General features: G+C 70.7%; 53 protein-coding genes and 1 pseudogene (1 of these 54 running past the window's edge). 23 read left to right on the plus strand and 31 right to left on the minus strand.

Annotated elements, in window-relative coordinates; translation table 11 throughout:
* Positions 1-1100 (minus strand): HAMP domain-containing protein (locus tag ACFPIJ_RS46140; RefSeq protein WP_380125828.1); only part of this gene is annotated, 1100 nt, incomplete at its 3' end.
* A gap of 91 nt (positions 1101-1191) precedes the next feature.
* On the opposite strand from ACFPIJ_RS46140, the gene ACFPIJ_RS46145 reads away from it, so the two are divergent.
* Positions 1192-3144: a SpoIIE family protein phosphatase gene (locus ACFPIJ_RS46145; RefSeq protein ID WP_465252344.1), complete on the plus strand. Its 1953-nt coding sequence runs from the start codon at positions 1192-1194 to the stop codon at positions 3142-3144.
* Positions 3145-3333: 189 nt separating this feature from the next.
* Here ACFPIJ_RS46145 and ACFPIJ_RS46150 read toward each other — a convergent pair whose 3' ends face one another.
* From ACFPIJ_RS46150 to ACFPIJ_RS46185, 8 genes are all read right to left on the minus strand, one after another.
* Positions 3334-3804 (minus strand): PH domain-containing protein, encoded by a 471-nt coding sequence (locus ACFPIJ_RS46150; protein ID WP_380125832.1) that lies wholly within the window; start codon positions 3802-3804, stop codon positions 3334-3336.
* Between the two features lie 14 nt (positions 3805-3818).
* Positions 3819-4445 carry a hypothetical protein gene (locus tag ACFPIJ_RS46155; RefSeq protein ID WP_380125834.1) on the minus strand — a complete coding sequence of 209 codons (627 nt, stop codon included), beginning with the start codon at positions 4443-4445 and terminating at the stop codon, positions 3819-3821.
* 99 nt (positions 4446-4544) lie between these two features.
* Positions 4545-5759 (minus strand): ABC transporter permease, encoded by a 1215-nt coding sequence (locus ACFPIJ_RS46160; protein ID WP_380125836.1) that lies wholly within the window; start codon positions 5757-5759, stop codon positions 4545-4547.
* Positions 5756-6457 (minus strand): ABC transporter ATP-binding protein, encoded by a 702-nt coding sequence (locus ACFPIJ_RS46165; protein WP_380125838.1) that lies wholly within the window; start codon positions 6455-6457, stop codon positions 5756-5758. The genes ACFPIJ_RS46160 and ACFPIJ_RS46165 overlap by 4 nt, the downstream gene beginning before the upstream one ends.
* A complete protein-coding gene (locus ACFPIJ_RS46170) occupies positions 6457-7611 on the minus strand; it encodes an efflux RND transporter periplasmic adaptor subunit (RefSeq protein WP_380125840.1) in 1155 nt (384 codons plus the stop codon). The genes ACFPIJ_RS46165 and ACFPIJ_RS46170 overlap by 1 nt, the downstream gene beginning before the upstream one ends.
* An 81-nt stretch (positions 7612-7692) precedes the next feature.
* Complete coding sequence (locus tag ACFPIJ_RS46175) at positions 7693-9339, minus strand: sensor histidine kinase (RefSeq protein ID WP_380125842.1); 1647 nt, start codon at positions 9337-9339, stop codon at positions 7693-7695.
* Complete coding sequence (locus tag ACFPIJ_RS46180) at positions 9329-10057, minus strand: response regulator transcription factor (RefSeq protein ID WP_380125844.1); 729 nt, start codon at positions 10055-10057, stop codon at positions 9329-9331. Before ACFPIJ_RS46180 ends, ACFPIJ_RS46175 begins: the two co-directional genes overlap by 11 nt.
* 11 nt (positions 10058-10068) lie before the next feature.
* The gene (locus ACFPIJ_RS46185) at positions 10069-11163 is read right to left on the minus strand and encodes an efflux RND transporter periplasmic adaptor subunit (RefSeq protein WP_380125846.1); all 1095 of its coding nucleotides are present in this window, start codon (positions 11161-11163) and stop codon (positions 10069-10071) included.
* Positions 11164-11296: 133 nt separating this feature from the next.
* Here ACFPIJ_RS46185 and ACFPIJ_RS46190 point away from each other — a divergent pair, with 133 nt between their 5' ends.
* From ACFPIJ_RS46190 to ACFPIJ_RS46210, 5 genes are all read left to right on the plus strand, one after another.
* Positions 11297-11863, plus strand: a complete 567-nt coding sequence (locus ACFPIJ_RS46190) for a hypothetical protein (protein WP_380125848.1) — start codon at positions 11297-11299, stop codon at positions 11861-11863.
* A 178-nt stretch (positions 11864-12041) separates the two neighbouring features.
* Entirely contained in the window at positions 12042-12539 is a 498-nt protein-coding gene (locus ACFPIJ_RS46195; RefSeq protein WP_380125850.1) for a hypothetical protein, read from the plus strand.
* Positions 12540-12703: 164 nt separating this feature from the next.
* The gene (locus tag ACFPIJ_RS46200) at positions 12704-13387 is read left to right on the plus strand and encodes a response regulator transcription factor (protein WP_380125852.1); all 684 of its coding nucleotides are present in this window, start codon (positions 12704-12706) and stop codon (positions 13385-13387) included.
* Positions 13380-14723 carry a sensor histidine kinase gene (locus ACFPIJ_RS46205; protein WP_380125854.1) on the plus strand — a complete coding sequence of 448 codons (1344 nt, stop codon included), beginning with the start codon at positions 13380-13382 and terminating at the stop codon, positions 14721-14723. Before ACFPIJ_RS46200 ends, ACFPIJ_RS46205 begins: the two co-directional genes overlap by 8 nt.
* Before the next feature lie 72 nt (positions 14724-14795).
* The gene (locus ACFPIJ_RS46210) at positions 14796-15269 is read left to right on the plus strand and encodes a hypothetical protein (protein ID WP_380125856.1); all 474 of its coding nucleotides are present in this window, start codon (positions 14796-14798) and stop codon (positions 15267-15269) included.
* Between the two features lie 81 nt (positions 15270-15350).
* On the opposite strand, the gene ddaH is transcribed toward ACFPIJ_RS46210, so the two are convergent.
* Positions 15351-16184: a dimethylargininase gene (gene ddaH, locus ACFPIJ_RS46215; protein WP_380125858.1), complete on the minus strand. Its 834-nt coding sequence runs from the start codon at positions 16182-16184 to the stop codon at positions 15351-15353.
* Positions 16185-16252: 68 nt separating this feature from the next.
* Between ddaH and ACFPIJ_RS46220 the strand changes: the two genes are divergently transcribed.
* Both ACFPIJ_RS46220 and ACFPIJ_RS46225 read left to right on the plus strand, forming a co-directional pair.
* Positions 16253-16741 (plus strand): Lrp/AsnC family transcriptional regulator, encoded by a 489-nt coding sequence (locus ACFPIJ_RS46220; protein WP_380125860.1) that lies wholly within the window; start codon positions 16253-16255, stop codon positions 16739-16741.
* A 5-nt stretch (positions 16742-16746) separates the two neighbouring features.
* On the plus strand, positions 16747-18648 hold the full coding sequence (locus ACFPIJ_RS46225) for a beta-propeller domain-containing protein (RefSeq protein ID WP_380125862.1): 1902 nt from the start codon (positions 16747-16749) through the stop codon (positions 18646-18648).
* Positions 18649-18679: 31 nt separating this feature from the next.
* On the opposite strand, the gene ACFPIJ_RS46230 is transcribed toward ACFPIJ_RS46225, so the two are convergent.
* Both ACFPIJ_RS46230 and ACFPIJ_RS46235 read right to left on the minus strand, forming a co-directional pair.
* Positions 18680-18874, minus strand: coding sequence for a DUF397 domain-containing protein (locus ACFPIJ_RS46230; protein WP_380125864.1), 195 nt, complete (start codon positions 18872-18874; stop codon positions 18680-18682).
* Between the two features lie 35 nt (positions 18875-18909).
* Positions 18910-19767, minus strand: coding sequence for a helix-turn-helix domain-containing protein (locus tag ACFPIJ_RS46235; RefSeq protein ID WP_380125866.1), 858 nt, complete (start codon positions 19765-19767; stop codon positions 18910-18912).
* Positions 19768-20046: 279 nt separating this feature from the next.
* On the opposite strand from ACFPIJ_RS46235, the gene ACFPIJ_RS46240 reads away from it, so the two are divergent.
* On the plus strand, positions 20047-20472 hold the full coding sequence (locus ACFPIJ_RS46240; protein WP_380125868.1) for a DUF6232 family protein: 426 nt from the start codon (positions 20047-20049) through the stop codon (positions 20470-20472).
* On the opposite strand, the gene ACFPIJ_RS46245 is transcribed toward ACFPIJ_RS46240, so the two are convergent.
* From ACFPIJ_RS46245 to mobA, 3 genes are read right to left on the minus strand one after another with little or no spacing between them, the layout of a single operon-like run.
* On the minus strand, positions 20469-21530 hold the full coding sequence (locus ACFPIJ_RS46245; RefSeq protein ID WP_380125870.1) for a T3SS (YopN, CesT) and YbjN peptide-binding chaperone 1: 1062 nt from the start codon (positions 21528-21530) through the stop codon (positions 20469-20471). The two genes, ACFPIJ_RS46240 and ACFPIJ_RS46245, sit on opposite strands and share 4 nt — an antisense overlap.
* 54 nt (positions 21531-21584) lie before the next feature.
* The gene (locus ACFPIJ_RS46250; RefSeq protein ID WP_380125872.1) at positions 21585-21830 is read right to left on the minus strand and encodes a DUF6457 domain-containing protein; all 246 of its coding nucleotides are present in this window, start codon (positions 21828-21830) and stop codon (positions 21585-21587) included.
* Positions 21830-22555 (minus strand): molybdenum cofactor guanylyltransferase, encoded by a 726-nt coding sequence (mobA, locus tag ACFPIJ_RS46255; RefSeq protein ID WP_380125874.1) that lies wholly within the window; start codon positions 22553-22555, stop codon positions 21830-21832. Before mobA ends, ACFPIJ_RS46250 begins: the two co-directional genes overlap by 1 nt.
* 975 nt (positions 22556-23530) lie before the next feature.
* Here mobA and fdhD point away from each other — a divergent pair.
* Positions 23531-24538, plus strand: coding sequence for a formate dehydrogenase accessory sulfurtransferase FdhD (gene fdhD, locus ACFPIJ_RS46260; protein ID WP_380125876.1), 1008 nt, complete (start codon positions 23531-23533; stop codon positions 24536-24538).
* Here fdhD and ACFPIJ_RS46265 read toward each other — a convergent pair.
* From ACFPIJ_RS46265 to ACFPIJ_RS46280, 4 genes are all read right to left on the minus strand, one after another.
* Entirely contained in the window at positions 24423-25460 is a 1038-nt protein-coding gene (locus ACFPIJ_RS46265) for a DUF4192 domain-containing protein (protein ID WP_380125878.1), read from the minus strand. The two genes, fdhD and ACFPIJ_RS46265, sit on opposite strands and share 116 nt — an antisense overlap.
* A gap of 123 nt (positions 25461-25583) precedes the next feature.
* On the minus strand, positions 25584-26024 hold the full coding sequence (locus tag ACFPIJ_RS46270) for a GNAT family N-acetyltransferase (protein WP_380125880.1): 441 nt from the start codon (positions 26022-26024) through the stop codon (positions 25584-25586).
* A 336-nt stretch (positions 26025-26360) separates the two neighbouring features.
* Positions 26361-26561: a DUF397 domain-containing protein gene (locus tag ACFPIJ_RS46275; protein WP_033359839.1), complete on the minus strand. Its 201-nt coding sequence runs from the start codon at positions 26559-26561 to the stop codon at positions 26361-26363.
* A gap of 12 nt (positions 26562-26573) precedes the next feature.
* The gene (locus ACFPIJ_RS46280) at positions 26574-27434 is read right to left on the minus strand and encodes a helix-turn-helix domain-containing protein (protein WP_380125881.1); all 861 of its coding nucleotides are present in this window, start codon (positions 27432-27434) and stop codon (positions 26574-26576) included.
* A 175-nt stretch (positions 27435-27609) separates the two neighbouring features.
* Here ACFPIJ_RS46280 and ACFPIJ_RS46285 point away from each other — a divergent pair, with 175 nt between their 5' ends.
* Both ACFPIJ_RS46285 and ACFPIJ_RS46290 read left to right on the plus strand, forming a co-directional pair.
* A complete protein-coding gene (locus ACFPIJ_RS46285) occupies positions 27610-27867 on the plus strand; it encodes a hypothetical protein (protein WP_380125882.1) in 258 nt (85 codons plus the stop codon).
* Positions 27867-28046 carry a hypothetical protein gene (locus tag ACFPIJ_RS46290; RefSeq protein WP_354785454.1) on the plus strand — a complete coding sequence of 60 codons (180 nt, stop codon included), beginning with the start codon at positions 27867-27869 and terminating at the stop codon, positions 28044-28046. Before ACFPIJ_RS46285 ends, ACFPIJ_RS46290 begins: the two co-directional genes overlap by 1 nt.
* 3 nt (positions 28047-28049) lie before the next feature.
* Here the strand turns inward: ACFPIJ_RS46290 and ACFPIJ_RS46295 are convergent, their stop codons facing one another.
* Positions 28050-28643: a hypothetical protein gene (locus ACFPIJ_RS46295; protein ID WP_380125883.1), complete on the minus strand. Its 594-nt coding sequence runs from the start codon at positions 28641-28643 to the stop codon at positions 28050-28052.
* 350 nt (positions 28644-28993) lie between these two features.
* Between ACFPIJ_RS46295 and pdhA the strand changes: the two genes are divergently transcribed.
* From pdhA to ACFPIJ_RS46325, 6 genes are all read left to right on the plus strand, one after another.
* On the plus strand, positions 28994-30127 hold the full coding sequence (pdhA, locus tag ACFPIJ_RS46300; RefSeq protein ID WP_380125884.1) for a pyruvate dehydrogenase (acetyl-transferring) E1 component subunit alpha: 1134 nt from the start codon (positions 28994-28996) through the stop codon (positions 30125-30127).
* Positions 30124-31104, plus strand: a complete 981-nt coding sequence (locus ACFPIJ_RS46305) for an alpha-ketoacid dehydrogenase subunit beta (protein WP_380125976.1) — start codon at positions 30124-30126, stop codon at positions 31102-31104. Before pdhA ends, ACFPIJ_RS46305 begins: the two co-directional genes overlap by 4 nt.
* Positions 31105-31115: 11 nt before the next feature.
* Complete coding sequence (locus ACFPIJ_RS46310; protein ID WP_380125885.1) at positions 31116-32492, plus strand: dihydrolipoamide acetyltransferase family protein; 1377 nt, start codon at positions 31116-31118, stop codon at positions 32490-32492.
* 243 nt (positions 32493-32735) lie between these two features.
* Positions 32736-32870 (plus strand): hypothetical protein, encoded by a 135-nt coding sequence (locus ACFPIJ_RS46315; RefSeq protein ID WP_380125886.1) that lies wholly within the window; start codon positions 32736-32738, stop codon positions 32868-32870.
* 185 nt (positions 32871-33055) lie between these two features.
* The gene (locus ACFPIJ_RS46320; protein ID WP_380125887.1) at positions 33056-34822 is read left to right on the plus strand and encodes an LppU/SCO3897 family protein; all 1767 of its coding nucleotides are present in this window, start codon (positions 33056-33058) and stop codon (positions 34820-34822) included.
* 52 nt (positions 34823-34874) lie between these two features.
* The gene (locus tag ACFPIJ_RS46325; RefSeq protein ID WP_380125888.1) at positions 34875-36716 is read left to right on the plus strand and encodes an NHL domain-containing thioredoxin family protein; all 1842 of its coding nucleotides are present in this window, start codon (positions 34875-34877) and stop codon (positions 36714-36716) included.
* A 150-nt stretch (positions 36717-36866) separates the two neighbouring features.
* On the opposite strand, the gene ACFPIJ_RS46330 is transcribed toward ACFPIJ_RS46325, so the two are convergent.
* Genes ACFPIJ_RS46330 through ACFPIJ_RS46340 form a run of 3 tightly spaced genes read right to left on the minus strand, consistent with a single transcriptional unit; the run spans position 36867 to position 39119 of the window.
* Positions 36867-37595, minus strand: a complete 729-nt coding sequence (locus ACFPIJ_RS46330) for a LamB/YcsF family protein (protein ID WP_380125889.1) — start codon at positions 37593-37595, stop codon at positions 36867-36869.
* Positions 37579-38526: a 5-oxoprolinase subunit C family protein gene (locus ACFPIJ_RS46335; RefSeq protein ID WP_380125890.1), complete on the minus strand. Its 948-nt coding sequence runs from the start codon at positions 38524-38526 to the stop codon at positions 37579-37581. The genes ACFPIJ_RS46330 and ACFPIJ_RS46335 overlap by 17 nt, the downstream gene beginning before the upstream one ends.
* On the minus strand, positions 38523-39119 hold the full coding sequence (locus tag ACFPIJ_RS46340; protein WP_380125891.1) for a 5-oxoprolinase subunit B family protein: 597 nt from the start codon (positions 39117-39119) through the stop codon (positions 38523-38525). Before ACFPIJ_RS46340 ends, ACFPIJ_RS46335 begins: the two co-directional genes overlap by 4 nt.
* Before the next feature lie 136 nt (positions 39120-39255).
* Between ACFPIJ_RS46340 and trhA the strand changes: the two genes are divergently transcribed.
* Complete coding sequence (gene trhA, locus ACFPIJ_RS46345) at positions 39256-39882, plus strand: PAQR family membrane homeostasis protein TrhA (protein WP_380125977.1); 627 nt, start codon at positions 39256-39258, stop codon at positions 39880-39882.
* Between the two features lie 26 nt (positions 39883-39908).
* Here trhA and ACFPIJ_RS46350 read toward each other — a convergent pair whose 3' ends face one another.
* The gene (locus tag ACFPIJ_RS46350) at positions 39909-40175 is read right to left on the minus strand and encodes a DUF6458 family protein (RefSeq protein WP_380125892.1); all 267 of its coding nucleotides are present in this window, start codon (positions 40173-40175) and stop codon (positions 39909-39911) included.
* 87 nt (positions 40176-40262) lie between these two features.
* Here ACFPIJ_RS46350 and ACFPIJ_RS46355 point away from each other — a divergent pair, with 87 nt between their 5' ends.
* Positions 40263-40748: a SixA phosphatase family protein gene (locus ACFPIJ_RS46355; RefSeq protein ID WP_380125893.1), complete on the plus strand. Its 486-nt coding sequence runs from the start codon at positions 40263-40265 to the stop codon at positions 40746-40748.
* A 57-nt stretch (positions 40749-40805) separates the two neighbouring features.
* On the opposite strand, the gene ACFPIJ_RS46360 is transcribed toward ACFPIJ_RS46355, so the two are convergent.
* From ACFPIJ_RS46360 to ACFPIJ_RS46375, 4 genes are all read right to left on the minus strand, one after another.
* Positions 40806-42653: an acyl-CoA dehydrogenase gene (locus ACFPIJ_RS46360; RefSeq protein ID WP_380125894.1), complete on the minus strand. Its 1848-nt coding sequence runs from the start codon at positions 42651-42653 to the stop codon at positions 40806-40808.
* Between the two features lie 437 nt (positions 42654-43090).
* Positions 43091-44200 carry a PP2C family protein-serine/threonine phosphatase gene (locus ACFPIJ_RS46365; protein ID WP_380125895.1) on the minus strand — a complete coding sequence of 370 codons (1110 nt, stop codon included), beginning with the start codon at positions 44198-44200 and terminating at the stop codon, positions 43091-43093.
* A gap of 66 nt (positions 44201-44266) precedes the next feature.
* Positions 44267-44839: a septal ring lytic transglycosylase RlpA family protein gene (locus ACFPIJ_RS46370; protein WP_380125896.1), complete on the minus strand. Its 573-nt coding sequence runs from the start codon at positions 44837-44839 to the stop codon at positions 44267-44269.
* Positions 44840-45044: 205 nt separating this feature from the next.
* Positions 45045-46817 carry a proline--tRNA ligase gene (locus ACFPIJ_RS46375; RefSeq protein WP_380125897.1) on the minus strand — a complete coding sequence of 591 codons (1773 nt, stop codon included), beginning with the start codon at positions 46815-46817 and terminating at the stop codon, positions 45045-45047.
* A gap of 194 nt (positions 46818-47011) precedes the next feature.
* On the opposite strand from ACFPIJ_RS46375, the gene ACFPIJ_RS46380 reads away from it, so the two are divergent.
* Positions 47012-48805 (plus strand): glycosyltransferase family 4 protein, encoded by a 1794-nt coding sequence (locus ACFPIJ_RS46380; RefSeq protein WP_380125898.1) that lies wholly within the window; start codon positions 47012-47014, stop codon positions 48803-48805.
* 136 nt (positions 48806-48941) lie between these two features.
* Here ACFPIJ_RS46380 and ACFPIJ_RS46385 read toward each other — a convergent pair whose 3' ends face one another.
* Positions 48942-51464: a DUF8189 domain-containing protein gene (locus ACFPIJ_RS46385; protein ID WP_380125899.1), complete on the minus strand. Its 2523-nt coding sequence runs from the start codon at positions 51462-51464 to the stop codon at positions 48942-48944.
* 22 nt (positions 51465-51486) lie between these two features.
* Positions 51487-51777, minus strand: coding sequence for a hypothetical protein (locus tag ACFPIJ_RS46390; protein ID WP_380125900.1), 291 nt, complete (start codon positions 51775-51777; stop codon positions 51487-51489).
* 298 nt (positions 51778-52075) lie between these two features.
* On the opposite strand from ACFPIJ_RS46390, the gene ACFPIJ_RS46395 reads away from it, so the two are divergent.
* Positions 52076-53050: a LuxR C-terminal-related transcriptional regulator gene (locus ACFPIJ_RS46395; RefSeq protein WP_380125901.1), complete on the plus strand. Its 975-nt coding sequence runs from the start codon at positions 52076-52078 to the stop codon at positions 53048-53050.
* A gap of 103 nt (positions 53051-53153) precedes the next feature.
* Positions 53154-55844: an Hsp70 family protein gene (locus tag ACFPIJ_RS46400; protein ID WP_380125902.1), complete on the plus strand. Its 2691-nt coding sequence runs from the start codon at positions 53154-53156 to the stop codon at positions 55842-55844.
* Between the two features lie 87 nt (positions 55845-55931).
* Here ACFPIJ_RS46400 and ACFPIJ_RS46405 read toward each other — a convergent pair.
* Positions 55932-56162 (minus strand): annotated as a pseudogene (locus tag ACFPIJ_RS46405) (nucleotidyl transferase AbiEii/AbiGii toxin family protein) (it continues 445 nt past the right edge of the window).

Consider the following 56162-nt stretch of genomic DNA (forward strand, 5'->3'; position numbering starts at 1 on the left):
ACGCCGGTCACCTGGGCCTGACCGCCGAGCTTGCCCTCCGTGCCAACCTCACGGGCGACACGGGTCACCTCGTCGGCGAAGCTTGAGAGCTGGTCGACCATCGTGTTGACGGTGTCCTTGAGCTCGAGGATCTCGCCCTGCGCGACAACGGTGATCTTCTGCGACAGGTCGCCCCGCGCGACGGCCGTCGCGACCTGGGCGATGTTGCGGACCTGGCCGGTGAGACTGGACGCCATCGAGTTGACGTTGTCGGTGAGGTCCTTCCAGGTGCCGGCCACGCCCGGCACGTCGGCCTGGCCGCCGAGCTTGCCCTCGGTGCCGACCTCCCGGGCCACCCGGGTCACCTGCTCGGCGAAGATCCGCAGCGTGTCGACGAGCGAGTTGATGGTCTCGGCGAGCTCGGCGACCTCGCCCTTGGCCGTCACCGTGATCTTCTGCGACAGGTCGCCGCGGGCGAGCGCCGTCGCCGCGGTCGAGATCGACCGGACCTGGCCGGTCAGGTTGGCGGCCATCGAGTTGACCGAGTCGGTCAGGTCCCGCCAGGTGCCGGCGACGCCGGTCACCTGGGCCTGGCCGCCCAGCTTGCCCTCCGTGCCGACCTCACGGGCCACCCGCGTGACCTCGTCGGCGAACGACGAGAGCTGATCCACCATCGTGTTGACCGTGCGGCCGATGGTGAGGAACTCGCCCCGCAGCGGGCGGCCGTCGATCTCCAGCGCCAACTGCTGCGTCAGGTCCCCCTCAGCGACCGCCACGATCACGCGGGCGATCTCCGTCGTGGGCCGGCCCAGGTCGTCGATCAGGGAGTTGACCGCGTGGATGCGGTCCAGCCACGCCCCCTCGAAGGCCTCCTCGTCGAGACGCTCGGTCATGCGGCCCTCACGGCCGACGACCCGGCTGATCCGCAGCAGGTCACGAGTGTGCCGCAACTTCAGCTCGGCGAGCCGGTTGAAGCGCTCCACCACCTCGCCCGGGAGCCCGTCGCGGCGGCTCAGCCGATGCTTCAGATCACCTGCCGCCAACCGGTCCAGCCCGGCGGAAAGCTCCTCGAGCAGCAGCGTCTCGGGACTCTTCTGGGTGACTTCTTCGACTGTGGTCATGGCGTCTCCACCGGTCTCGGGGGCAGGCGGCGTCCACCCATCGTCGTCTCCAGGTTGGATTGTTACCACCGTTCGGTAGAGACTGCGAGGTGTGAACGCCCCGACCGTCCGGAGGATCCGACTCCCGGCCGACCATAGCTCTCCTGGTCTGGCGCGCGAAGCGATCCGGACGATCGTGCACGAACGGGACCTGGGCGCAATTCTCGACGAGGCGTTGCTCTTGGTGACGGAGCTGACGACGAACAGCGTCGTGCACGCCGGCACCGAGGTCGACGTGGAGATCACCGCGGCGGACAACTCGCTCACCGTCACGGTCCTGGACTTCCGGCCGGGCACCGTCGTGCCCAACATTCCCACGCCCGGCGCGGATCTGGACGAGCGCGGCCGCGGGCTGCTGCTCGTCGACCAGCTGGCGTCGTCGTGGGGCACCCTGCACTTCGGCGGGGGCAAGGGCGTCTGGTTCCGCCTCGACAAGCCCGGTGCCACGAGCTCCGTGGCGCCGCCCGGTTTCGAGGTCCCCGCCGCACCCGCCCCGGAGGCACTCAGCGCGCTGGGCTGGTCGGGCACCGGCACCTCGCTGACCGAGGTCGCGGAGGAGCTGCTGCAACGGCTGGTCGGCGTGATCGGCGCGTCCGGCGCCGCGCTGACCCTGGACGAGGGCCAGGGCCCGCACACGATCGCCGCGGTCGGCCGGCTCACCGGCTCCGTCGACAGCGGGCGGCGGGTGCCGCTGCGGATCACCAAGCCGTGGCGGGGCGAGCTGCTCGTCGCCGGGGGCGGCGGCAACCCGTATGCGCGACCCCTCACGTCGCTCGCCGCCGACCGGCTGATGCTGCTGGTCGAGAACCACCGGCTGCGCCGGGCCGACTCCGAGCGGCGCACCTGGCTCACGTTCCTCGCCGACGCCAGCGAGCTGCTCGCCCAGTCCCTCGACGTCGAGCTGACGCTGGCGCTCATCCCCCGGCTGGTGGTGCCCCGCCTCGGCACCTGGTGCGCGATCCACGCCGCCGACGCCGGTGGGGAGCTGCGGCTGGCCGCGGCCGCGCACGCCGACGAGGCGATGCTCGCCGATCTGCTCGACGCGCTCGGGCAGGCGGCGCCGCAGCTGAAGGAGGCGATGAGCACCGACGCCGTCGTCCCGCTCGGCCCGCCGCTGGAGGGCTACGTGGTCGGCCTCATCGCCCGTGGCCAGCACCTGGGGACGCTGACCGTCGGCGGCGGCCGGGACACCTGGCAGCGCAACGAGGAGGTCGCCGTCGTCGAGGACGTGGCCCGGCGCGCCGCGCTCGCGATCGACAACGCCAACATCCACGCGGAGCGGCGCGGCATCGCCCACGCCCTGCAGCGCTCGCTGCTGCCACCGCAGCTGCCGAAGGCCGACGGCGTCGAGTTCGGCGCCGAATACGTGCCGACCGGCGAAGGGGTCGACGTCGGCGGCGACTTCTACGACGTGGTGCCGCTCTCGGGCCGGCGCTGGCTGGTCGTCGTGGGTGACGTGTCCGGCAAGGGCGTTCAGGCGGCGACGGTCACCGGTCTGGTGCGGGACGTCACCCGCGTCCTGGTCCGCGACGGCCGGCCCCTGCCCGAGACCCTGAAACGGATCAACGAGACGCTCCTGGAGCGGGGCGGCGGCCGCTACTGCACGCTGTGTCTCGCGGAGATCATGCGCCGCCCCGACGGCACCCTGGACGTGGCGCTGCACCTGGCCGGCCACGACCAGCCGGTGCTGCTGCGCGCCGACGGCCGCACCGAGCTGGCGGGCCAGTGCGGCACCGCGCTCGGCCTGCTCGACACGATCAACACCCCGCGCACGCAGATCACGCTGCACCCGGGCGACACGCTGATCTTCTACACCGACGGCGTCACCGAGCGCCGCCGCGGCCCGGAGCTGTTCGGCGTCGACCGGCTGCGCGAGGAGGCCAGCCTGCTGGCGGGCTTCCCAGCCGACGTCGTGGTGGCCCGCCTGCGCGCGACGACGCTGAACTTCTCCCCCGAGTCCCCCCGCGACGACATCGCGATCTTCGCCGTCCGCAACGACGCCTGACAGCCAAGCCCGTCCGCAACGACGCCTGACAGCCAGGCACAGCACCAACCTGGCAGCAGAGCACAGCACCAGCCTGACAGCCGGGCACAGCACCAGGTTGGTGTCCGCGCACCGCATTCACGACACTAGCACAACCGAAAAAATAATCTTTCGGTGTCGCAACCCACAGTAACCCCTGATCCGGAAAGGCTAAAACCCGCGCAGGCGGAGCAGCTCCTCGTAGACGTCCGCCGGGTGGGCGTTGAGGTCGTAGCGGCTCAGCAGGAACAGGTGCTCGCCGGCGTCGATCTCGAGCAGTTCGCTGCGCATCCCGCCGCGGGAGCGGGCGTCGACCCGCATCCGCTCCACCTGGGCCCAGTCGATCCGCCGGTGTCCCGCGTAGCCGCTGACGACGGTGAGCCCCTCGAGGTCGGCGGCGAGCCGGACCGGCGCGATGACGTCGCGCAGCGCATAGACGACGAGAATCGCTGCGGCGACCAGCGCGGCGGCGAGCATCCGGCTGTCCGCGGCGGCGAACACCCCGGCCAGCAGGAGGCCGATCGCCGCAACGCCCTTCAGCACCGCGAACCCGGTCGACACCCGCCAGCGCAGGCTGGTCGGCGCGGGCGTCAGGTCCGTGGCGGACGGCTCCGATGATGGGGTCCCGCTGCGGATGTCCATGCCACCAGCATGCGCTATTTCGTCTTCGTGATCGAGGTGGCGGTGACCGTGCCGTCGGCGTTCTGGCCCACGATCGTCACGCTGGAGCCGGCCGTCAGGTCCTTGAGGGCGCCGGGCGCGGAGACGGTGGTCGTGCCGCTGGTCTTCACGATCAGGGTCTGGCCGTCCGCGGTCTCCACGTAGACGGTGGTGCCGTCGACGAGTTTGACGGTGCCGGTGATCCCGCCGCGGGCGCCCGTCTGGCCGGTGCCGGTGCCGGTGCCGCCGCCGGTGCCCGTGTTGCCGCCCGGGAACTGCCCGCCGCGGCCGGCGAACTGGCTCGCGAGCGCGGCCGGGTTCGCGCCGCCGGGCGCTCCCGTCGCGGCCGGTGCGGTGCCGTAGCTCTTCTGCACCTGGGCGCCGCCGACGAAACCCGCGACCAGCAGGGCCAGCCCGGCCAGGACATACGTGGCGCGGTTGGCCAGGCGGCGCGGTGCCGCCTTCGAGATGCGCTCGTTCAGGTCGTCGTCGAGCGGCTGGGCCAGCAGGTCGTCCGGCTCGTCGATGAGGACGACCTCCGGGTCCACCGGCTCGAGCAGCACGGTGTCTGAATTGTCCACCTCATCGAGAGACGCGGACGGCCGGCGAAAGGCGTGGCTCACAGGAATCTCCTCGTCGACTGCCGTGCGGGATGGACCGGGTTGCGGTACCCGCGGGGGGTCGGGCACCGCAACCCGGACCGGCCCGCACGAACAACGTGCCTACTCATAACGCAGCGCTTCGATCGGGCGCAGGCCGGCCGCCCGGCTGGCCGGGTAGCTGCCGAAGAACAGCCCGATCGCGACCGAGAACCCCAGCGCCAGGAAGACCGAGCTGGGCACGATGACGGGCTGGATGCTGACGATGGTGAAGCGGCTGCCGATGACCGCGGCGGCCACCCCCAGCAACCCACCGATCAGGCTCAACACGGTCGCCTCGACCAGGAACTGGGTGAGGATCGTGCGCTTGGGCGCGCCGAGGGCCTTGCGGATGCCGATCTCGCGGGTCCGCTCGGTGACCGTGACCATCATGATGTTGGTGATACCGATCCCGCCGACCAGCAGACTGATCCCGGCGACCGCGCCGAGCAGCAGGGTGAAGGTCTCGGCGGTGTTGGCCCGGGTCTCCAGCAGCTGCGAGGCGTTCTGGATGCGGTACGCACTGGTGCTCGAACCGGTGATGTTGAGCTTGGCGTTGAGGATCGCGGTGACCTCGTTCTGCGCCTCGGTGACGTCCTCGGGCGACGTGGCCTGGACGAGCAGCTGGTTGAGCGACCCGTATCCGGTCAGCGACTCCTGCACCGCGGTGACCGGGGCCATCGCGACGTCGTTGGGGTCGGTGAAGCCGGTGCCGCCCTTGTCGGCGAGCACGCCGACCACGGTGAAGAGCTTGCCGGAGACGGTGATCTGCTTCGACAACGGATCGACGGTGCCGAACAGCTCCTCGGCCACGGTCTTGCCGATCACGACGACCTTGCGCGAGTCCTTGACGTCCTCGTCGGTGAAGAGGGCACCCTTGTCGACCTTGAAGTTCGAGGCCGCGACGTAGCCCGGGTACGTGCCGACGAACTGCGCGATCGTGTGGTCGGTCCCCTCGTAGGTGGCCGACTGCGATCCCGTGACGACCGGCGAGACGCTGCGCACGTGCGGCGCCTCGTCCTTGTCCTCCAGGGCCGGCACCAGGTCCATGTTCAGGGCGGTGCTCGTCGTGGCCGCCGCGCCGCGGGCGCCGCCGCCACCGCCGGCGGTCACCGTCAGGGTGTTGGTGCCCAGCGACTCGATCTGCTTCTGGACCGCCTGCGCCGAGCCGTTGCCGACCGCGACGAGGAGGATGACCGCGGCGACGCCGATGAGGATGCCCAGCACGGTGAGGCTGGAGCGCAGCTTGTTGGCGGTGATCGCGCGCAGCGCGAAGCGGATGGTCTCGAAGAGGTTCACTTCAGCCGCTCATCCTGGACGATGTGTCCGTCGACGAGCCGGATCAGTCGCTTCGCCCGCTCGGCGACGTCCGGCTCGTGGGTGATCAGCACGATCGTCCGGCCCGACGCGCTGAGCCGGTCGAAGACGGCGAGGACGTCGTTGGTGGACTGCGTGTCGAGGTTGCCGGTCGGCTCGTCGGCGAGGACCAGGGCCGGCGCGGTGACCAGCGCCCGGGCGACCGCGACCCGCTGCTGCTGCCCGCCGGAGAGCTGGTTGGGTTCGTGGCCGGCACGGTCGGCGAGCCCCACCATGGACAGCGCCAGGTTGGCCCGGCGGCGCCGCTCGGCGCCCTTGACCCCGGCGTACGCGAGCGGCAACTCGACGTTGGCGAGGGCGCTGGTCCGGGCGATGAGATTGAACGCCTGGAACACGAAGCCGATCCGCCGGTTGCGCACCAGCGCCAGCTGCCGGTCGTTGAGGCGGCTCACGTCGACGCCGTCGAGCAGGTACTTGCCGGTGGTCGGGATGTCGAGGCAGCCGAGGATGTTCATCAGGGTCGACTTGCCGGAGCCCGACGAGCCCATGATGGCCACGTAGTCGCCGCGCTCGACGGTCAGCGACACCCCGCGCAGGGCCTGGACCTCGGTCTCGCCCTGCCCGTAGATCTTCTTGACCTTCTGGACGTCCAGAACCGGGTGCATGGTCGGCGCTCCCATCAGTTGCCCGGGCGGGCGCCGCCGCCACCGGTGAAGCCGCCTCCGCCGCCGGGGAACTGACCGCCGCCGGGGAACTGGCCGGTGTTGGTGCCGGTCGTCGAGTTCGTGGTGGTCGTCGTGATCACGACCTGCTCACCGGCCTTCAGCCCGGACTTGATCTCGACGAACGAGCCGCCGGTGATGCCGACCTCGACGGTGCGGGTCTCCACCTGGCCGTTGACCTGCACCTGGACGGTGCGCTGGCCGCCGGCCGTGCGCAGGGCCGTGGTCGGGATGCGGATCGCGTTCTGCGCCTCGGCGATCGTCACGACCGCCGTGGTGCTCTGCCCGAGCCGGACCCCTTCCGGCAGCGTCTCCAGGCCGATGACCACCGCGTAGGAGTTGACGTTGTTGCTGGTCGTCGCGGTCGGCGAGATCGTGCTGACCTTGCCGGTGGCGCGGGTGCCGCTCAGCGCGCTCCAGCTGATCTCGGCGGCCTGCCCGGCCTTGAGCTTCGTCGCGTCCGCCTCGGCGAAGCTGGCGTTGATCTGCAGCTTCGTCAGGTCGGCGAGCTGGATGAAGCCCGACGAGGAGGAGGAGCTGGTGGAGCCCGTGGCGCCGCCGCCGCTCGAAGCGCCCGACGAGCCGGACGAGGCCGAGCCGACCGCGCCGTTCACGGCGGTGACCGTGCCGGCGATCGGGGCGGTCAGGACCGTGCCGTTGACCGTCGTCTGCGCCGAGGTGACGCTGGCCTGCGCGCTGGCGACCTGCGCCTCGGCGGAGGTGATCGTGGCGTCGTCGGCGCTGTTGTTCTCCGCCCGGGTGAGCGCCGCCTTCGCCGCGGTCAGGTTGGCCTTCGCGGTGTTCAGCGACGCCTGCGCGGCGGTCGCGTCGACCTTGGCCAGCACCTGACCCTTGGCGACCACGTCGCCGACCTTCACGCCGACCTCGGTGACGGTGCCCGAGGTGGTGAAGTTGGCGTTGGCCGTCGCGGCGCTGGCCACGGAGCCCGACGCGGACACCGTCTGCGACACCGTGCCCTGGGTGACCGCGACGGCCCGGGTGCGGGTGGTGGCCTGCGAGGCCTCGGCCGCGGCCGGACCGGAGACGATCTGGTAGGCCCAGAGCCCACCGCCGACCGCGGCGACCACGAGCGCGGCGTTGATCAGACTCACAGAGTTCAACTGTGGTCGGCGTAGAGACGGCAGCGACAAACGCATGAGAAGCATCGTGCTGGCCGCCGCTCGGAGCGACCCTCAGCTTCCCTCGGAGTTACCTCGGAATCCGGGTTCATCGGAATCGTCCTCAAAGTCGGGCTCGCTCAGCGCCGGTAGCAGCACCCGGAACCGCGCCCCCGCACCGGGTGCGGTCCACAGCTCGACCCGCCCGCCGTGCGCCTGCACGATCGCGGCCACGATGGCCAGGCCGAGCCCGGCACCACCGTGCCGGCGCGAGCGGGATCCCTCGGCGCGGTACAGCCGCTCGAACACGCGCGCGGCGTCACCGGGTTTCATGCCCGGCCCGGTGTCGCTGACCTCGATCGCGGCGAGCGGCACGCCGTCGGGCAGCGGCTCACCGATCACCGCAGTCGGCGGCGGCCCGGCGTCTGAGGCCCGGCCGACCCGCACGACCACCCGGGTGTCCTCCGGCGTGTGCTGCAGCGCGTTGCTGACCAGGTTCGCGACGACCTGCCGGATGCGGGCCTCGTCGCCCTCGACGGTCACCGGCTCGAACGTCACCGACCGCTCATCCAGCGCCGACAGCTGCACGAACCGGGTCGGCACCCGCACGTGGGCGTCGCGCACCGAGTCGGCGGCGACCGCGAGCAGGTCCACGGGCGACAGCTGCAGCGGCCGTTCCTCGTCCATCCGGGCCAGGGTCAGCAGGTCGTTGACGAGCAGCCGCATCCGGCTGACCTCGGCCTCGATGCACTCCATCGCCTCGTCCAGGGCCGGTCCGGGTGGCGCGCCGCCGCGCCGGTACAGCTCCGCGAAGCCCTGCACCGAGGTCAGCGGGGTGCGCAGCTCGTGCGCGGCGTCGGCGAGGAACTGCCGCAACCGCTGCTCCGACTCGGCGCTGTCGTCGACGGCCTCCTCGATCCGGGTGAGCATCGTGTTGAGGGCGATGCCGAGACGCCCGGACTCGGTGTGCGGGTCGGCGTCGACGATCCGGCGGGACAGGTTGCCGGCGGCGATCTCGACCGCGGTCTCCTCCATGCGGGTCAGCGGGCTCAGCCCGAGCCGGACCAGCGTCGCGGTCGCCAGCCCGACGAACCCGAGCAGGAGCAGGCTGACCAGCAGCGAGTACTGCAGCATCTGGTCCCGGGTCTCGTGCACGTCGACCAGGGAGACGGCGTTGGCGATGTATCCGCTCACGCCCTGGAACGTCACGGGGATCACGAGGACCCGCCACTGCACGCCGTCCGGCGCGGTGACCGTGAACGGCTTCGCCTGCGCGGCCCGCTGCTTGACGTTGCCGAAGAGCGCGGGGTCCACGACCGGGTCGGCGGTGAGCAGCTTGCCCGTGCTGTCGAAGTGGTACACCTGGCACGGCGGGCCCGGGAAGAACTCGCTGCGGTCCCGGGAGGAGCCGCACCGCTGGCCGCCGCTGCCCGGAAAGTTCGGGTTGGCGCCGGCGGACGTGCCCGGGCTGGGGGTGGTGAGGGGATTGGGGCCGCGGGTCGCGCCCGGGCTGGCGCTCGGGTTCGGGTTGTTCTGGCCGAACGCGCCCGGTGGCCGGCGGGAGGGGCCCTGCAGCTGGTCGTCGATGCGCTGCATCAGATACCAGTTGAGCAGCCCGACCGCGATCGCGTTGGCGGCGATGAGCGCGACCCCGGCCAGGGTCACCACGGAGACGACGATCCTGGCCTGGACCGTCCACTGGCGCCAGGGCCTAGGTCTCACTTCTGGGCAGCCTCAGCGCGTAGCCGACCCCTCTGACGGTGTGGATCAGCGGCGGGTCCCACTTGTCGACCTTGCGGCGCAGGTAGTAGACGTAGGACTCGACGATCCGGCCGTCGCCGCCGAAGTCGTAGTTCCACACCCGGTCCAGGATCTGTGCCTTGCTCACCACCCGGCCGGCGTTGGTCAGCAGATACCGCAGCAGGTTGAACTCGGTCGGCGACAGGTCGACCCGGTGGCCGCCCCGGCGCACCTCGTGGGCGTCCTCGTCCATCTCCAGGTCCGCGTAGCGCAGCACCCCGCCGTCGACCAGCTGCTGCTGCTCGCCGAGGCTGCGCCGCAGGATCGCCCGGATCCGCAGCACGACCTCCTCGAGGCTGAACGGCTTGGCCACGTAGTCGTCGGCGCCCACGGTCAGCCCGGAGATGCGGTCCTCGACCGAGTCGCGGGCGGTCAGGAACAGCACCGGCACCGGCCGGCCGCTGGTCCGCAGCCGCTGCGCCACCTCGAAGCCGTCCAGGTCGGGCATCATCACGTCGAGCACGACCAGGTCCGGCGCGAAGTCGGCGGCGGCGCTCAGCGCCTCCCGCCCACCGCCGGCGACCTTGACGTCGAAGCCGGTCAGCCGCAGCGTGGCGGACAGCAGGGCACGGATGCTCGCCTCGTCGTCCACGACGAGGACCTTGGGCTGCGGCTGGCCTGCGTTCACCTGTGCGGTCATCGGCTCCATCGTCACCGACCCGCCGTCAGGATCTCGTCACCTTCGGCAAGTCCACTCTTGATCTCAGTGTTGACGTCACCGCGCAGACCCGTCTCGACGGTGCGCTCCTCGTCCTTGCCGTTGACTCTCACCACGACTTTGCCGTCGTGAACGGCGGTGGAGGGCACCGACAGCACATTGTCCGCGGATGCGGTGACCACTGCGACAGTAGCGCTCTGCCCGTACAGCAGCGTGTCGGGCACCTTGTCGAACGAGATCAGCGCCGCGTACCGCACCAGCCGGTTGGACACCGTGCCGGCCGGGTCGATCTGCATGACCTTGCCGTCGTATTTGGCGCTCGCGTTGTCCGGCAGCGAGATCTTCGCGACCTGGTCGAGCTTGAGGTGCGCCACCTCGGCCTCCGTGAACTGCGCCTTCACCACCACGTCGCCGGTGCCGGCGAGCGTGATGACACTCGAACCGGCGTTGGATCCGACGGTGCCGTTGACGGCGAGCACCTTGCCGGCGACCGGCGCGGTGATCACGGTGCTGGCCAGCTTGGCGTTGGCCTGGACGAGGCTGAGCTTGGCGTTGTTGAGCCGCTGCTGGGCGGAGAGCAGGTTGTCGCTGGCGTTCTGGACGCTGCTGGCCCCGTTTCCGCCACCCTGCGTGCCCGTCTGGCCGCCGGTCTGGCCGCCCGTCTGGCCACCGGTCTGCGTGCCTGGCGCGCGGCTGGCGGTCGCGGACGGGGACGCGGTCGCGCTGGCCTGGGCGGTTTCGGCGCGGTCCAGGGCGTCCTCGGCGCTGTCGACACTCTCCTCGGCGGCGTCCACCGACTCCTGCGCGGCGGTCGCGTCGATCCTGGCCAGCACCGCACCCGCGGCGACCACGTCGCCGGGCTTCACGTTGAGCTCGGTCAGCGTGCCGCTGCTGGTGAAGCCGAGCGTCCGGCTCTGCTGCGCCTGCACCGTCCCCGACGCCGAGATGGTCGTCGAGACGGACCCCCTGGTCACCTTCGACGTGCTCGCTTTCGCGGGCGCGACCGGGTCGCCACCCGTCAACATGACACCCACGACGACCGCGACCGCGAGAACGGCAGCCCCTCCGGCCAGCCACCAGACCTTCATGCCTGCAAGTTGACCGGTCCCGGCTCCCGGTCAGCTCGACCGGACCTCAAAGTTGGCTGGGAAGCCGTTATTACCGAATTTTGAGGTTCAGCCCACGGGGCGTCGAGGTTCGGGCCGTTGCATGGCGGTCGTGATGACTCAGCGGATCGGTGGCGCCGCGCTCGCGTTCGCCGCAGTGGCAATCTTCGCCACGGCCTGCGGATCTTCGGATCCCGGGGCGCCGGCGACGGCCGCCTCCGGCGGCACCGACTACGCGTCGTGCCTGCGCAACAACGGCGTCAACCTGCCGCAGATGAACGCGTCGAACCGGCCCTCGGGCCGCCCGGACGGCAACCCCTCGAACCGCCCGACCGCGTTCCCGTCGGGGCAACCGCGCCCGTCGGGCAGCGGCTTCCCGGGCCGCGGTGGCTTCCCCGGGGGTGGCGGTGGCTTCTTCGGCACCGCGGCGCCCGACGGCGTCGACCAGCAGACCTGGGAGAAGGCACAGAAGGCGTGCGAGTCGTTGCGGCCGACCGCGTTCCCCGGCGGCGGCAACGGCAACGGTGGTGGCCGCGACGCCGCGTACCGCAACTGCCTCACCGAGCACGGCATCACCGTCAGCGGCCCGGTCGACCAGCTCGACACCGCCGACGCGAAGGTTGCCGCCGCGGTGACCGCCTGCGCCCCGCTCAAGCCGAGCCCTCGCCCGTCCGCATCCTGACCGGCCTGACCGGCCCGACCGGCCTGACCGGCTTTCAGCGACGCACAGGGTGTGCGCCGATCTTGCGGGCGTGGTGGCGGAAAAACGGACACTGTGGGAGTGTCCAGACACTACGCCCGCAAGATCGGCGCATGAAAGCGACAGAATCGCGTGTCGCTGAGCAATACCCGTCGTTGGCTTGAGCATGGAGACGCTGGACACCTTCTCGTGCACGTTCCTGCCGGCCACGGCGTTGGCGAAGCTGTCCCCCGCAACCATCCGCCGCCACGTGCAGGTCCTGCGCGGCTGCGCCGGCGACCGGGACACCGTGGCCGTCGTCGCCCGCTGCACGTCCCGCGCCACCCGGCGCAGCGTGCTGATGCTGACCCGGAACCGGCTCGTGATCACCACCGAGTCGGCCGTCCTGCGCCGCGTCTCCCTGCACCTCAACGCCGACCTGCACCAGCTCGCCGACGTCACCTGGACCCCCGAACCGGGGCGCACCGGCATCCAGCTCGGCGTGACCGCCATCGACGGCGTGCGCGAGAACCTGTGGGTACGCCTGCCGGACAAGACCGAGATGTGGCGCCTCGACGAGGCCCTGAAGCAGGCCTTCCGCACCCCGTGGGGACAGATCGCGGCGGCCTGGACCCCCACCGTCCCCAGGCTCACGAGAGCGGTGCTCCGCTTCGCCTGACGAGTGAACCTGAGGAGCGAACCGGACGAGCGAACCGGCCCACCCCGCGCAGGCGCTGGCAACCGCAGCTGGGGTGGGCCGATCGATGTTCTTGTATCCGTGGAGCCGGGCGCCCAAACATCACCCGAACATCGCCCGGAGCCGCGGCGCGGCAGAATGAGGCGGTGGATCAGGGCAAGGGGTTGGTGCTGGTCGTCGAGGACGAGCGGCCGATCGCCGACCTGCTGCGCATGTATCTGGCCCGCGAGGGCTTCGGGGTGCACGTCGAGCACGACGGCACGGCCGGCCTCGCCGCCGCGCGGAAGTTGCGACCGGTCGCGTGCGTGCTGGACATCGCGCTGCCAGGGCTCGACGGCACGGAGATCTGCCGGCGGTTGCGCGAGTCGGGCGACTGGACGCCGGTGCTGTTCCTGACCGCGCGGGACGACGAGGTCGACCGGATTCTGGGGCTCGAGCTGGGCGGCGACGACTACGTCACCAAACCGTTCAGCCCCCGCGAGCTGGTGTCGCGGGTCAAGGCGGTGCTGCGGCGCACGCAGGGCCCGCCGGACGTGGACCAGGTCCGCACCGTCGGGCCGGTCACGCTCGATCCGGCCCGGCGGGAGTGCCGGGTGGACGGTGTGCCGGTGACGCTGACCTCGACGGAGTTCGCGCTCCTGGCGCACCTGATGAACCGGCCGGGCCGGGTCTTCACCCGGGAGGAGCTGCTCGGCTCCGTGTGGGGATACGCGGCGCACTCCGGCACCAGGACGGTCGACGTGCACGTGGCGCAGGTGCGCGGCAAGCTCGGCGACGCGGCCGCGGTGCTCCGGACGGTGCGCGGGGTCGGGTACACCGCCGATGCTTAGCTCCATCCTCGGCCGCAGCGCACTGGTGACGTGCGCCGTCGCCGTCATCTCGGTCCTGGTGACCGCGCTGGTCGGTGTGCCGCTGGCGATCCAGGAGGCCAACAAGACCGCCCGGGAGGGGCTCGCCGACGAGGCGAAACTGACCGTGGAGCTGCTGCGGCCTCGGTTCAACACGGCCAAGAGCGAAGACGAGCAGGTGATCGTCAAGCGGCTGCGGGCCCTCGGGATCGAGGTGTACATGATCCGGGCCGGCCAGCCGGATCGGGGCGGCCTGCCGGACGGTGTGGTCAAGACGGTCGCGGCCGGTCGCCAGATCCAGGTGCGCCGGGCGGTGGTGGACAGCAAGATCAAACTGCTGGTGGGCCGGCCGATCGGCAACTCGGGCAACGGCGTGGTGCTGACCGAGGATCCGCCGAGCGGGACCCTGGCGCGACTCTGGGGGCAGCTGTGGATCGCGCTGCTGGCCGGGCTCGGTGCCGGGCTCCTGGCCGGCGTGCTGTTGGCGAGGCGGATCGCGCTTCCCATCCGTACCGTGGCGGCAGCGGCCAATCAACTCAGCGCCGGGGACCGGTCGGTCACCCTCGATCCTCGCGGGCCGACGGAGGTCGCGGACCTGGCCCGGGCCGTCAACGCATTGACCGCGGCCCTGGCCACGAGTGAGGGGCGGGAGCGCGACTTCCTGTTGTCGGTGTCGCACGAGCTGCGGACCCCGCTGACGACGATCCGGGGCTACGCGGAGGCGCTCGCGGACGGGGTGGTCGGCCCCGACGGGGCGCAGCGGGCCGGTCAGACGGTGCTCGGCGAGGCGGAGCGGCTGGACCGGTTGATCGCCGACCTGCTGGTGCTGGCCCGTCTGGAGGCCGCGGACCTGCCGGTCGAGGTGGTCGACGTGGACCTGACGCAGCTGGTGGCGGCGACGGCCGAGGCGTGGGGCGGACGGCTCGCGGCGGCGGGGTTGCTGCTGCGCACCGAGCTGCCGCCGATGCCGATCCCGGCGCGCACCGACCCCGGCCGAATCCGGCAGATCGTCGATGGCCTGCTGGAGAACGCGCTGCGGGTCGTGCCGTCGGGTGCCCCGGTGGTGCTGGCGCTGGTGTGGCAGCAGTCGTCGGCGTCGATCGAGATCCGGGACGGCGGGCCGGGGTTCACCGATGACGACCTGGCGGTCGCGTTCGAGCGGGGTGCCCTGTCGCGCCGCTACCAGGGGGCCCGCAAGGTCGGCAGCGGGCTGGGGCTGGCGCTCGCGGCGCGGCTGGCCCGGCGGCTCGGCGGCGGGATCGAAGCGGGGCACGCACCGGAGGGTGGGGCGAGGTTCACGGTCACGGTGCCGCTCTGAGTTCGGGTCGGAGTTTGGGTCGGGTGATCAGAGGTAGAGCACCCTTCAGCCCAGTTCCGAGGAGGTACCCCGATGCGACGCTCACGGATTGGTTTGCTGTTCTGTGCCGTGATCCTGGTGGTCATCGGCTCACTACCCGGGGTCGCCCTGGCGGATCCGACGCCGTCGGGCCAGACCAGCGAGCACGACATGTTCTCCGGCGTGCTGCACGGCGAAGGCATCGTGCAGACGAAAAAGGGCCCGATCCGGGTCGCGATGCAGAACGGCACCGCAACGGCGGCGACGGACACGTCAGTGACGGTCCGGTCGGCGGACGGCTACACGAAGACCTGGACCCTGGCGAAGAACGTCAAGGTGTACGACAAGCGCCACAGTCTGCAGCCTGGCGCGCTGCAGGCGGGCACCGACGTGGTGGTGGGCGGCCCGATCACGGTCAACGGCGGCACCGCGACCCCCGCAGCGACGCCCCGCACGACCTACACGGCGCAGATCGTGCTGGTCCAGTCGGCCGCTACCGAGCCGGCACCGGCACCGTCCAGTTCTTAAGGCCCCAGCTCCACCGCTCAAGGCCCGAGCTTCACTGCCAAGGGCCTCAGTTCTGCTGCTCAAGGCCCCCAGCTTCGCTGGTCAGGGCCTCAGCTCGGCGATGCAGCACTTCACGCTGCCGCCGCCCTTCTTGAGCTCAGTCAACTCCACCGGGACCGGCACGTAGCCGGCCTGGCGGAGCTTGGCCGCGAGGGCGGTGGCTTCGCTGTTGAGGACCACGTGGCGGCCGTCCGAGACGAGGTTGAGCCCGAAGGACAGGGCGTCCTCCTCGTCGGCGACGACCGCGTCCGGGAACAGCTGTGCGAGCACCGCCTGCGAGGCGGCGGAGAACGCGCCCGGGTAGTAGACGATCGTGCGGTCGTCGAGCGACGCCAGGGCCACGTCCAGGTGGTAGAAGCGCGGGTCGACCAGGCGCAGTGAGATCACCGGCCGGCCGAGCACCTCCTGCGCCTCCGAGTGCGCGGCGACCTCGGTCCGGAACCCGTGCCCGGCGAGGATCACGCCGCCGCCGAGCGCGTCGGGCAGGTAGGCGAAGTCGCCCTCACCCTCGTTGGTCTCCACCGGCGCCACGAAGTTCCAGGTGCCCTGCTGCTCGTAGAACCGCCGGTGCGCGGCCGCCTCGGCGATGCGCTGCGCGTACTTGAACCGCGCGCCGTAGACGACGCCGTCGACGGAGAACGCGCCGTTGGCCGCGTAGACCATGTCCGGCAGGCCGGTCTCCGGTGCCAGCACGTGCACCTGGTGACCGAGCCGCACGAGCGTCTCGCGCAGGCCCTCCCACTGCTTGACGGCGAGCTCGGTGTCGACCGGCGTGGAGACGTCCATCCACGGGTTGATCGCGTACTCCACCACGAAATGCTCGGGTGGCGACATCAGGTAGGTGCGCTCTCGCGGCAGCCGCTCGACGTGGGTCACGAGATCAAACGGTAGATTTGCGGAGGCATCCAAAACAGCGATAAAGGTTGCTTTTGAGGAGGGAATCGTTGCGCCTCGACCCGATCGACCAGCAGATCATTGCGTTGCTGCAGGAGGACGCCCGCTCGTCGTACGCCGACATCGGATCCGTGGTGGCCCTGTCCGCGCCGGCGGTCAAGCGGCGCGTCGACCGCCTTCGATCACAGGGAGTGATCCGCGGCTATACGGCGCTGATCGACCCCGACGCGTTGGGCTGGACGACCGAGGCGTTCGTCGAACTCTTCTGCACCGGGCGCACCTCGCCGCAGCAGCTGCGTGCGGCCGCGAAGCGGCATCCGGCGGTCGTCGGCGCGTACACGATCTCCGGTGAGGCCGACGCGCTGGTCCATCTGCGGGCGGTGGACATGGCCGGACTGGAGGAGGCGCTGGAGAAGCTGCGCGCCGAGCCGTTCGTCACGTCGACCCGCAGCATGATCGTGCTGTCCCGATTGGTCGAACGCCTCGCGCCCAAAGTCGTCACCGGGACGGGAACCGGATCGACACCCGCCACGTCCTAGGCTGCATGAGACGCACGCTGGCCGCGTTGGGCGCCGTTTGCATGGCGCTTTCCGGGTGTACGGGTGACAAGACGCCCTCCACGGGGTCCTCGCCGGCGCCAGCCGGTCCGGCGCCGGCTTTCAAACTCGTCGCGTTCGATTCCTGCGAGCAGCTGCTGTCCTCGCTGCGCGGCGCCGCGGCGGAGGCGGTCGGGCCGTGGGGCTTCGGCTACGGCGGCCGGATGTTCGACGGCGGGGTCGCCGACACCAACGCGATGTCGCGCACCGGGCCCGCCGCCGGCGGCAAGGCCGCGGTGCCGGGCGCCGGCCAGGAGTACTCGGGCACCAACAACCACGAGGCCGGCGTCGACGAGCCGGACCTGGTGAAGACCGACGGCAAGCGGATCGTCACGCTCGCGCACGGGTCGCTGAAGGTGGTCGACGCCGCCAGCCGCACCGTGACGGGCTCGTTGCCGCTCGCCTCCGCCGACGGCACCGGCAAGGGCCCCGTCAACGTCAGCGAGCTGCTGCTGGCCGGGGACCGGGCGCTGGTGCTCGGGTCGGACTACCAGGCTTCGATCGACGGCGACACGGTCGGGGGTCCGGGCGTCTCCGGCGCCCAGGTGACGCTGGTCGACCTCGCCGGGGCGCCCAAGGTGATCGGCCGGTTCACGATCGAGGGCGCCCTGCTCGACGCCCGCCAGGTCGGCGGCACTGCCCGGGTCGTGGTGACCTCCCTGCCGCAGGTGAAGCTCCCAGACGTCTCGCGGCTCGGCACCGACGAGGCCCGGATCGCGGCGAACCGTGCTGCGGTCGCCGCGGCGCCGGTCGAGGCATGGCTGCCGCAGTGGACGGCGGTCGACGGCGCCGGCAAGCGCACCGAGGGCCGCGTCGACTGCGGCGCGGTGAGTCGGCCGGACACCTACTCGGCCACGTCGATGCTGACGGTCCTGACGTTCGACCTGGGCGGCGCGGCGCTCGGCGGCGGCGACCCGGTCTCGATCGTGGCCGACGGCGACACGGTCTACGCCAACGGGCCCGGCCTGTACATCGCCAACGACCAGCGCTGGCGGGTGATCGCCGACGCCGTGCGCAAGAAGGTCGCCACGTCGCCGCGACCGCCCCTGACGCAGGTCTTCAAGTTCGACATCAGCGGCGCCGGCCGCCCCCGGTTCGTGGCGTCGGGTGAGGTGCCCGGCTGGCTGCTCAACCAGTACTCGATGTCGGAGTGGGACGGCCACCTGCGCATCGCGACGACCACGTCGCTGGAGACCACGACGTCCTCGGCGGTCTACGTGCTGCGGCTCAACGGCGGCCAGCTGACCCAGGCCGGGAAGGTCGACGGCCTCGGCAAGAGCGAGCGGATCTACTCGGTCCGGTTCATCGGCACCACCGGCTACGTGGTGACGTTCCGGCAGACCGACCCGCTCTACACGCTCGACCTGCGTGACCCTTCCGCGCCGAAGGTCGTCGGGGAGCTGAAGATCCCGGGCTACTCCGCGTATCTGCATCCGGCCGGCGACGGGCGGCTGCTGGGCCTGGGGCAGGACGCCAACGAGCAGGGCCGCGTGCAGGGCATGCAGGTGTCGCTGTTCGACGTGCGGGACCCGGCGCACCCGGCGCGGGTGGCGCAGCACCTGGAGAAGGGCGGTTACTCGGAGGCCGAGTACGACCCGCACGCGTTCCTGTACTGGGCACCGCTCGGCCTGCTCGCGGTGCCCAAGTGGGACGACCGGCAGCCGAGCGTGGTGGTGCTGAAGGTGAGCGACACGGCGATCACCGAGGCAGGTGCGATCACCCACCCCGGTCGCTACACGACGATTCGCCGCTCGCTGATCGTCGGCGGCACCCTGTGGACCCTGTCGGAGCAGGGGCTGAAGGCCACCGACGCGGCGACCCTGGCCGAACAGGCCTGGATCGCGTTTTAGATCGATTTTTCGGTTCCGTGCTTTTCTTCGACTAGCGCTGAATTTCGGTCGTGTACTGGTTTGCGGTCACGTGCTGGACGAACGCCCGCCACGCTGCCGGGTCGACGAAGATCTCCGGGCTGTTGGCATCCTTCGAGTCGCGGATGCCGACGGCCCGGGGGTCGAGCAGCACCTCGACGCAGCCACTGGATCCACTACGCGTGCTCTTACGCCACACAATACTCATGACAGATCCTTTTCTTCGCGGGAAATTGCCCGGACCTACTCGTATTCGCGAATGGCCCGCTGAATGTACTCGAGTGTTTCCGCGTGGCTGAGCGCCACCGTCCGCAACGACTCGAACGCCATCAGGTAGCGCCGGACCTCTTCCGGCCGGGTGCGGAACACCCCGCCGGTCATCCCGTCGCAGTACACAAGTGGCTGCTCGGACTCGTTGGCAAACTCGAGAATCGTGAACATCCCGTCGATGCCGCGGTGGGCGCCGCGGTCGAAGGGCACCATCTGCAGCGTCACCGTTGGCCGGTCAGCGATCTCCAACAACCTCATGAGCTGCCGCTTCATGACGCTCGTGCCACCCACGGGCCGGCTCAGGACCGCCTCGTCGAGCACCGCCCAGATCTTCGGCGGCGGGTCCCGGCTCAGGACCGCCTGCCGGGCCATCCGGACCGACACCCGCTGATTCACCACATCGGGCCGCTCGCCCGCCGACACCGAATTGATGATCGCCCCGGCGTATTCCACCGTTTGCAGCAGGCCATTGAGAATGACCGCGTCATAGATGAACACGTCGGACGCCTCGGACTCGAACCCGATATACGTCTCATAGGCGCCGAGCAATGCCTCGCCATACGCCTCCCACCATGCCCGTTGGCGCGATTGCGCAGCGAGGGCGGTGAGACGCGTGCGATCGACCTCAGAGGTCTTGTAGAGGTCGAAGAGCTTGGTCAGGTCCGGGTTACGGACGCTGCTGTTGGCGGTCTCGATCCGGCTGACCTTGGATTCCGACCACTTGAGCTCGGTGGCCACCTCGGCCGCCGTCTTCCGGGCAGCCTCACGCAACCGTCGCAGCTCGGCCCCGAGCTGACGACGGAGCAGAGTCGGGCTCGGCTTCGACGACATCATGCACACCGTACCGCATGCGCGCGCAAATGCTGAGAACTTTCGGCACACAGTTGCACTTGCATCTCCGACAGAGTTGATGCGCAATAGAGACAGAAGCTTACCGGTGAGGCTGCATGATCCGCCTCACCCGGCGACGGCGACGCTTGAGCTTCGAAAGTGCCTCTTCCCCAGAGGGCACTGGACGGCGGCCGTCACCGTGGCCGGTTGCCGCCTCCTTCTTTCGTCGCGTCAGCGCCCGTGACCCGAGCGCCGACCAGCATCAAGGGAGCGCACCCTATGAACTCCTTCGCACCGCAGTCGTTCGAGTCCAGGCCGGTCGTCCACTACAACCAGCACGGAATCCTGGTGACCGACCGGGTCTTCGCCAACGAGAGCGGCCGCTACGAGATCGCCGAACTGACGCATCCAACGCACGGCACCGGTGCCCTGCACCCAGGCGTGCGGGCGTGCATCGCGATCGGACTGGCAAACACCGTCGTGCTCGGCGTCGCCGTGGCGACCACCGGCTCCATCGCGGTCGTCCTGGTCGCGCTGTCCGCGCTGGCCATCACCTGGCTGGTCGGGCTCTTCTACGCACGGCGCTGGCCCCGGCAGCACACCCTGGTCGCCGGCTACCGCGGCAAGCAGGTCACGCTGCTGAGCACCCGGGACGTCGACCTCTTCGGCCGGGTGTCCCGGGCGCTGCAACGCTCGCGGCGTTAGAGATACATTCCCGTGCGCTCGCCTTCAACCTGTCTCGGCGCATCGTTTTCACCGAAGAAGCGCTTGCCACCGAACTCGCCCTGCAGGCGGTCATCGAGCTCGTCCGCGAGCCCGGTCATCACCTGCACGGCGAGCATCAGGTGCGTCGCCTGGAAGTCCCGGCCGAACACCGGCACCGACGCCCACACCGTGTCGTTGGTGCAGTACAGCCGGCCGATCGGCATCCGGTTGGTGAGCTCGGACAGCTTCACGTAGAGCCGCTCGGTCGGCTCGATCTCGGTCAGGATCGGCGAGAACACGTCGACCAGCGGCGGGTTGTCCCGGACCCGGACGAACACCATGGCCGAGCCCGACCGGATGCCGATGTCACCGTCCGGGTCGATCGTGAGCTCCTCCGGCGTCGTCTTCATCAGCCGGGCCACGACCGTGACCACCTTGTCCTGCAGGGGCAGATCCTCGCCCTGCTCCTCAAGGTTGTGCTTGGCGCGCACCACGGCGACCGGCCCGTCTTCGTCCGTGTCGACGATCGACGCCAGCGACCGCGCGACCCCGAGCGACGGCAACGCCGCCACAAGGCCCTGCGCGTCATGTGCAAGATAGGTGAGGAACGCGGGATGCGGCGTGCCGTAGATGTCCCGCAACGTCCGCATGATCAGGCGGCTGAGCTGCACCGCGTCGCTCTTCGGCACCCGCAGCCCGAACGCCTCACCCGACCCCGCCACCACTCCTGGCGGCGACCACCCGAGCGCCACGATCTCCGCGATGACGGTCCGACCGAGCCGGTAGGCCGGGGGTAGGTCAGCGTTGCCGACCGCGGTCGCGGCGAGCATGTCGCCGTCCTCGCCGGTCACCTGCACCGAATAGACGGCGTCACCGGTCCCGGACGCCGTCGGGTCCAGCGTCAGATCGAGCGTCGTGCCCGGGTCGAGCTGGCGCAGCGCGTCGACCAGGTGGCGCGCGAAGTCGCGCCAGGCCTCGGCAACCTTCTCCTTGAGGTCCCCGCCGATGGGATCCTCATCGTCGAACAGCGCTGCCTCGTAGTCCTGATCATCCGCCATGACCGCCTCCAATCCCCCCGGGCCTCACCCTATCCAGACGATGCACCTCCCGGGTCAGCGCCCACGCACCAACGCGGCCAGCCGCGCCCGCGTCTCCTCCAGATCGGCTCCCCGCCCCACCGCCACTCCCAACAGGAACGCCGTCACCGGCGCCCCCGGCCGCACCACGTGGTGCGCCACGTCCCGGGCCAGGTCGAGGATCGCGTCCCGCTCCCCGACGCCCAGCGGCTCCAGCCCGAGCTCAGCACAGGCCCGCACCACCCAGGCCGCCAGCTCCTCGTCCCCCACACTCCCGCCCATCACCACTCCACTCCCTCTACACCGCTTCCCCCGGCGCGCCTGGCCTGCCTGGCCTGCCCGGCCTGCCCGGCTGTTTGGCTTGCACCGCTTGCTCGGCTCAGGTCCTCCTCCGTGTCGCAGTCGAAGTATGGCGATGGCCCGTCCCGCTCCCACCTGACTTCGGCAATGACCAGCCCGCCGAACACCGCCCGCATCGACTTGCCCACCGGGTCCCCGAGCCGCTCGACCCCACGCCGCAGCGCATCGCCCCGCCACACCCCGCAGAGCAGCTGCCGCTTCCCCCGCTCGTCGACGAACACGGCCCCGTCCACCCGGCCGGTCCCGCCGTCCACCGCGCTGACCAGCACCTGCACCGCCTCGGGCGTGAGGTGCGGCAGGTCCGCCGCGAACACCCCGACCAGGTCCGACCCCTTGCCCGCCAGTCCGCCGGGTGACGCCGTGGCCGGTGCTTCCGCCGGCATCAGAGCGAGCGCAGCCGCCGTCGCCGCAGCCGGTCCGGCACCAGCCGGCTCCTCCCGGACCGTGAGCACGCCGGCGGGCAGACCGACCCGCGCCGGCCCGACCACGATCCTCCGCCCAGCGCCCTCCAGCGCGGCAAGCACCCTGTCCAGCATGGGCACCCCAGCGACGGTGAGCATCGGCTTGTCCTTGCCCCCGAGCCGGGTCCCACCACCACCGGCAAGGACCACGGCCGTCAGTTCCGGCCATGTGATGGCTGCCCGCATGCCCCAGAACGTACCGCCGACCGGAACACCCCCGCACCCGCTCGTGATCAAAGCCGTGCACCGCCCGACTGCACGGCCACGGAACGACTTCGATCTGGGAAAGGTCCCGGCAGGATCCTTCCGCTTGTGGGGATCCGGCAACCACGCCGCATACCCGCCGCCCGATCCGGCGCTGCCGATGTCCAGATCAGCCTCTTTGCCCACATGTTCTGCGCCGGGAGTGGATCTCCCCCCGGTGATCGAAGTCGCCCATGGCCACCTGGACGACCAGTCCGCGACTTCGATCATCAGCAGCGCAGCACGCAACCCAACCGCACGGCGACCAACCACAACAGCCCGGCGCCCAACCGCAGCGGCACAACCCCCGGAACAAACACGTCGCCCAACCACAGCGACGCAACGCCCGGCGCAGCAGCACAGTGCCCAACTACGCCGCCGGCGGCCGGCCTGTCGCCAGACGGCCGAATCTTGCGACCGTGATCAAAGGACTGATCTGGTCGCCCACACGACCCGCCCGCGCCTTCGATCACGGTCACAAGATCGTCCAGCGAGGCGAAAGCCGGCACGAACCCTGAGCGACGAGTAAGCCACCGACCACCCGGGTTGGCGCACGGGCGCGCCGCTGGGATTCGGCCTTCCGCGACTTCGCCCTGCTGCACCCGCTCGGCGTGCAACCGCGCCGCTGGTGATCGAAGGCACGGGACGGCGACCGGGGTGACCACGGGACGGCTTTGATCAACGGCGGGGGGTGATGCGCCCGGATGATGGTTGGTCCGGGCAGGCCGAGCGACCGACGATAGGTCAGGACCGCACTCGGCTTCCCGATCGCGGCCACTCGGCGACGCCCCGCGCGCCCGCCGGAATCCAGTGCGCGGAAGAGTGGTCGCGCCGGGTGGCGACTGGGGAGTATCGGGTAGCGCACCCGTTGCCCGGCGCGCCCTGAACGACATGAGCATCTGACTTGGAGGCCCGACCATGGGACGCGTCACGCAACGACGCACGATCGCACGGGTGAACGTCGTCCCGACCTCCGTCGACGCACCAGCAATCGCTGGCACCACAGCAGCCGCCGGCTCCGGGGTAGCGGTCGGGCACGGGGACGGGCAAGCGGTTCACGTGGTCGTGAAGGTGGGGCCGGACACCTTGGTGGCCGAAGAACCGCTGGAGATCAGGGTCGGGGTGGCTGGGGCGGCCAGGCCGCCGCTGGCGGTCACCATGCGGACGCCCGGGGACGACCTGGATCTGGCGATCGGGTTCTTGTTGACCGAGGGGATCATCAGGTCGGCGCAGGACGTGCGGACAGCGCAGTTGTGTGCCGGTGATCAGGAGGCCAACACGTACAACGTCGTCGACGTGGCGTTGGCGGCTGGGGTGCCGGCGCCGGCGGTCGATCCGGCCAGGAACTTCTACACCACGTCGTCGTGTGGGGTGTGCGGGAAGGCGAGCATCGACGCGGTGCGGACGCGGTCGCTCTTCGACGTGCTTGGGGACGGGGTCCGGGTGGCGCCGGAGGTGCTCGCCGGGCTGCCTGACGCGCTGCGGGAGGGGCAGCGGGCCTTCAGGACGACGGGTGGGTTGCACGCGGCGGGGTTGTTCACGGCCGACGGGACGCTGGTCTGCCTGCGGGAGGACGTGGGGCGGCACAACGCCGTCGACAAGGTCGTCGGGTGGGCGGTGCGGCAGGGGAGGCTCCCGCTCGCCGGTCATGTCCTGGTGGTGAGTGGCCGGGCCAGTTTCGAGCTGTGCCAGAAGGCGTGGATGGCCGGCATCCCGGTGCTCGCGGCGGTGTCGGCGCCGAGCACGCTGGCGGTGGATCTGGCCGAGGAGGCCGGTCTGACCCTGGTCGGCTTCCTGCGCGGGCAGACCTTCAACGTCTACGCCGGCGCGCAACGCGTCGTCGGGCTGGAGCACGCCGCCGGTCCCGTCGCACGATCGGCGGGAGCGACTGCGGCGACAGGCCCCGGTCCAGGATCTCGGCCATGAGCTTGGCGGCGCTGTAGCCCGGGTCGGCGTCCAGGGCGCGCTCGACCGCGATGCGGGAGCGCACGCCGTTGCCGGAGCGCCAGGCGGCATACGAGACCAGCATCGCGGCGGGCGCGGCGAACGTCGGGGCGCAGCGGCGCAGCACGTCGGTCCACAGGCGCTCGTGGACCGCGAGGCCGGGCTCGCCGTCGCGGTCGATGCGCATCCAGGCCTCGTCACGCAGGCGCAGGTTGTGGATGAGGAACGCGACCCAGGCGACCTCCTCGTCGGTCAGCCGGTCGCCCGCGCGGGTGCGTCGCAGGGCCGTGTCGAGGGCGGCGGGGCCGTCGGCCGGGGTGCCCGCGGACCCGGCGAGCCGGGCCTGGGCGTGGCGGGCCGCGCGCTCGGCCGTGTCGAGGGCGGCGCCGGTCGGTCCGGCAAGGCTGTCGACGAGGGTGGCCCGGTCGGGCAGGGCGACCATCCCGATGAGCGTGGCGGTGGCCGCGATCGCCGAGGCGGTGACGTCATACGGCACGCCCTCCGCCGGGCAGCAGCAGGCCGAGTCGCAGATGAGGGACCGGTAGCGCCCCTCGTGCGCCCAGAGCATCTCGTGGACGGCGACGCCCTGGCGGCGCATCGCGGCCGCGGTGGCGAGGAGGAGCGGCTCGACGCGCTCCGGTGGGCCGTAGCCGATCAGCACGACGTGGTCGACGTGCTGGCGGTGGAACATGTCCGCATAGCCCTCGGCGAGGGTGCCGAGGTCCTCGCACTGGTCGCGCAGGTCGTCGCGCAGGTGGAAGCGGAGCCGGCGGCCGCGCACGCCGAGAGCCACGATGCTGTCGGACGGGTGGAACCCGAACAGATACGGCGTGCCGGCCAGGATGTCTTCGGGAGTGCGCAGCCGCAGCCGGGGCTGGGCGATGGTGGAGGTCGCGGTCGTCATGCATCCGAGCCTGGCGGTTGCCGCCAGGCACGGGAACTAGCGGTTTTCGGCTGTGGACAACGTCCGTTTCGATCCACAGCCGGAACCCGGCGCTTGACAAAGCTTGACCAAAGGCAGACGGCTCTAGAAACGGAACCGCTGATCGTGCAGGTCGATCCCGTCCTTCCAGTCCTGCCCGTCAGGGTGCAGGTCGATCGCGAGCGTGACCCTGGCGACGGCGTCGTATCCGGCCGCGTGCAGGCACCGGAGCGCGTCCAGGTTGCGCGCCGCCGGCGAGATGCTCAACTGCCTGAGCCCTCGCCGTCTGGCCTGGTCAGCGACCTGCTCCAGGAGCGCCCGGCCGATCCCCTCGTGGCGCCGGGCCGACGCCACGACCAACGGCTCGACCTGGCCGCCGCGGCCGTCGAGGATGAGCCCGACCATGCCGACCACGCCGACGCCCAGGATCTCGGCGACCCACATGCCGGACAGGTCGAGCCGGGTGAGGTACTCCTCGAACGCGGCGCCCGGCTCACCGCCCACGGGTGGCGCGGCGGGATAGAGATGGTGATGTTCCTCGGTCAACTCCGCCCATAGGTGGCGGCACTCTCGATGGTCCGTCGGTCGGTATGCACGGATCGTCGGCTGCAGCGTCGCGACGCCGCCACCCACGCCGCCATCTGCGCGAACAGTCGCCATGCATCCATGCTTACTCCGGTGCGACGCTCCGCGACACCCACATCGCGGTATTGCACCCCGGCGACCGCCCCCTGACCGTTTCACGCCTTTTGTTGCATCACGCGGATCGCGCCCGAAAGGTTACTGACCCAAGCTTGTTGGCGATAACATCAGGAACGGCTCGCAGCTGAAACGACGAAGGGACCGCCGGGTCGAGGCGGTCCCTTCGCTGCATGCTGAGTTTTACGGCAGGCGGAATTCACCGTCGGTGTCGACGGCCGCGATGAAGGTCTCCCATTCGGCGCGGGTGAAGCGCACCGATCCCGCGTCCGGGGCGTTGGAGTTGCGGACCTCGACGACGCCGTCGACGAACCGCGCTTCGACGCACTGTCCGTTGTTACCGCTTCGGGTGGGCTTGTGCCACCGCTCGTTCAGCGCAGCCATCTGCGCACTCCTTCATTGTCGGGCCGTCTCAGCCACCGCGGAGTCGATCAACCTGATCGATTCGAATGGGCTGAGCGCGGCGGCTCGCAGACTTTCGAACACGTCGTGATACCGCTGGACATCTCCGGCTTCCTGGTAGATGTCCCCTGCCATGGCTTCGGCATACACGACACTTGGTGCACCTTGGAACTTGAGGATCGCGAACGACCCAGCCATGCCGGCATAGGCCCCCCCGCTGAACGGAAGGATCTGGACCGTCACGTTCCTCGCCCGGCCCATGTCGGCCAGGTGCTTGAGCTGCGACCGCATGACGTCTGCCCCACCGATGAGACGCCGGATGACACTCTCGTCCAGGACCGCGATGAACTGCAGTGGATCATCGGCCCTGGTGAGCAGCTCCTGGCGCTCACGGCGGGCACTGACGTGCGCCTGGACGGCGTCGTCCGACTCACCGGAGGGGGACGCGGCGGCGAGCAGCGCCCGCGTGTACTCCTCCGTCTGCAGCAGACCGGGCACCACCAGCGCCTCGTAGTCACGCATCTCGATCGCGTTGGACTCGAGGCCGATGTACCGGGAGTAGTGGCTGGGAAGGTCGCCGAAGCGGGCGAACCAGCCCCGGGTCTTGCCTTCCTTCGCGAGCGCGATCAATGTCTCGGTCAGATCACGATCATCAACGTCGTAAATCTTGAGCAACTGTTCGAGCGTGCTCCGGCGGATGCCGACCTTCCCGCCTTCCATGCGGCTGATCGTGCTGGGCGAGCAGTCGAGTTGCAGGCCGACGTCCTCGGTGGTGAGCCTTGCCTGCTCGCGCAGCCGTCGGAGTTGTTTGCCCAACTGGAAGCGGGGGAACGTGGGGCTGTGCGCGTGGGACACGGCTCACCTCCATTACTCAGGACGAGTGTGTCCGTTACCGGGTTGCCGCGCAAGCATGTGCGTCAGTGAGCGATCGGGTTGCTCTACTCAAGTTTGACGGAACGTATTGCCGCGGGAAACCTGCACATGCATTCTGAGGCGGTCAGATGGTTCCCCAGCCGGAGGGAGATCCGTCGTGATCGAAGACGACGTGATCCTGCTCGAAGGCGCGCCGCGACTTTTCGGCATTGTCGCCGATCCCTTCGACGACGACCATCCCCAGGTCGTTGCCTGGGGTCACGAGCTGCCGGATCAGGCCGTGCTCACGTGGCGCCTGAGCAATGGGAAGTCCGAGATCGCCGTCTTCCAGTCCGCGGAGGCTGCGCTCGCGACCGCCCAGCAGCTGTACCCCGCCCGCATCCTGTGGACCGCGCCCGCGGCGCAGGGGTTCTGATGGCCGTCATCTACGACCACGCAGTGACCGACGCCCGCCGCCTGGTGGCCCGTCACCAGCCGCTGCGCGTCCAGCAGGTCACCCGCTGCGCGGCCGGCTGCGCGCACTGGCCGTGCAAGCCGTTCTCCACCGCCTGGGCGGTGGTGACCCGCAACTCCAACACGCGCGCCGGCCGTTGACCGTTACAACGCCGACGGTGGGCAGTCCGCCAGGTCTGACTGATCGGCCGACCCCTTTCGGGACCGATGACCGCCGTGGCGCTTCAGTGCTTCCGGCTTCCCCTTGAGCTTGGCGTCCCAGCCCGGCCACGCCTTGTTCTGAATCGGGGTCCCGGTGGGCGACGGCTGGGCCGCTGGAGGCTGAGACACCGGAGGCCGCACAACAGCAGGCGCCTGCACCTCCGGCGCTGGGACGGACGTGGGCGCCTTGCTGGCCGTACCGACGGAAAAACCGCCACCCGAGCCACCTGAGGTGCGGACGGTGGCGCGCGGTTTGACCACGGTGGCGGGCGGTCGCGGCGCGGTCGGCTTCCCGGCGGTCGACGGCACCTCGGTGCCGTGCAGCCCGCTGCTGGGCGTCGGGGCGAGCACGAGCGGCCCGGGCCGCGGCTCAGCGACGATGGGCGTCCGGACGGACGGCGCCATGTCCAGCGAGGCGCTGCCGGCGGCGACCACGATCAAGGTCGGCACCGAGGTCAGGGCCACGAGCAGGGCGGAAATCAGCAGCGGACGGCGGTTCGACGACAGTATGCGGTGGGTACGGACATCGGATTCCAACGTGGGTGCTCCAGTGTGCGGGGGAGTGCAGAACGAAGCTCATAGGACTAACTGCCACGCATCGGACGAGGATCTGCCCGTTCTGGAGGGATTTTTCGACCTTGCAGCCCCGCGGAACCCGAACTCCATGGTGTCGATCCACACGCCTTCTGCGATGCTGGACACACACCGGCAACGGGGCTGTAGCGTCCGCATACCCTGCGACTGAGCCTCAGGGCCGGCTCCCGGGCGTGATCCACTCACACCCACCGCGACGCGCCGGCCTCAACAGGGCCGCCGCGTAGCAGCCACCCCCGCTGCGCGGCAGGGTTACCCCCGCTGCCGACGCGAGAGACGACAGGGAGAAACGGATGGCGAAGGGCGAAGCAAAGGCCCGAGCGTCAGGAACACGGGCCGCGCCTGAACCCGCGTTCGTGCAGCTGCTCACCCCTGAAGGAGATCGGGTCGAACACCCCGACTACACGGTCGACTTCACCGACGAGGAATACCGCTCGCTCTACCACGACCTCGTCGTGGTCCGGAAGCTCGACGCCGAGGCGACCGCCCTGCAGCGCCAGGGCGAGCTGGGCATCTGGGCGAGCCTGCTGGGCCAGGAGGCGGCGCAGGTCGGCTCGGGCCGGGCCCTGCGCACGCAGGACATGGCGTTCCCGACCTACCGCGAGCACGGTGTGCTCTACTGCCGCGGCATCGACCCGATCATGCCGCTGCGCCTGTTCCGGGGCGTCGACCAGGGCGCCTGGGACCCCAATGAGTTCAAGTTCGGCATGTACACGATCGTCATCGGCGCGCAGACCCTGCACGCGACCGGATATGCGATGGGCGTCAGCAAGGACGGCAAGGTCGGCTCCGACGACGGCGAGGCCGTCATCGCCTACTTCGGCGACGGCGCCACCAGCCAGGGCGACGTCAACGAGGCGTTCATCTGGGCCTCGGTCTTCAACGCCCCGCTGGTGTTCTTCTGCCAGAACAACCAGTATGCGATCTCCGAGCCGCTCGAGCGGCAGACGCGCGTCCCCCTGTACCACCGGGCCAGCGGCTTCGGCTTCCCCGGCCTGCGGGTCGACGGCAACGACGTGCTCGCCTGCTACGCGGTCACCCGCAAGGCCCTCGACGACGCCCGCCACGGCCAGGGGCCGTCGCTGATCGAGGCGTACACGTACCGGATGGGCGCCCACACCACGTCGGACGACCCGACGCGCTACCGGATCGCCAGCGAGGTCGAGGCCTGGCAGGCGAAGGACCCGATCAAGCGGCTGCGGGCGTTCCTCGACAAGCAGGGCATCGCCGGCGACGACTTCTTCGCCGCGATCGACGAGGAGGCCCGGGTCGCCGCCGTCGACCTGCGCGAGCGCGTCCTCAGCATGCCGGACCCGGACCCACGTTCCCTGTTCGACCATGTCTACCCGCACGGCTCACCCGAGCTCGACGAGCAGCGGGCGCAGTTCAGCACCTACATGGCGTCGTTCGAGGGGAGTGGGCACTGATGGCCGAGACCCTGACGATCGGCAAGGCGCTCAACACCGGCCTGCGCCGGGTGATGGAGCGCGACCCCAAGGTCCTCATCATGGGCGAGGACGTCGGCAAGCTCGGCGGCGTCTTCCGCATCACCGACGGCCTGCAGAAGGACTTCGGTGACGAGCGCGTCATCGACACGCCGCTGGCCGAGTCCGGCATCATCGGCACCGCCGTCGGCCTTGCGATCCGGGGCTACCGGCCGGTGTGCGAGATCCAGTTCGACGGGTTCGTCTACCCGGCCTACGACCAGATCGTGTCCCAGGTCGCGAAGATGCACTACCGCTCCCAGGGCAAGGTCAGCCTGCCCATCGTCATCCGGATCCCGTTCGGCGGCGGCATCGGCGCGGTCGAGCACCACTCCGAGTCGCCCGAGGCCTACTTCGCGCACACCGCGGGCCTCAAGGTCGTCTCCTGCTCCAACCCCGACGACGCGTACTGGATGATCCAGCAGTCGATCGAGTCCGACGACCCGATCATCTTCATGGAGCCCAAGCGCCGCTACTGGGAGAAGGGCCAGGTCAACGTCGACACCGCGAGCGCACCGCTGCACGTCTCGCGGGTCGTGCGGACCGGCGCCGACGCCACCCTGCTCGCCTACGGGCCGATGGTCCGCACGGCGCTGGACGCCGCAACCGCCGCCGCCGAGGACGGGCGCGAGCTGGAGGTCATCGACCTGCGCACGCTCTCGCCGCTCGACCTGGGCCCGGTCTACGAGTCGGTGCGGCGCACCGGCCGCGCGATCGTCGTGCACGAGGCGCCCGGCAACCTGGGTCTCGGCTCGGAGATCGCGGCCCGGATCACCGAGGAGTGCTTCTACTCCCTCGAGGCGCCGGTCCTGCGCGTCACCGGGTTCGACACGCCGTACCCGGCCGCCCGCGTCGAGGAGGAGTACCTGCCCGACCTCGACCGGGTGCTCGACGCCGTCGACCGCTCGTTCGGGTTCTGAGGGGACGCGCAGTGACGGTCAAAGAGTTCAACCTTCCCGATCTGGGCGAAGGCCTCACCGAGGGTGAAATCCTCAAGTGGCTGGTCAACGTCGGCGACACGATCGAGCTCAACCAGCCGATCGTCGAGGTCGAGACCGCGAAGGCGGCGGTCGAGATCCCGGCCAAGTGGGCCGGCCAGGTCGCCAAGATCTTCCACCCCGAGGGCACCATGGTCGAGGTCGGCGCCACGATCATCGCGATCGACACCGACCCTGGAAACTCCACGCCGGCGCCTTCCGCCGCGTCCCTGGCCGCCGTCGACATCGCCGGTGACGGCCCGGTCGAGCCCGGCATGATCGGCGGTCCCGCACCGGGTGGCCGCACGGCCGTCCTCGTCGGCTACGGTCCGAAAACCGGCGCCGCCAAGCGCCGGCCAAGAACAAGTGCAACGACAACTGCAGCATTGGTACAGAGCGAGCCTCCCGCACCGCCCGCACCGGCTCCCGTGCTGAAGGCAGAGTCCACCGGCTCGCCATCCGTCCTGGCCAAGCCCCCGGTCCGCAAGCTCGCCCGGGACCTGGGCGTGGACCTGGTCGGTATTGACGGCAGTGGTCCGAACGGCTCGATCACGCGCGACGACGTGCTGTCCGTGTCCTCCGCCCCGGCCGTCGCCGCCGCTCCCGCGGTCACCAGGGTCGGCCGCGAGGAACGGATCCCGGTCAAGGGCGTGCGGAAGCTGACCGCCGAGAACATGGTGGCCAGCGCCTTCACCGCGCCGCACGTCACCGAGTTCCTGACGGTCGACGTCACCCGCTCGATGAAGGCGCTCGAACGGCTCAAGACCAAGCGCGACTGGCGCGACGTGCGGGTGTCCCCGCTGCTCATGGTCGCCAAGGCCGCGCTGGTCGCGCTCAAGCGCCACCCGATGGTCAACTCGTCGTGGCAGGGCTCCCCGACCGGCGCTGAGATCGTGGTCAAGCACTTCGTCAACCTCGGCATCGCCGCGGCGACGGAGCGGGGCCTGATCGTGCCCAACGTGAAGGACGCCGACACGCTCAGCACCCGGGAGCTCGCCGACGCCCTCAACGCCCTGGTCGCCACCGCCCGCGAGGGCAAGACCTCCCCGGCGGCGATGAGCGGCGGCACGTTCACGATCACGAGCGTCGGCGTGTTCGGCATCGACACCGGCACCCCGATCCTGCCTCCCGGCGAATCGGCGATCCTGGTGTTCGGCGCCGTCCGCGACACGCCCTGGGTCCACAAGGGCAAGATCAAGATCCGCCAGGTGACGACGCTTGGCCTGTCGTTCGACCACCGGATCATCGACGGCGAGCTGGGCTCGAAGTTCCTGCGCGACGTCGGCGCCTTCCTGGAGGACCCCGAGGGTTCGTTGCTGGCCTGGAGCTAGCCGGACCGGCCCGGAGCTAGCCGGGCGGCCTGGACCTAGCAGGCCAATTCACGGCAAGTGGCCCGGCGCTGATGCGCCGGGCCACTGTCATATGGCCGACGAACTGGGCGTTTACGCAGCCCCCACCCTACGAATCGTCGGCAGGTGCGCCGCGTCACTTGCCATTCGCTGGCTATGGATCTTTCCGTGGGCGTGTAATGAATGGGCACCAAGCCTCGTCCTTACATCCCAAAGGAGCCAGCCGTGAGCACCTTCATGGAGCGTTACCGCGCCCGCCGCAACGCCGCCCGCCGCCGCGACGCCATCGAGCGCGCGATCGCCAAGAACCCGTCGAGCGCCCTGCGCGACGAACTCCACGCCATGCTCAGCCGAAGTTGAGCCCACTGCTCCACACTCCGCAGGTCGCCACACTCAGCCGCCCTGGTCCGAACCCTCCCCGGACCGGGGCGGGCTGTTTTGTTCACCTATTCTGGGTGCGCAGCTCGTGCGAACCTGAGCCTCCGCTCTGCCATGTACGGTTCGGGTCGACTACGGTCGCAAGGGTCTGACCCACAGGAGGCACGATGACGTCCGACCAGCCCCACCCGTCCGAAGCGGACGAGAGTGCGGCGAGCGCGCCGAGCTCACCCCCGCCCGGCACGCCACCGGCCGGCACCGTGCGAGCCACCGCGTCGGTCCCGATGCCGACCAGACCTCCTGTCCAGCCGCCGACCCCGGCTGCACCGCCCACACCGGCGACGTACGGCTCCCCGGTCGCGCCGGTTTCCCCGCCGCCGGTCGCGCCCGCCGCCGCGCCGCCCCCTGTCCCTCCCGCCGAGGCCGCCGCCGAGCAGGACGAGCCGCCGGCCCGCCCCGGGCCGTTCCCGCCGGCCGGGCCGTTCGCGCCACCGCCCAGCCCGCTCCCGGCCCGCGTGCCTCCGCCGCCGAACGCGCCCGCCGGTCCTCCCGGCAGCTTCCCCGGCTTCACCCCAGCGGCACAGACCGCGGACACCCCGCCCGGCGGCTCGGCCCAGGTCCCGGGATACCCGTCATCCGGCAGCCCGGCCGGCTCGGCCCAGGTCCCCGCGTATCCAGCCTCGGGCGGACCGTCCGGTGCGGCGCAGGTCCCGGGTTCGGCGCAGGTCTCCGGTGCGGCGCAGGTCTCCGGTGCGGCGCAGATCCCCGGCTCGGCGCAGGCCGCCGGCGGGCCGTATGGCAACGCTCCCGTCTCCGCCGCCCCGGTCTCCGGCAGCGCGCGGACCTACGGCACCGCTCAGGTCTCCGGCAGCGCCCAGGTCCCGGGATCCATCCAGCCGCCCACGTCTGCCCCACCGCACGCACCGGGCCAGCCATCGTCGTACGGCACCGCCCAGGTCCCCACCTCCGCCCCACCGGCGGCCGGTGGCCCGACCTCGGCCCCGCCGACCTCCGCTCCCCCGGCCACCTACGGTGCGCCGACGTCCGTGCCACCGACCTCCGCCCCGCCGGCCACCTACGGCACCGCCCCGGCCTCCGCCCCGCCAGCCACCTACGGCACCGCCCCGGCCTCTGCGCCGCCGGCCACGTACGGCGCCCCGGCCGGGGAAGACGCCCAGCCCAACCCGTACGGCAACCCGCCCGCCGGCGAGATCCCGGCACCGCCGAACCTCGGCAAGATCCCGCCGGCGGCCTCGTACGCGGCCCGCGCCCAGGTGTCGGTCCCGCCAGTGAGCACTCCCCCGGCCTCCGCACCGCCCGCCACCGGCATGTACCAGGCGTCCGCGCCGCCGGCCACGTACCCGACGTCGGCCCCTCCGGCGACCGGCCTCTACCAGGCATCCGCGCCGCCCGCCACCAACGCCCCGGCCTCGGGCCCACCCGCCGCCGGCATCTACCAGGCGGCACCGCCCCCGGCCACCGGCGTGTACCAGGCCTCGGTGCCCAGCGCCGCGCCGCCCGGTCCGCACTACAGCGATCTCGTCACGATGCCGGGCGACGCACCGCCGCAGGCGGGGGCACCGGTTGGCGGGGATCCGGGCGTACCGACGCCGCCGGCCGCACCGAAGAGCAAGCGTGGTCTCATCCTCGGGCTTGTCGTGGTGGTGGTCGTGTTCCTGCTCGCGGTCGCGGGCACCGGCATCGTCGTGGCCCTCAACAACGCCGGCAGCACCAGTTTCGCGGTCAACTCGTGCGTGAAGCAGGACGGCGACTCGGCGAAGAAGGCCAGCTGCTCGGACAAGGACGCGTTCACCATCGTGCAGAAGGTCGAGAAGCCGGAGAGCTGCTCGGACGCCAGCCAGCCGTACATCGTGCTGCAGCACAAGGGCCAGAAGGACGAGGTCCTCTGCCTGCGCCCCGCCGCCGCAAAGTGACGCACCGGCCCTGGCCCCGAAACGGGCCAGGGCTCCGGGCAGACTTAGAGGCATGACCGACCCGGCGCAGTCGCCACTGCTCAAGGCCCGCGTCCGCGCTCCCGAACTCCGGGGGCGGGGATGGCTCAACACCGACGGACTCGCCCTGTCCGACCTGCGGGGCAAGATCGTCCTGTTGGACTTCTGGACCTTCTGCTGCATCAACTGCCTGCACGTGCTCGACGAGCTGCGCCCGCTGGAGGAGCGCTACGCCGACGTGCTGGTGACCATCGGGGTGCACTCGCCGAAGTTCGAGCACGAGAAGGACGCCGCTGCGCTCGCGGCTGCTGTCGAGCGGTACGGGGTCGACCACCCCGTGCTCGACGACCCCGAAATGGACATGTGGCAGCAGTACGCGGCGAAGGCCTGGCCGACGCTCACGGTCATCGACCCCGAGGGCTACGTCGTGGCGACGATGGCCGGGGAGGGCCACGCCGAGGGCCTGGCACGGCTGGTCGATGAGCTGGTCCGGGTCCACACGGCGCGAGGGACCCTGCGCCGCGGGAACGCCCCGCACGCCGCGCCGAAGGTCGACGACACCGTGCTGCGGTTCCCCGGCAAGGCGCTCGCCCTCGCCGACGGGCACTTCCTGGTCTCGGACTCGACGCACCAGTCGCTGGTCGAGCTCGACGCCGACAACGAGACGCTGATCCGGCGCATCGGCACCGGGCAGCGCGGCCGCAAGGACGGCACGGATCCCGAGTTCTCCGAGCCGGGCGGGCTGTGCCTGCTGCCGCCGTACGTCGCCGAGATCGCCGGATACGACGTCGTCGTCGCCGACACCGTCAACCACCTGCTGCGTGGCCTGAAGCTCGCCACCGGCGAGGTCACCACCGTCGCGGGCAGCGGACGGCAGTGGCGCGGCACCGTCGACTTCGACACGCACGACTCCCTGGCCGTCGACCTGTCGTCGCCGTGGGACGTGGCGTGGTTCGACGACCGGGTCGTGATCGCGATGGCCGGCATCCACCAGCTGTGGTGGTTCAACCCGGCGCAGCGCACCGCCGGTGTCTACGCGGGCACGACCGTCGAGGCGCTGCGGGACGGCCCGCTGCACGAGGTGTGGATGGCGCAGCCGTCCGGCCTGTCCCCTGCTCCGGACGGCACGAAGCTGTGGATCGCCGACAGCGAGTCCAGCGCGATCCGTTTCATCGAGGACGGCCGGATGTCAACCGTCACCGGGCAGGGCCTCTTCGACTTCGGCCACGTCGACGGCCCCGCCGACCAGGCGTTGCTGCAGCACCCGCTCGGCCTGCTCGCCCTGGCCGACGGCAGCGTGCTCGTGGCTGACACGTACAACGGCGCCGTTCGCAGGATCGCCGACGGTGTCGTGACCACGGTTGTCGAGGGCCTCAAGGAGCCCAGCGACCTGGTGCTCACCGCGACCGGTGAGATCGTGGTCGTCGAGTCCGGCGCGCACCGGCTCGTCCGGCTCGCCCCCGGCACCCTCGCCGCTGCGGGTGTCGACGTCGCCGGCGTGCGGCACCGCACCGAACGCCCCTCGACGATGCTCGCCCCCGGCGAGGTCGAGCTCGACCTGATCTTCGAGCCGGCGCCGGGGCAGAAGCTCGACGAGTCGTTCGGCCCGTCGACCCGCCTGGAGGTGTCGGCCTCGCCGCCGGAGCTCCTGCTCGAAGGGGCGGGCGTGACGCAGAGCCTGCAGCGCCGGCTGGTCCTGTCGCCGGACGTCGCCGAGGGCGTCCTGCAGGTCGTCGCCCAGGCCGCGACCTGCGACATCGACGCGGAGTTCCCGGCCTGCCACCTGACCCGGCAGGACTGGGGCGTGCCGATCCGGGTGGTGAAGGACGGCGCCGCGCGGCTGCCGCTGGTGCTCCGCGGTCTCGACACCGCCTGATCACAGCGACACCCGCGACCGTCGGTCGTGATCGAAGTCGCGTGCTGGTCTTCCCCACAGCCGGCACGCGACTTCGATCAACAGCGCGGCGGCGTCTGGCCCAAATGCGGGCGTGGGGCTGAGCTGCCCGCGAAACCGCGGGCCGAGGCGTCAGGCGAACGGGGTCAAGGGCAGCCCGGCGGCCAGGAGTGCCGCGCGGACCGCGGCCGCCATCGTCACCGCGCCCGGGGTGTCGCCGTGCACGCACAGCGACTCGAACGGCAGCGTCAGGACGGAGCCGTCGACCGCCACCACCGAGCCGTCGCGGGCCATGCGGACCGCCCGCTCGACCACCGCGTCGACGTCGGTGAGGACCGCTCCCGAGGAGCTGCGTGGAACGAGGCGGCCGTCGGGCAGGTACCCGCGGTCGACGAAGCCCTCACCCACCACCCGCAGCCCGGCCGACCCGGCCAGGCCCGCCAGGACCGACCCCGGCTGGCACAGCACCGGCAATTCCCAGGCGGCCGCGGCGGCGACCACGGCCGAGGCGTGGCCCGTGTCGACGGCTGCGGTGTTGTACAGGGCGCCGTGCGGCTTGACGTAGGCGATCGGGCCGAACGCCGACAGGGCGCCGATCTGGTAGCGCAGTTCGTCGGTCAGGGTCGCGGGGTCGACGTCGATGCGCCGGCGGCCGAAGCCGGCCAGGTCGCGGTAGCTGACCTGGGCGCCGATCCGGACGCCGAGGTCCACCGCGCGGGCGCAGACCCGGCGCATCGTGGTGGGGTCGCCGGCGTGGAAGCCGCAGGCCACGTTGGCGCTGGTGACGATCGCAAGGAGGGCGTCGTCGTCGCCGAGGGTCCAGATGCCGAAGCCTTCGCCGAGGTCACTGTTGAGGTCCACGGAAACGAACGGTATCGCCCGGGCGGGCCTGCGCGAGCAGTGGCAGATCGCCGGGGTCGACGACGGCGACGACCGGGTAGCCGCCGGTGGTGGGGTGGTCGGCGAGGAAGATCAGTGGCTGGCCGGAGGCGGGGACCTGCACGGCGCCGAGGACGATCCCTTCGCTGGGGAGTTCGCGCTGGTGGGCACGGGTGAGGGCGGGGCCGTTCAGGCGGGCACCGACCCTGTTGCTCTCATTGCTGATGGTGTACGAACCGGCGAGCAGCTCCGCGGTGCCGCTGAAGTAGTCGTCGCGGGGACCCCAGGTCAGGCCGAGCGTGATGGGGCCGCCGATCGCGGGGCGGGGTGCCACGTCCACAGTGGATGGGTCGCCGGCCGGGGCGCCCAGGGCGAGGGCGTCGCCGGCCTGGACGATGGGTGGACCGAGCGCCGAAAGGGTGTCGGTGGCGAGGCTTCCCAGTACCAGCGGCGCAACGAAACCACCGGCAACGGTGAGATAACCACGCAGGCCCGCGACGGCCGGCCCGATCTCGACGCGGTCGCCGGGGCGGAAGGAGACAGGGGCGTTGATCGGCGCGGGCCGCCCACCGACGCGCAGCGGCGCCGCGGCCCCGGTGAACGCCAGGGTGCCGGCGAAGGACAGCGTTGCGGCGAACGGGCCGACGGTGATCTCCAGGCCGGCGCTGGTGGCGGGGTTGCCGACCAGCCGGTTGCCGAGCAGGAGAGCGGGCTGGTCGAGGGCGCCGGAGCGGGGCACGCCGAGGTGCGCGAAGCCTGGCCGGCCGAGGTCCTGCAGGGTGGTCAGCGGTCCGGCGAGCTCGACGAGCATCGTGAAGGTCATGCCACCACCTCCGCTGCGCTCCGGCGTCGGCCTGACCTGGAGGCTGAGCTCATGATGACCGGCTCCTCGCTCCGCTGCGGGGCCGGTCATGCGACGGCCACGAATCGGACCGTGCGGCCCGGGGTGAGCAGCGCCGGTGGGGTCCGGTCGAGGTCGAACAGGACGGTGTCGGTGCGGCCGACCAGTTGCCACCCGCCGGGCGACGCGGTCGGGTAGATCCCGGCGAACTCAGCGGCGAGGGCGACCGAGCCGGCCGGGACGCGTGGGCGTGGGTTGTCGAGGCGCGGCACGGACCAGGGCAGGCCGCTCAGGTAGGCGAACCCGGGCGCGAACCCGCCGAATGCCACCCGGAACGTGGCGCCGGTCAGGGCCTCGACCACCGCTTCGGTCGAGAGGCCGACGAGCGCCGCCACGCCGCCGAGGTCCGGCCCGTCGAAGGTGACCGGAATGTCCAGATCCTCCTCCGCGACGACCGCGGACGTGGGTGGCGGCCAGCCGCGCAGGGTCGCCGCCAGCGCGGCGGCCGATGCCACCCCGTCGAGCAGCACGGTGCGGGCACCGGGGACGATGTCAATGGCGTCGAGACGGCCGGCGGACCGCTCGGCCTCCAGTGCGGCGAACCACGCCAGCGGGTCATCGACCTCGATCAACAGGGCCGATGTCCCGACGGTGCGGATCTCCATAACCGTCACCATAGTCATCGAACACCAACTCGACGACGTAACTATACTTGCGAGTAACCTACGGTACCGTAACCTGGAGGGCGTGACAGTGAACACCCAGACCCGCCTGCGCCCGGTCGACCTCGGCAAACCGCGGATGCGTGGCTGGCTGCACACCTACGCGTTCGGTGTCGCCATCGTCTGCGGCATCGTGCTGTGTTCCCTCGCCGCCGCGCGTCCGGGCTGGTCGCCGTTCGTGAGCTGCCTGGTGTACAGCCTTACGGTGTGCGCGTTGTTCGGCACGAGCGCCCTCTATCACCGCCGCGTCTGGTCGCCCAAGGGCTACAAGCTGATGCGACGCCTGGACCACTCGATGATCTTCGTGTTCATCGCGGGCACGTACACCCCGTTCAGCGTCCTGCTGCTCGAAGGGCACACGGGCGACATCATCCTGGCCGTGGTCTGGGGCGGGGCCCTGCTCGGCGTCGGCATGAAGATGATCTGGCCGAACGCGCCGCGGTGGGTGTCGGCGCCGCTGTACATCGCGCTGGGCTGGGTCGCCGTCGTGGTGCTGCCGGACATCCTGCACTCGGGCGGGGTCACGGCGCTGGTGCTGACGATCGTCGGCGGCGCGTTCTACACGATCGGCGCCGTCTTCTACGCGCTGCGCCGGCCGAACCCGTGGCCGACGGTGTTCGGCCATCACGAGTTCTTCCACGCGTGCACGCTGGTGGCGGCGATCTTGCATCACATCGCCATCTACTTCGCGTTGTATGCGAAGTAGATGGCGATGTTTGTCTCAGGTCCGGCTCAGTAGGTGCGGCGACGCTCGATGACCTCGTCCGCCGACGGCGGGATCATCGTGCCACCGGCCGGCGGCGGCGGGGGGACCTGCCGCACGACGGTGCGGCGCCGGGTGTTCCAGAAGTACAGGGTAAGAACCAGGCCGAACAGGCCCGCGATCTGGAAGATCCAGCCGATCGTGTCGAGGTTGAACGGTCCGAGGTCGGTGTCGTCCAGGCCGAACGTCAGGATCGCTCCTACGACGATGAGAAGAATGCTGCCGCCGATACCCATCGAGGGCCTCCAGGGCGTTGGGTTGGTAACCGTCTGTATGTCGGGTTACCCACCTACGACGCGGCTCAATCGGGCACCCTTGACGGCATGACCGAGCGCACGCTGATTCTGCTCCGGCACGCGAAGTCCGTGGATCCGGATCCGTACCCGACCGACCTCGAACGGCCGCTGAGCCCGCGCGGCCGGCGCGACGCCGTCGCGGCCGGCGAGTGGCTGCTGTCGCAGGGCCTCGAACCCGACCTGGTGCTCTGCTCGACGGCGGTGCGGACCCGGGAAACGCTCGCGGGGCTGGCGCTGAGTGAAGCGGCGGGTCCCGTGGTGTTCGAGCACCGCCTCTACCTGGGGCCCGCCCACGACACCCTCGACCTGCTGCGCGACGGCGCGCCGGACGTGTCGACGCTGCTGGTCATCGGCCACAACCCGACGCTGTCGATGCTGTCGGACCTGCTGGACCCGGATGCGCTGCCCGACGAAGGGCTGGCAACCAGCGGGATCGCGGTCCACGTCGTGAGCGGCCCGTGGCGTGGCCTGGAGACCGCCGCGCTGAAGGCGCACCATACGGCCCGGGGCTGAACGGCACAGAAAAGCGGGAGGGCGCCATTGCCCTCCCGCCAGCTTCTGTGTCGGTGCTTAGAACGCGTCCTCGGACAGGTCCATCGCGTCCAGGGTGGTGGCCTCGATGATCCGGCGGTCGGAGCCGGTCCGCGGCAGCACCTCGCGGGCGAAGAACTTCGCCGCCGCGATCTTGCCCTCGTAGAAGGCGGTCTCGCTGGTGTCGCCGGCCAGGGCCTTGAGCGCCACCTCGGCCTGCCGCTGCAGGAGCCAGCCGACGACGACGTCGCCGAGGGCGAGCAGGAAGCGGCGGCTGTTGAGGCCGACCTTGTACAGCGCCTGCGGGTCGCCGCCCTGGGCCTCACCGAGCCAGCCGGTGAAGATGCCCAGGATGTTCTGCACCTCGCCGAGGGCCTTGCCCAGCGCGACCCGCTCGACCTTGAGCTGGCCGTTGCCGCCCTCGGCCTCCAGGAACTGCTGGATCTCGGCGGCGACGGTGAGCAGCGCCTTGCCCTGGTCCTTCACGATCTTGCGGAAGACCAGGTCGAGGCTCTGGATCGCGGTCGTACCCTCGTACAGGGTGTCGATCTTCGAGTCGCGGATGTACTGCTCCAGCGGGTAGTCCTGCAGGAAGCCGGACCCGCCGAAGGTCTGCAGCGACTCGTGCCCGAGCAGCTCGTAGGCCCGCTCGGAGCCGACGCCCTTGACCAGCGGGAGCAGCAGGTCGTTGACCCGCTTCGCGATCTTCGCGGCCTTCTCGTCGCCGGCGGCCTCGGCCAGGGCGACCTTGTCCTGCCAGGACGCGGTGTAGAGGACGAGCGCGCGCAGGCCCTCGGCGTAGGACTTCTGCAGCAGCAGGGAGCGGCGCACGTCGGGGTGGTGCATGATCGTGACCCGCGGCGCGGCCTTGTCGGTGCTGGCCAGGTCGGCGCCCTGGACCCGGCTCTTGGCGTAGTCCAGCGCGTTGAGGTATCCGGTGGAGAGGGTCGCGATCGCCTTCGTGCCGACCATCATCCGGGCGTACTCGATGATGAGGAACATCTGCCGGATGCCCTCGTGGACGTCGCCCAGCAGCCAGCCCTTGGCCGGGACGCCGTGGCCGCCGAAGGTGACCTCGCAGGTCGTGGAGACCTTGAGGCCCATCTTGTGCTCGACGTTGGTCACGAAGGCGCCGTTGCGGTCCTTGAGCTCGCCCGTCTCGCCGTCGAAGTGGAACTTCGGCACGACGAAGAGCGAGAGGCCCTTGGTGCCGGGGCCACCGGCGCCGGGCGTGTCGACCGGACGGGCCAGCACGTAGTGGACGATGTTCTCGGTGAGGTCGTGCTCACCGCTGGTGATGAAGCGCTTGACGCCCTCGATGTGCCAGGAGCCGTCGGCCTGCGGGATGGCCTTGGTGCGGCCGGCGCCGACGTCCGAGCCGGCGTCCGGCTCGGTCAGCACCATCGTCGAGCCCCACTGGCGGTCGACGAAGATCTTGGCCCACTTCTTCTGCTCTTCGGTGCCCTCGATCCGCAGCGTGTTGGCGAAGGAGGGGCCCGAGGCATACATCCAGATCGGGGCGTTGGAGCCGAGCACCATCTCGGCGAGGGCCCACCACAGGGCCCGCGGCGCGGCGGTGCCGTCGAGCTCGGCCGGGAGGTCGAGCCGCCAGAACTCGGCGGCCATGAACGCCTCGTACGACTTGCGGAACGACTCGGGCATCTTCACCGAGTAGGTCGCGGGGTCGTAGACGGGCGGATTGCGGTCGGCGTCCACGTAGCTGGCCGCGAGGTCCTCGCGGGCGAGCCGGTCGACCTCGGCGAGGATGCTGCGGGCGGTGTCGACGTCCAGGTCACCGTACGGACCCTGACCGAAGACCTTGTCGGCACCGAGCACCTCGAAGAGGTTGAACTCGAGGTCCCGCAGGTTGCTCTTGTAATGGCTCATCGCGGAGTGGCCCCCGTCTCTGGGTCGCTTTTGTAGATCGAGCATGGACGACCGAGGTTACCAGTCGGTAACAGGAATCTTATTACTCGCTAGTAACCATCGGCAACCCGCCCGGACGGGTGACAGCAGTCACACCTGCGCACACCCAGGTCTCACCTATGTCGGCAGGTCAGGGTGACCGATGAGTAGCGGAGGGTGGCAGATGAGTGGCCCGACGGGAGCAGCTGCGCCCGACACGCCGTCACCGGCGGGTGATGTGATCGTTGAGCGGTTACTCGCAGTCAGAAGGAGGGCACCGCGATGATCGTCCGGATGATGGGCTCTCTGTTCGCTCCCAAGTACCCGCGGTTCTACACGGGCCGGCACCGCGCCCCGATGCGGCGCTTCGTGCCCCGCCCGCGCGCTGTCACCGAGTAGGACCGGTCCGCACCGGGGCCTCAGCCCACGGTCGTCGCTCCGGCGCCGCCGATCTCCCAGCTGGGGACCGTCGCCGGAGCCTTGACACCCTGATACTCCACCAGCACCAGCGCGATGTCGTCGTCGAGCCGGCCGCGCACCCACTCCAGCAGCGCGCTCTCCAGCGAGGCCAGCCCGTCGCCGACGGTGCCGTGCCCGAGCAGTCGCTGGGCCCGCTCCGCCGTCGGGAAGAACTCCCCGTCGCGGCGTGCCTCCGCCAACCCGTCGGTGAAGAACAGCAGCCGGTCGCCCGGCTCCAGCCGCTCGACGCGCGGCTTGACCACCGGCATGAAGCCCAGCGGCGGCGCGTTGGACGGCGGGTCGAGCGGGATGACCTGCCCGCGGCGCAGCAGCAGCGGCGCCGGGTGACCGCAGTTGACGATGGTCAACGTGCCGCCGCGCTCCTCGATCAGCGCCGCGGTCACGAAGTCCTCGTCGCCCACCGACCGCGCCACGGCCCGGTCCAGGTCGGCGACGATCGCCCGCAGGTCGGCCCGCTCGAAGGCCACGTGCCGATATGAGCCGAGAACGATGCTGGCGAGCCGGACCGCGTCCAGGCCCTTCCCCCGCACGTCACCGATGATCATGCGGACGCCGTACGGGGTGTCCAGCGCCTCGTACAGGTCGCCGCCGATGTCGGCCGCGGCACTGGCCGAGATGTACCGGGCGGCGACGGTCAACGGGCCCAGCTGCGGCCCCAGCGGACGCAGGACGGCCTGCTGCGCCACGGAGGCCAGCTTGGACAGCTCCGCATACCTGGCGATCTGCCGCTGCCGGATGGCGCCCACCGCGGAGGCGATGCCGGCCGCGAGGATGACCGCGCCGAGGTTCAGCAGCATCACCAGCGTGCGCTCGCGGCTGTGCATGAGCTCGACGGTGCAGAACACCAGGGCGAGCACGGTCGAGGCACTGCCGACCGCGAGGACCTCCGGCCAGGACGAGAACGCGGCCGCGAGGAACGGTGCGGCGGCGAGCAGTCCGACGTAGTTGGCGTCGACGCCGTCGGCGACCTCAGCGGCCAGGACCAGGCAGAGCAGCACGAAGGCCGCGCCGACTCCGGCGCGGGCTTCGGGAAGCAACGGTCGTTTCATAGGTCCGATCGACAGCATGCCACCAACGGGCCGCCGAACCGCTCAAACAAACGGCCGGGATCGGCCTTACTTGAGTACCTCGTACCGTGCGTTGATCACGCCGGCACTCACGGAAGCGATCGTCACGAACGCACCACGGGCGAGATCGAGACAGCGTCCGCTGACGAAGGGTCCACGGTCATTGATCCGCACGACGACGGATTTCCCGTTGGCCAGGTTGGTGACCCGGACGCGGGTGTTGAACGGCAGCTCTTTGTGCGCGGCCGTCAGTCCGTTGGGATCGAAGCTCTCGCCGTTGGCGGTGCGCGATCCGGTGTCGTAGTAGGAGGCCTTGCAGGTGCCGGTGGTTGTCACGGTGCCACCGGTCGCCGTCGTTGACGGCTTCTTGGTCGGCGTCTTGGTCGGCGTCTTGGTCGCCTCCGGCACCTTGCTGACCTGCGGCGACGCCGACGCGGAGGCGGCCGGTGAGGGCGTGGCCGAGGCCGGGGATCGCTCGCCGCGGTCCGCCCGGTCGGCCGGGCTGCGGCTGCCGTCGATCAGATCGCCGGCTGCGGCCGGCTTCGCGTCATCCGAGCCCATATTGACGGTCGCAACTGCGCCGCCGATGAGCGCGATCGCCGCGACGACACCGGCGATCAATGGAGCGAGATGCCGTCGGGACATTGCGGTATGTCGGCCGGACAACGTCAGCACCCTTCGTTGACAGCATGGCCGTGACCGAACGTATCGGCCCCTCCCAGGCGTCAGTCAAACCGAAGTGCCGTCTGCGTGGGGATTTGGCGGGATAGGTCCGGCCGAACGGCTGATCCAGCAAGGAGCCGAACGGCCGACCCTTCCCGCGCTGTCATCCGGCGCGGACGATTGCGGCGATACGCTCCGCAGCACCCTCGACCGGAATCTCCTCTTTCTCACCGGTCCTGCGGTCGCGGATCTCGACCAGGCCGTCCGCCAGCCGCTTGCCGACCACCACGATCGTCGGGACGCCGAGCAGCTCCGAGTCGTTGAACTTGACCCCGGGCGAGACGTCCTTGCGGTCGTCGAGCAGCACCTCGAGCCCGGTCGCGCCGAGCGCGTCGGCGAGCTGCGCGGCGCCGGCCTTGATCTCCTCGGTCTTGCCCGCGGCGACCACGTGCACGTCGGCCGGTGCCAGCTCACGGGGCCAGCACAGGCCGCGGTCGTCGGCGGTCTGCTCGGCGATCACGGCGATCGCGCGGGTCACGCCGACGCCGTAGGAGCCCATCGTGACCGTGACGGCCTTGCCGTTCTGGTCCAGCACGGTGAGCCCGAGGGCCTTCGCGTACTTGCGGCCGAGCTGGAAGATGTGGCCGATCTCGATGCCACGGGCCAGCTCGAGCGTGCCGCCGTCGACGGGGCACAGGTCGCCGGCCTGGATGCGGACCGCCTCGACCGTGCCGTCGGGGGTGAAGTCCCGCCCGGCGACCAGGTGCATCACGTGCTTGCCGGGCTGGTCGGCGCCGGTGATCCAGCTGGTGCCGTCCACGACCCGGGGGTCGACCAGGTACCGGATCCCGGAGGAGCCCTTCTCGCCCAGGACGCCGGGGCCGATGTAGCCCTTCACGAGCGCGGGGTGCTGCTGGAACTCGGCCTCCGACATCGGCGCCACCTCGGCGGGGGCGACCTGGGCCTCGAGCCGGCGCAGGTCGACCTCGCGGTCGCCGGGCACGCCGACGGCCAGGGGCTCGCGCTTGCCGTCGGGCAGCGTCAGCATCAGCATGACGTTCTTCAGCGTGTCGCCGGCACCCCAGGCCCGGTCGTCGCGGCGCAGGTCCTCGCGGTCGTTGAACAGCGCGACCAGCGTCTCGATCGTTGGCGTCTCGGGGGTGTCGACGACCTTCGCCGCGGGCAGCCCGTCGATGGGCAGCGCCGCGATCGACGGGGTGGTGACCGCCTCGACGTTGGCGGCGTAGTCACCGTTGGTGCAGCGCACGAACGTGTCCTCGCCGATGTCGCAGATCGCGAGGAACTCCTCGGATGCGCTGCCGCCCATCGCGCCGCTCGTCGCGGAGCAGATGACGTAGTCCAGGCCGAACCGGTCGAAGATCCTGCCGTAGGCGACCCGGTGCCGCTGGTACGCCTCGCGCAGCCCGTCGTCGTCGACGTCGAAGGAATAGGAGTCCTTCATCAGGAACTCCCGCCCGCGCAGGATGCCGGCCCGGGGTCGCGCCTCGTCGCGGTACTTCGTCTGGATCTGGTACAGCGTGAGCGGCAGGTCCTTGTAGGAGGAGTAGAAGTCCTTCACGGCGAGCGTGAACATCTCCTCGTGGGTGGGGCCGAGCAGGTAGTCACCCCCGCGGCGGTCCTTCAGGCGGAACAGGTTGGCGCCGTACTCCGTCCAGCGGCCCGTCGCCTCGTAGGGCTCGCGGGGCAGCAGCGCGGGGAACGTCAGCTCCTGGCCGCCGATGGCGTCCATCTCCTCGCGGATGATCCGCTCGATGTTGCGCAGCACGCGCAGACCCATCGGCAGCAGCGTGAAGATGCCCGGCGCGGCCCGACGGACATAGCCGGCACGCACCAGCAGCCGGTGGCTGGTCACCTCGGCGTCCGCGGGATCCTCACGCAGCGTCCGCACGAACAGCGTGGACATCTTCAACACCATCGAGTTCCGCCTTACTTCTCAAACAGGCCTTCGGCGACGATACCCGCACGACTGCGGTGCGTGACTATCGGGTTTTGCGTCCCGGCGGGCTTCCGGGCCCGTTCCGACGGGCTTCCCGCACCGATCCGGCGGGCTTGTCGCAATGTTCCGGTGGGCTTCCCTCAACGTCCCGGCGGGGCGGCCGATAAGCAGGTGTGCGGCCGAATGACATCTCGCCTGATCCTTCCGGTGCTCCGTCCCTGGCGCTGCGCCCCGACCTGGCCGCGGCGATCGCCGCCGCCCGGAATGCGGAGTTCGTGGCCCGCCGTGAGCTGCCGGCTGCACCGCCGGTGTCGCGCGGGTCCACCCGACCCGACGTGCCCGGCTCGCTGCGGCTGGTGTACCTCGTGCCGCGCACGAACGTCGGCGGTGGCGCGCGGGTGCTGTTCGAGCACGCGAACCGGCTCCTCGACCGGGGTCATGACGTGACGGTGCTCAGCCACTTCCCGCCGCCGGTGGGGTTCGACCTGCGGGCCCGGTTCCAGCAGGTGCCGTTCGGGATCGAGCTCGCCGAGGCGGTGCCCGCGTGCGACGTGATCGTCGCCGGGTACTGGGATCAGGTGCTCGCCGCCCGTACCGTCGGCGTCGCCCCCGTCGTGCACTTCGAGCAGGGCGACTTCCACCTGTTCGAGGACATCGACGAGCAGACCCGGGCGGTCGTGGCCAGAAACGTCGAGGCCGCCGACGCGACGATCATCGTCACGGGCACCGTCGCCGAGGTGCTCCGCGCCCGCTACGGCGTCCCGGCGACGGTGGTTTCCAACGCCGTCGACCCCACCGTGTTCCACCCCGCGGCCGGTGCCCAGCCCGGGCAGCGGCCGTACCTGCTGTTCGTGGGCTGGGACGGCACCGTCTTCAAGGGCATGGCCGAGATGCGCCGGGTGTGGCAGACGCTGGCCGATCAGGGCCCCGCGGCCGACCTGGTCTGGGTCACGCCGCGGCCGCCCCGGGAACCGCTCGGCCGGGTGGTCGTGGCGCCGGACCAGGCGACGCTCGGTGCGCTGTACCGCGGGGCGGCCGCCTACGTCTGCTGCTCGCACTACGAGACGTTCTCCCTGCCGGTGCTGGAGGCGATGGCGTCGGGCACGCCGGTGGTGACGACCAGGAACACCGGCGTCCTCGAATACGCGCGGGACGGCGTGAACGCGCTGCTCGCCGAGATCCGCGACGTCGACGGGCTGGTCGCGCAGGTGCGGCGGGTGCTGGACGAGCCGGACCTGGCGGCGCGGCTGCGCGAGGGCGGCCTGAAGACCGCGGCCGGCTACTCGTGGGACACGATCATCACCAAGGTCGGGGACACGTACCGCGACGTGGCCACGGCCTGGTCCCCGCCGAGCGACACCGGCTGGCGCTTCGACCTGGGCGGGCTGCGCTTCGTCGACGCCGACGCCGAGCGGCGGCTCCGGCAGCGCGCCGCCGCCTCGGCCGCCGGCGCCATCGCGGTGCCGGTCACGTTCCCCGTCTTCGAGGGGCACCGCGCGGTCCGGTGGTGGGTCGTCGGGCGGCGCACCGGCGGCGGGTCCGGCGTCAGCCGCGCCTACCTGCCCGCACATGGCGACGTGATCCCGGATGACCTGCCCTACGCGGGGGCGTTGCGCGAGTTCGCCGCCGGCCGCTTCGACACGGCGCTGACCGGGTTCCTGGACGTCTACCGGCACGGCGGCAGCGCCGACCGCCCGTCGGCCAGCCGGTGGATCATCCTCACGCTGCTGGAACTGGGCTCCGACGAGCAGGCGGCCTCGGTCGTGAACGGCGGGGTGGAGGCGTTCCCGGACCACAGCGACTTCCACTACCTGCACGCGATGACCGGCATGCTCGGCGGGCGGCCCGTCGACGGCGCGGCCTACGTCGCCGCCATCGACGCGCTCGGCCCCGCCACGCACTACGACGAGTGGTTCGACGAGCCGGGCACCCTCATCCGCGAACGGCTGCTCGCCCCGGTCCGCTGAGCCCGCCGCCGGTGTCGCGGACCGGCAGCACCCCGTCGACCAGGTATCGGGCAGACCTGGCTCTACCAGCCGTGTCCCGATCACGCCGCCGGCCCGGCTTCCCTCGCGGGAAGTCGGGCCGGGGATCAGATCTGGATCAGAGGCTCTCGCCGAGCGACTCATTCACCCATGCGGTGCCGTTCCAGAAGACGTGCTGCAGCGTGCCGTCCGTACCCTTGCCGAAGACCTGCACCCAGTCGAGGCTGTCGACCATCACGGCCGGGTCGCCGGCGAGAGGGGCACTGGTCGAGAGGGGCTCCTGCGTCCAGGTGGTGCCGTTCCAGAAGATGTGCTGCAGGGTGTTGCCGGCCCCGCGGGACACCACCTGAATCCAGTTCCAGGAGTCGATCGTCACCGACGGGTCACCGGCGAGGTTCGCGGTGGTGTTCGGCACGACCTCGTGGTGCCAGCCCGCCGCGTCCAGCCAGATGTGCTGCAGGGAGTTGTCGGTGCCGCGGGCGAAGGCCTGCACCCAGTTCAGCGAGTCCAGGGCGATGGTGGGGTCACCGGCCAGCGGCGCGCTGGCGACGGTGTCCCGGGTGAACACGTCCCCGGTGCCTGAGACGTGCTGCAGGGAGCCGTCGGTGCCACGGGCCAGGATCTGCAGGACGTTGTTGCTGTCGACGATCGCCGTCGGGTCGCCGCCGATCGCCGGCCCGGCCAGGGTGTCGTGCGTCCATTCCGTGTCGGCCCAGGTGGTGTGTTGCAGCGAGCCGTCGGTGCCACGGGCGAACACCTGGATGCGGCCGTCCGAGTCGAGGGTCACCGCGGGTGTACCGGTGACCGGCGCGTCGGTGGCAAGCGTCTCGATCTGCCATTCGGTGCCGTTCCACCACACGTGCCGCAGGACGCCGTCAGTGCCCGGAGCGAAGACCTGCAGCCAGCCGAGCGGGTCGACCAGCGCGACCGGGGTCGCGGCGAACTGCTGGGAGCTGAACAGGATCTCGCTCATCCACGCGGTGCCGTTCCACCACTTGTGCAGCAGGGTGCCCGCCGCGGTGCGCTGGAACGACTGCAGCTGGTTGTCGCCATACTTCACTGCCTGCGAGCCCGCCGGCAGGTGGGTCACGCCGAAGCGCTCGTTCTGCCACTTCGTGCCGTTCCACCAGATGTGCTGCGGCGCGTTGTCGGTGCCACGGACCATGATCTGCGTCCAGTTCCACGCGTCGACCGCGACGGCGGGATCATCGGAGACGCCGACCCGGCCGGGCAGGGCCTCCTGCTGCCACCCGATGCCGCTCGTCCACCACACGTGCTGCAGGACGTTGTTGGTGCCACGGGCGAAGACCTGCAGGCGGTTCGCCGCGTCGACGACGACGGACGGGTCACCGGCCAGCGGCGCGCTGGTGAGGAGCTCCCGGGTCCACGCCGTGCCGTTCCAGAACACGTGCTGCAGCGAGTTGTCCGTGCCCCGGACCATGACCTGGATCCAGTTGTTGGCGTCGACGACGACGGACGGGTCACCGGCGACCGCACCGCCGGCCATGGGTTCGCGCTGCCAGGTGGATCCGTTGAACCACAGGTGCTGCAGCGAGTTGTCGGTGCCGCGGGCGAAGACCTGCAGCCAGTTGAGGCTGTCGAGGCTCACCGCCGGGTCGCCGGCGACCGTGCCTCCGGGCAGCACCGTGCGCTGCCACGCGGTGCCGGTCCACAGGACCTGCTGCAGCTGGTTGTCGGTGCCGCGGACGATGACCCGGATCTTGTTGGCCGAGTCCAGGCTGACCGCGGGGTCGCCGCCCGCCGTCGCGTTGGGGAGGGCCTCCCGCTGCCAGGCGTCACCGTTCCACCACACGTGCTGCAGCGAGTTGTCGGTGCCGCGGGCAAAGACCTGCAACCAGCCCAGTGAGTCGACGACGGCCACCGGCCGGCCGGCCAGCGTCATGCTGCTGAACAGGGTCTCGTTGCGCCAGCTCGCACCGTCCCACCAGCTGTGGCGCAGCGTGCCGTCGGGATCGCGTTCGAAGGACTGCACCTCGTTGTCGCCGTACTTGACGACGGCCGAACCGGGCAGCTTCCTGGCCGCTGGTGGTGCCGGCTGGTTGCTGTTCATCTTGTTGTAGCGGATCCACGTGTAGTTGTTCTTGATCGACAAGTAGCTCTCCGAACCGCGCTGACCGTGTGAGTTGGCCAGCGGCCCCTTCGCCCAGTCGGCGATCCAGCCCTGCCCTTCCTTGGTGCCGCTGCCGTTGTGCGAGTAGGTCCACGCCCCCTGCGAGTGATCGTTGGGGTTTTTCCAGGAGTGGAACAGCTCGATGTGGGAGTCATTGACGATCGCGTCGCCCGGCTGCAGCTGGTCGGGGCTCTGCAGCTTGGTCTTGTACGGGTAGGCCAGGAAGCCCCCGGTGTTGAGCCCGCCCCACTGGCCAGGGGTCAGGTGCCATGCCATGGAGACCAGGCCGGAGCAGTCGGGGCCGTACTTGTGCTGCAGGTCCTTGTCGTAGAGCAGGGTGCCGGGCGCCCTGGTCTTGTTGTACTTCGAGTTGATGTCGACCCAGTACTGGGCCCGCTCGAACGCCTCGGTGGCCGTGACGGCACCGCCGACGACCGAGTCGGCGTGAGCCGCGAGCGGTCGCACCAGCGCCGCCGCTCCGATGCCCGAGATGATGCTGGCGACACTCATCAGTGCGATGCCCCGAATTGCCTTAGCACTCATATTCCTGGTCCCTTCCGGAAAATGTACGGATTTCGGTGCCGCTCAGCAGTGCGCTGGCGCTGATTGCTCGTTGACACAGCCGCCGGGCGGCGCCAAACGCGTCTGTCGGTGTCGATGCGGTGAGAAAGAACGCGACGTCCACTCGGCCCGGCCCGGCTCTGGCTCGCACGTGTTGCAGGCCGTCTTCGCTGGTCGCATGCGCCCAGAGGATGCCGACCAGAACTTCCGGATCGACGTCCACGGCCGCTCGCAGGGTCAATGAAAGCGCCACGAAATGCATTTATCTGTCTACCAACCGAACCCATTGGAGAGGATCTCGGCAGCAATGACATCGACGTCGTTGATTTTCAGCATGGCAGACTCCACCCGTGAGAAGTATTCTTTGGTTGCTTTTCCCAGCTCCTCGCTGCTGAAATAAGAATGCGGCACCCGCCGGCCCGTGTCACCGGTTCAGGGCTGGCGCGAAGCTGCCTGGCAGCTTGGTGCCAGCTCGGGCCGGCGGTGATCTTCGCTCTTTACGCCCGATCGAGTGATCGCCATACTTCCCTGACCAGGACGAACAACCACGGGGGATGTCGATGCTGGAACTGCTTGGGCTCTCGCGCGTCGGCGAGGCCGTCTACCGGTCGATGCTCGCCAACCCGAGGCTCGACGTCGGCGCGCTCGCTGCGGAGACCCGCCTCACCGAACGCCAGGTCCGCACCGCCCTGGACGAGCTCGCCGACCTGGCGCTGCTGTCCCCGGTCTCCGGCGACGGCGCCTTGCGCGCGGTGGTGAGCCCCGAGGTCGGCCTGGCCGCGCTGCTCGCGTCGGCGGAGGAGGAGGCGGCCCGGAAGCAACGCCAGATCGAACAGACCCGCGCCGCGATCGCGGCCATCGCCGCGGAGCGCTCGGCGGGCCGCTCCGGTAACGAGATCCGCCGCCTCGACGGGGTCGAAGCGGTCCGGGCCCGCATGGCGGAGCTGGCGCTCACCGCTACCCGCGAATGCATGTCGATGAACGCGGGTGCGGCCGACCGGCCCGACTCACGCGCCGCGAGCGCACCTCTCAACCAGCAGGCCCTCGAGCGCGGCGTGGTGATCCGCGCGGTCTGCCGGGAGAGCTTCCGCAACGACCCCGAGACCCTCGCGCACGCCCATTGGCTCGTCGGCCTCGGCGGCCAGATGCGCACCGTGCCGACCCTGCCCATGCCGATGGTGATCGTCGACCACAGGATCGCCATCCTGCCGGTCAACCCGCACGAAGCCGCCGAGGGAGCGATCGAGGTCGATACCCCTGGCGTCCTCGCCGCCTCCTGTGCGCTGTTCGAACATGTCTGGGCCACGGGTACCCCACTCGGTGACGCCGCAGCCGCAGGCGACGACGGCTGCCTGCCCCAGGAACGGGCCTTGCTCGGCATCGTGGCCGACGGCCACACCGACGAGCACGCCGCCCGCAAGCTCGGCGTCTCCCTGCGCACCGTCCGCCGCATGATGTCGGACCTGATGGAACGCCTCAGCGCCCAGAGTCGCTTCCAGGCGGGCGTCAATGCCGCCAAACGCGGCTGGATCTGACCTCCCCACCCGCACCGCAGCCGGTCGCAACCAGGCGCACAGGGTAACCGCGCCGAAACTCACGGGCCGCCCGGCGGGGACCGTACCGCGTACGATCCTGGCCGTGACAGCTCCGTTGGCGGGGTCGGGGCATGCGATCGGCATCGACCTCGGGACTTCGAATACCGTGGCGATCCTCCGCTGGCCGGACGGCCGGACCCGGCCGCTGCTCGTGGACGGACGGCCCGTGCTGCCGTCCGGGGTCTACGTGGACAGCACCGGCACCATCCACGCCGGCCGGGACGCCGAGCGGATGGCGCAGGTCGATCCGGGCGGTTACGAGCCCAACCCCAAACAACGCATCGACGACGGCGCGGTGCTGCTGGCCGGGCGGGAGGTGCCGGTCGCCGACCTGCTCGCCGCGGTCCTGCGCGCGGTGGCCGGGGCGGCCGGCGAGGCGGTCGGATTCCTGCCGCCGGCGGTGCTCACCTACCCGGCCGCGTGGGGCAGCCTGCGCCGGCAGACGCTGCAGGACGCGGCCACCCGGGCCGGCTGGCCGCAGGTCAGGCTGATGCCGGAGCCGGTCGCGGCGGCGCGGTACTTCACCGACGTCATGCGCCGGCCGGTTCCGGCGGGCGGGACCATCGCGGTGTTCGACTTCGGCGGCGGCACGCTCGACGTGGCGATGGTGCGCCGGGAGGCGACCGGATTCACCGTCCTGGGCTGGGGCGGCGCCGAGGACCTGGGCGGACTGGACATCGACGCGGCGCTCGTCGCGTATCTCGGGCAGCAGCTCGAGCGCACCGAATCGGCGGCCTGGCAGCAGATCTCGCAGCCGGCCACCGAACTGGACCGGCGGCATCGGCGGCAGTTCTGGGACGAGGTCCGGTCGGCCAAGGAGATGCTGTCCCGCGCGACCACGGCGTCGGTTGCGGTGCCCGGGGTGAGCGGCTCGTTGCACGTGACCCGCGACGAGCTCGAGACGCTGGCCCGGCCGCTGGTGCGCCGCGGCGTCGCCGAACTGGTCGCCACCGCCGAGCGCAGCCGGTTGACCCCGGCCGACCTGTCGGTGGTGTTCCTGGTCGGCGGGGCAAGCCGGATCCCGCTGGTCTCGCACACCCTGCACACCGAGCTCGGGGTGGCGCCGACGATGCTGGAGCAGCCGGAGCTGCCGGTCGCGGAGGGGGCGCTCGCCGATCTGATCGCCCAGACCGCGCCGCAGCAGCCGCCACCGCCCCGGCAGCCGCCCGTACCGGCGCCGACCACGGGCATGTTCGACACCCGCACCGGCATCCCCACGTCGGGCGTGCCGCATCAGGTGCCGCTGCAACGCCCGCCGATGCCGGTCATGCCGGTGTCCGCCCATCCCGCGCCGGCGCCGATCTCCGCCACGCCCGTGTCACCGGTGTCACCGCGGCCCGCGCCGGTCATGCCGCCGCCGCCCGGATTTCCTTATCAGCGCCCGATGCCGATGCCGATGCCACCGCCACCACCGCGCCGGCGCAGCGGCGGCAAGACGGCGCTGCGCGTCCTGCTGATCCTCACCCTCGTCTTCGGATGCCTGGGCGGCGGCGTCTACACGCTCTGGCAGGTGATCAAGCCGAAGCCCACCTTCCAGAAGCTGTCCCAGACGGCCTCGATCCAGGTCGAGGGCATGACCGAGACGGACTTCGCCACCGCGTTCCTCACCGAGAAGAAGGCCCACACGGTCACCCAGGTCGGCCGCGCGGTCGACGTGGCGACCCTGGACCTGAGCACCTCGACCATCAAACGCAAGAAGGTCGGCGACGCGGCCAAGTGGAGCCAGGCGCTGATGATCGGCGACTACATCGTGGCCCTGGCCGAACCCGAGAACGGCAAACGCCAACTCGTCGGCGTCAACAACATCGACGGTACCGACTGGGCCGGTGCTGTCGGCACCGACGGGGTGCTGATGACCGGCGACGTCCACCCCACCACCGGCAACGCGCCGCCCCTGCTGTGGCTGGACCGCAAGACCAACCAGATGTCACGGATCTCCTCGGTCACCGGCAAGGTCGCCTCCGGGCTCGGCACCACGACGATCGGCCTCCCCGCCGGCTGGCGGTTGCTCGACCCCGCCAACCCCAGCACCCCCGTGAACGTCGTCCTGGTGGCCGCCGGCGGCGCCGTCTGGGACATCGGCGGCAAGGACCCCAAGAAGGTCGCCGACATCCCCGACACCGCCCCGGTCGGCCGGGTCGGCTTCGACGGCCTCGTGTACGCCAGCCAGCAGACCGAGTACCAGGTCAAAACCGTCAGCGCCGCGAACAGCAACCCGCAGCCCGCCTTTCGCGGCCCGGCCAACCGCTCCCCGGTCTGGATCAGCGGCTGCTCCAAGAGCAGCGACCTGTGCGTCATCGACCAGATCGGCACCGACGAGTCCACCCGCGAGTTCGCCCGCTACCGCTCCGGCTCCGCCGCCGAGCAGGTCTGGCGCGTCCCGGTCCCCGACGCAGACCTCCGTCGCCCCCCGCAGTCCCTGGGCGGCGACTACGACGACCGCTACCTGATCATCAACACCACCAAGGGCGGCACCGTCTACGACAGCCGCGGCACCACCGTCGCCAGCCACGAGGGCGCCCTGGTCGGCATCGACACGAACCGCGCCTTCGTCTTCACCGGCACCCTGGGCACGAAACCCGCGCCGGTCACCCTCCGCGGCCTGGACCTCGACAACAAACTCCAGACCAGCCTCGGCACCCAGACCATCCGCTCATCCGGCTGCTGGTGGAACTCAACCAGCCTCATCTGCCCCGGCGCCAAGGACTACACCGTGTGGAGGTACGCCAAGTAGCCCGGACTCGCTCTTTGCGCGACCCACAACCACGGCTACCAGCTCGCGGCCTGGAGCGGGCCTGCCTTCGCCTGGGCGAATGGCCCGTTAGTGGCCCGACGGGTCCCTGGCCGTCGACAACTGTCCCCGCCAAGCGTCGACGCGCTTCCGGAGCGCCGAAACCTCGACGGGCCCGACGCCGTACTCCGCGAAATCCTCGTTATCGAAGCGCACGATCGACCGCAGCATCTGCTCGAATATCGCTCGGTCAAAGCCTGCGTCAATCAACCTCGGCAAGCTCGCACAGCTGCTCCAGGGTGTAACGCTCGCTTGTGATCG

Origin of the sequence: Dactylosporangium cerinum, from assembly GCF_042653625.1 — a bacterium.
Lineage (GTDB): Bacteria > Actinomycetota > Actinomycetes > Mycobacteriales > Micromonosporaceae > Dactylosporangium > Dactylosporangium cerinum.

What these genes read in the sequence shown, in the direction of transcription:
- ACFPIJ_RS46390 (WP_380125900.1), bottom strand. Translation starts at nt 51,777, where the DNA reads ATGCATTTCGTGGCGCTTTCATTGACCCTGCGAGCGGCCGTGGACGTC.
- ACFPIJ_RS46205 (WP_380125854.1), top strand. Translation starts at nt 13,380, where the DNA reads ATGCTTAGCTCCATCCTCGGCCGCAGCGCACTGGTGACGTGCGCCGTC.
- ACFPIJ_RS46190 (WP_380125848.1), top strand. Translation starts at nt 11,297, where the DNA reads ATGACTCAGCGGATCGGTGGCGCCGCGCTCGCGTTCGCCGCAGTGGCA.
- ACFPIJ_RS46185 (WP_380125846.1), bottom strand. Translation starts at nt 11,163, where the DNA reads ATGAAGGTCTGGTGGCTGGCCGGAGGGGCTGCCGTTCTCGCGGTCGCG.
- ACFPIJ_RS46230 (WP_380125864.1), bottom strand. Translation starts at nt 18,874, where the DNA reads ATGAGTATTGTGTGGCGTAAGAGCACGCGTAGTGGATCCAGTGGCTGC.
- ACFPIJ_RS46245 (WP_380125870.1), bottom strand. Translation starts at nt 21,530, where the DNA reads ATGGCGGATGATCAGGACTACGAGGCAGCGCTGTTCGACGATGAGGAT.
- pdhA (WP_380125884.1), top strand. Translation starts at nt 28,994, where the DNA reads ATGGCGAAGGGCGAAGCAAAGGCCCGAGCGTCAGGAACACGGGCCGCG.
- ACFPIJ_RS46150 (WP_380125832.1), bottom strand. Translation starts at nt 3,804, where the DNA reads ATGGACATCCGCAGCGGGACCCCATCATCGGAGCCGTCCGCCACGGAC.
- ACFPIJ_RS46275 (WP_033359839.1), bottom strand. Translation starts at nt 26,561, where the DNA reads ATGGCTGCGCTGAACGAGCGGTGGCACAAGCCCACCCGAAGCGGTAAC.
- ACFPIJ_RS46235 (WP_380125866.1), bottom strand. Translation starts at nt 19,767, where the DNA reads ATGTCGTCGAAGCCGAGCCCGACTCTGCTCCGTCGTCAGCTCGGGGCC.
- ACFPIJ_RS46365 (WP_380125895.1), bottom strand. Translation starts at nt 44,200, where the DNA reads ATGAAACGACCGTTGCTTCCCGAAGCCCGCGCCGGAGTCGGCGCGGCC.
- ACFPIJ_RS46340 (WP_380125891.1), bottom strand. Translation starts at nt 39,119, where the DNA reads ATGGAGATCCGCACCGTCGGGACATCGGCCCTGTTGATCGAGGTCGAT.
- fdhD (WP_380125876.1), top strand. Translation starts at nt 23,531, where the DNA reads ATGGGACGCGTCACGCAACGACGCACGATCGCACGGGTGAACGTCGTC.
- ACFPIJ_RS46210 (WP_380125856.1), top strand. Translation starts at nt 14,796, where the DNA reads ATGCGACGCTCACGGATTGGTTTGCTGTTCTGTGCCGTGATCCTGGTG.
- ACFPIJ_RS46350 (WP_380125892.1), bottom strand. Translation starts at nt 40,175, where the DNA reads ATGGGTATCGGCGGCAGCATTCTTCTCATCGTCGTAGGAGCGATCCTG.
- ACFPIJ_RS46320 (WP_380125887.1), top strand. Translation starts at nt 33,056, where the DNA reads ATGACGTCCGACCAGCCCCACCCGTCCGAAGCGGACGAGAGTGCGGCG.
- ACFPIJ_RS46265 (WP_380125878.1), bottom strand. Translation starts at nt 25,460, where the DNA reads ATGACGACCGCGACCTCCACCATCGCCCAGCCCCGGCTGCGGCTGCGC.
- mobA (WP_380125874.1), bottom strand. Translation starts at nt 22,555, where the DNA reads ATGCGGGCAGCCATCACATGGCCGGAACTGACGGCCGTGGTCCTTGCC.
- ACFPIJ_RS46375 (WP_380125897.1), bottom strand. Translation starts at nt 46,817, where the DNA reads ATGGTGTTGAAGATGTCCACGCTGTTCGTGCGGACGCTGCGTGAGGAT.
- ACFPIJ_RS46325 (WP_380125888.1), top strand. Translation starts at nt 34,875, where the DNA reads ATGACCGACCCGGCGCAGTCGCCACTGCTCAAGGCCCGCGTCCGCGCT.
- trhA (WP_380125977.1), top strand. Translation starts at nt 39,256, where the DNA reads ATGCGTGGCTGGCTGCACACCTACGCGTTCGGTGTCGCCATCGTCTGC.
- ACFPIJ_RS46250 (WP_380125872.1), bottom strand. Translation starts at nt 21,830, where the DNA reads ATGGGCGGGAGTGTGGGGGACGAGGAGCTGGCGGCCTGGGTGGTGCGG.
- ACFPIJ_RS46180 (WP_380125844.1), bottom strand. Translation starts at nt 10,057, where the DNA reads ATGACCGCACAGGTGAACGCAGGCCAGCCGCAGCCCAAGGTCCTCGTC.
- ACFPIJ_RS46165 (WP_380125838.1), bottom strand. Translation starts at nt 6,457, where the DNA reads ATGGGAGCGCCGACCATGCACCCGGTTCTGGACGTCCAGAAGGTCAAG.
- ACFPIJ_RS46290 (WP_354785454.1), top strand. Translation starts at nt 27,867, where the DNA reads ATGGCCGTCATCTACGACCACGCAGTGACCGACGCCCGCCGCCTGGTG.
- ACFPIJ_RS46240 (WP_380125868.1), top strand. Translation starts at nt 20,047, where the DNA reads ATGAACTCCTTCGCACCGCAGTCGTTCGAGTCCAGGCCGGTCGTCCAC.
- ACFPIJ_RS46225 (WP_380125862.1), top strand. Translation starts at nt 16,747, where the DNA reads ATGAGACGCACGCTGGCCGCGTTGGGCGCCGTTTGCATGGCGCTTTCC.
- ACFPIJ_RS46360 (WP_380125894.1), bottom strand. Translation starts at nt 42,653, where the DNA reads ATGAGCCATTACAAGAGCAACCTGCGGGACCTCGAGTTCAACCTCTTC.
- ACFPIJ_RS46335 (WP_380125890.1), bottom strand. Translation starts at nt 38,526, where the DNA reads ATGACCGGCCCCGCAGCGGAGCGAGGAGCCGGTCATCATGAGCTCAGC.
- ACFPIJ_RS46385 (WP_380125899.1), bottom strand. Translation starts at nt 51,464, where the DNA reads ATGAGTGTCGCCAGCATCATCTCGGGCATCGGAGCGGCGGCGCTGGTG.
- ACFPIJ_RS46395 (WP_380125901.1), top strand. Translation starts at nt 52,076, where the DNA reads ATGCTGGAACTGCTTGGGCTCTCGCGCGTCGGCGAGGCCGTCTACCGG.
- ACFPIJ_RS46355 (WP_380125893.1), top strand. Translation starts at nt 40,263, where the DNA reads ATGACCGAGCGCACGCTGATTCTGCTCCGGCACGCGAAGTCCGTGGAT.